The organism is Amycolatopsis sp. NPDC003676, from assembly GCF_053587275.1.
Genome location: NZ_JBSFNS010000004.1, coordinates 109676 through 167346 on the forward strand (window position 1 = coordinate 109676; position 57671 = coordinate 167346).

Genomic DNA, 57671 nt, shown 5'->3' on the forward strand with positions numbered 1-57671 from the left:
CTGGGCGCGAAGGGTTTCCTGGCGGGCGGACCGGGCGAGGTCGCCGACGTCTCAGAGCTGCTCGCGAGCGTGCACGAAATGGGGACGACGTGACGGGCACGGTACTGACCGAACCCTTGCTGGCGCTAAGGGATCTCGCCGCGGAATGGGCCAACGACCTCCGCGCCGCCAGAGCCGTGCTCGACCGTGATCCCGAAGCCACCGCCCAGCTCGCCGATCTGCCCGCGGTGCGCTGCATGGCGCAGCTGCTGGTCCCGGCGGAGTACGGCGCGGAAGGCATCCGGGTCGCCGGGCACCGGTTCAACGGGATGACCGCGCTGGAACGGACGGTGCTGCTGGAGGAGTTCGCGCGGGGCGACGCGGGCGCGACGCTCGCCGCACCGGGCGCGTCGATGTCCGGCGTCCTGATCGACGTACTTGGCGACGACGAACAGAAAGCCTGGTTCTACGGCAGGCTCGTCGACCGTCCAACATGGACCTTCTTCGCGCTCACCGAACCCGATGTGGGCTCCGACGCGAACGCGCTGACCACCAGCCTAACGCCCGGCCCCGACGGGGACTTCGTCCTCAACGGCCGGAAACGCTATGTCGGCAACGCTTCCCGCGCGGGGATGGGCGTGGTCTTCGCCCGCACCGCGCCCGGCCCGCTCGGCGTGCGCGCGGTCCTCGTGGACACCGCTTCCCCCGGCTTCCACGCCGAACCGCTGGGCATGCTCGGCTTGCGCGGCGCACGGTTCTGCGCCCTGGAGTTCGACGGAGTCCGCATCCCCGCGAACCGGGTGCTGGGCCGACACTTTTCCCCGACCCGGCGCGGGATGTGGGCCGCCACGCTCACGTTCAACCGGCTCCGGCCCGGCGTCGCGGCCATCGCGGTCGGCATCGCGCGGGCCGCGCACGAGTACGTCCGCGCCGAGGGCGGCCTGCGCACCGGCGGCGCGGCGGCCGAATGGGACCAGCTGGGCTACCGGATCGAGAGCGTCCGGAACCTGGTGCACCTCGCGGCGATGGAGGTCGACGCGGGCGGCAGCCGCGGCGGGCACCTCGCCTCGTCCGCGAAAGCCGAGGCGAGCCGGCTCGCCGAGGACGCGACCAGGGCCGCCTGCCGGTTCTTCGGATCGAGCGCGCGCTGGACGCATCCGTTGCTGGACAAGCTGGTTCGCGACGCGCGCGGCGTCGAGTTCATGGAAGGCGCCGCGAACATCCAGAAACTCATCGTCTTCACCGGGTTGCTCGCCGGCAAAGTCGGCAAGGGCGAGTCGTTCCCGGCGCTGAACCGCGGAGGTTTGCCGTGCGGGTGATATCCGCCCCTCAGGAGTTCACCGTCCCGGATCTGTACGTCGACCTGCGCCGGTTCGTCGGCCGCGACCTGTTCGTCAAGTGCGAGGGGTTCAACTTCGCCGGGTCGATCAAGCTCAAGGCGGCGCTGGAGATCGTCGAGCGCGCCGAGCGGGACGGCCAGCTGCGCCCCGGCGCCGCGATCGTGGAGAGCTCGTCCGGGAACATCGGCGTCGCGCTCGCGATGGTCGCCGCCAGCCGGGGATACCGGTTCATCTGCGTCACCGACGACCACTGCACGCTGTCCGCACGGCAGCTGATGCAGAACTACGGCGCCGAGGTCCACGTGCTCACCGAGCCGCATCCGACGGAAGGCCTTGTCGGCGCGCGGCAGCGAATGGTGGAGAGCCTCTGCGCGGAGCACGAGGACTACGTCTGGCTCGACCAGCACACCAACCCGGGCAACTGGACCGCGCACTACCGGACTACCGGCCCGGAGATCCTGCGCATGTTCCCCGGCCTCGACGTCCTGTTCGTCGGCACCGGCACGGCCGGGACGCTGATGGGCTGCGCCCGCTACCTGCGCGAGGCGCGCCGGTCGATCCGCGTGGTCGCGGTGGACAGCGTCGGCTCGGTGAGCTTCGGCGGCCCGCCCGGGCCGAGGCAGATTCCCGGGCTGGGCTCAGCGATCCGTCCGGCGCTGCTCGACGAGTCCTTAGTGGACGATGTGGTGCACGTCGAGGAAACCGAAACCGTCGAGATGTGCCGGACGCTGGTGCGGCACGGTTTCCTGTTCGGCGGCTCGACCGGCACCGTCGTCGCCGGTGCGCTGTCTTGGCTCGCCCGCGAGGACCGCGACCTGACTGCCGTGGCCATCTCCCCGGATCTGGGCGACCACTACCTGGACACGGTCTACCGGGACCACTGGGCCGCCGACGCGCTCGGCCGCGTGCCCGAGCAGACCACCGACCGACTTTCCGAGGTGCCGCGATGACTGCTGTCGAGACCAGCCTGCCCCTGTCCACGGCCCAGACCGACGTCTGGTTCGACGAGCAGCTGTCCGGAGGCGGCCTGGCCTACGCGATGGCCGACTACCTGGACATCTCCGGCGACCTCGACGTGACTGCGTTCGTCGAGGCATTCCGCCTGCTCACCGACGAGGCCGAATGCTTCCGCGCGCGCTTCTTCGAGGTCGACGGCGAACCGCGCCAGGTGGTCGAGCCGTTGACCGAGTTGCCGGTGCGCTTCCTGGACCTGTCCGGCGAACCGGACCCGGAGGCGGCCGCGCTCGCGTGGATGCACGAGGACTTGGCCCGGCCGTTCTCCGTCACTGATTTCCCGCTGTTCCGCGCCGCGCTGCTCACGCTCGGGCCGCGGCGGCGGTTCTGGTATCTCACCACCCACCACCTGGTCGGCGACGGGTTCAGCGCCGCGATCTGCCACCGGCGGATGGGTGAGCTGTACACGGCGGTGCTGACCGGTGCGGAGCCCGAGGGCCGTCCGCTGCCGCCGTTCCGGGACCTGCTGGAATCCGAACTCGCGTACCACACCTCGACGCACCTCGGGCGGGACCGCGAGTTCTGGAGCAGCCACTTCAGCACGGTTCCGGACCTGATCAGCTTGTCCGGCAAGGAACCCGCCCCCGCTCGCGGCTTCCTTCGCCGCACGCTCGCCCTGCCCGCCGATGCTGCCGCAGCCGCGCGGAAGGCGGTGGCGCAGGCCGGGGTGACCCTGCCGACCTTCCTGCTCGCCGCGATGGCCGCCTACACCGAACGCCTTTCCGGCATCCAAGACCTGATGCTGACCGTCCCAGTCGCCGCCCGCGCGGGTGTCCGGACGCGGACGATTCCGGGGATGATGGCGAACTACCTGCCGTTGAAAATGCAGGTCACGCCCGCGATGACCCCGTCGCTGCTGCTGAAGCAGGCTTCGCGGGAACTCGCCCGGACGCTCAAGCACCAGCGGTACCACGTCAACCAGATCCGGCGCGACATCGGCGTGCGCAGCGACGAGCGGCGGCCGTTCGGCGGTCCGTTCGTCAACGTGCTGCCCGCGGACCCCGGACTGCGGCTCGGCGACTGCGTGACCCGGGTGCGGAACCTGTCCACCGGGATCACCAACGACCTGTCGATCACCGTCCTCGACGAGCCCGGCGGCGGGATCGAACTGCACCTCAACGGGAATCCCGACCTCTACGACGAGTCCGGAGTAGACAGTCACCTGCACCGGTTCGCCGGGTTCCTGGACCGCTTCGCGCGCGCCGACCCGGACGCGCCGCTCGCGCACATCGACGTCGCCGATGCGCAGGAGCGCGAGAAACTGCTCGCGGCCGGGCTGGGCGCTAGCGGCCCGGTCGGCGCGGGCGTGGTGGAGCGAGTGCGCGCGCAGGCTCCGGATGCGGTGGCGGTGGTCGATGCCGCCGGGTCGGTGAGCTATGCGGACCTGGTCGGACAGGCCTCGGCGTTGTCGCGGCGGCTGCCGGCGGGCCGCGTGGTTGGCGTGCTCGCTGGCCCGGGGAGTGGCTTCATCTCAGCGGTTCTCGGCGTGCTGGGCGCGGGCGGTGCTTACGTGCCGCTGGATCCGACGCTGCCGTTGGCGCGGTTGCGCGACTTGGTGGCGGACAGCGGTGCGGCGTGCGTGATTGCGGCACCGGAGTTTCGGGACGTCGCCGCGGAGCTGCCGGTGGACGTCGTGGAGCTGGACGGCACGGTCGACACCGAGCTGGCCCCGGTGGTCGGCGCGGACGATGACGTGGCGTACGTGATCTTCACGTCGGGGTCGACCGGCCGTCCGAAGGGCGCGATGGTCTCGCGGCTCGGGATGATGAACCACCTGCTGGCGAAGGTCGAGGACCTCGGGCTGGGTGCGTCCGATGTGGTGGTGCAGAACGCGCCGCTGACGTTCGACGTGTCGGTGTGGCAGATGCTCGCGCCGCTCGTGGTCGGCGGTCAGGTCCGCGTGGTGGACCGGCGGGTCGCGGCGGATCCGGAGACCTTGTTCGGCCTGGGGATGTCGGTGCTGGAAGTGGTGCCGTCGTTGCTGCGGGCCGCGCTGGACTTCTGGGACGCCGGTGGTCCGCCGGAGCTGGCCGGGTTGCGCTGGCTGGTGGTGACCGGCGAGGCGTTGCCGCCGGACCTGTGCGTGCGGTGGTTCGGGTACTTCCCAGAGATCCCGCTGGTGAACGCCTACGGGCCGACGGAGTGTTCGGACGACGTGACGCACGCGGTTCTGTCCAGTGTGGACGATGTGCGCGGGGTGCGGACGCCGATCGGTCTCCCGGTGCGGAACACCCGGCTGTACGTGCTGAGCGACGAGCTGCGACCAGTCCCGGCGGGTGCGGCTGGCGAACTGTACATCGGTGGTCTGGTCGTCGGACGCGGTTACGTGGGCGATCCGGCCAAGACGGGCTCGGTGTTCGTCGCGGATCCGTTCGGCGAGCCGGGCACGCGGATGTACCGGACCGGCGACCGCGTGGTGCGCCGTTCCGATGGGGCATTGGAGTTCATCGAGCGCCGCGACTTCCAGGTCAAGATCCGCGGCCACCGCATCGAACTCGGCGAAATCGAAGCCACCCTGCGCGAACTGCCTGAGATCGCGGACGCGGTCGTGGTCGTCCGCACCGACGACACCGGGACCAAGCGGCTCGCCGGGTACCTGGTCGGGACGGAGCCGGTCGACATCCCTTCGGTGCGAAGCGAGCTGCAGCAGCGGCTGCCGGACTACCTGGTGCCGCCCGCGATGGTCGTGCTCGACGCGATGCCGTTGACCGTGCACGGCAAAGTCGATCGGGAAGCGTTGCCGGAGCCCGATTTCGCCGCCGAGGCGGTCGGCCGAGCCCCGCGCAATGCCGTCGAGGCGATTCTGTGCGACGTCCTGGCCGAAGTACTGACCGTGCCCAAGGTCTACATCGACGACAACTTCTTCGCCCTCGGCGGCGACAGCGTCAGCTCGATCCAGGTAGTGAGCCGCGCCCGCAAAGCCGGGCTGATCATCACCCCACGCGACCTGCTGGAGGCTCGCACTCCGGCGGCGATCGCGGAGAACGCGGTCCCGGCAGGGGACGAGGTTGCGCTTGAATCCGTTGCCCTGGTCGAACTCGAACCGGAAGAACTGGACGAGCTGCGAGTCGGTCCGGTCGAGGAAGTGCTTCCGCTCGCGCCGTTGCAGCAGGGCATGCTCTTCCACGCCGAACTGGACGCCGAGGGGGTGGATTTCTATGCCGTGCAAGCAATCGCAGACCTCGAAGGACCGCTCGACACCGCCGCCGTCCGGGACGCCTGCGCCACGCTGCTGACCCGGCACACCGCCCTGCGCGGATACTTCCGGCGTCGCCGCAACGGGGAACCGGTGCAGCTGGTCGCCGAATCGGTCGAACTGCCGTGGACCGAAATCGACCTGACCGTGCTGCCGGAGGACCGTCGCGTGGCGGAGCTGCGGCGACTGGTCGAGGAAGACCGGTTGCGCCGCTTCGATCTCGCCCGCCCGCCGCTGGTGCGCTTCACCCTGATCCGGATCGCCGCCGAGCGCTACCGATTCCTGTGGAGCGCGCACCACATCGCCACGGACGGCTGGTCGGTGCCCATCCTCATCGACGAGCTGGCGCAGCTTTACGCACGCGGCGCTGCGGCCGAGCTGCCAACGGTGCCGCAGATGCGCGACTACCTCGCCTGGCTTTCCCGTCAGGATCAGGAAGCTGGTCGGAAAGCTTGGCAGGATCTCCTTGACGGCCTGCCCGGGCCGACCCGCGTCGCACCAGACCTGCCTGCCGCCGCGAACCTGCCCGCGACTGTCGAGTTAGTACTGTCCGAAAGCGACTCTGCGAATCTCTATGCGTGGGCGCGGGAACACGAGCTGACGGTCAGCACGATCGTCCAGACGTGCTGGGCGATTCTCGTCGGCAGGCTGGCCGGGCAACAGGACGTGGTCTTCGGTGCGGTGGCCTCCGGACGTCCGGCGGAACTGCCCGGCGTCGAAACGATGGTCGGCATGTTCGTGAACACGGTTCCGGTGCGGGCTCGCCTCGACCCCGCTCGCCCGGTCCGCGAACTGCTCGCCGAACTGGGCCATCAACAAGCCGCAATGGTTTCCTACCAGCACATCGGGCAGGCGCAACTGAGCGGAGCCATCCCGGACAGCGGCGAACTCTTCGACACCGCAGTGGTGTTCGAGAACGTCCCCGCCGGCGACGGCGGCCCGCTGGTGAAACTCGGCGAGGACGTCCGCGTGGTCGACGCGGTGACGCTCGATTCGCGCCACTACCCGCTCAGCCTCGTCGTGGAACCGCGCGGCTCCCTCGTCTTCCGCTTCGACTACCTCCGCGAGGCCTTCGGCGACGACCGCGTCCACGCGCTGGCGCAGCAGTTCCAGGCGCTGCTCGACACAGTGCTCGGTCACCCGGACCGCCTGCTCGGCCGGATCGACGTGGTGGCAGAACCCTCGGAGACCTTCCTGCTGGGCACGCCCGGTCCGGTCGGTGCGGGCGTGGTCGAGCGGGTGCGCACACAGGCCCCGGACGCTCTGGCGGTGGTTGATGACTCCGGATCCGTGAGTTATGCGGAACTGGTAGGACTGGCCTCGGCGCTGTCTAGGCGCTTGCCTCCGGGGCGAGTGGCGGGTGTGCTCGCCGGTCCCGGTATCGGCTTCATTTCAGCCGTTCTCGGAGTCCTGGGCGCAGGCGGCGCGTATGTGCCGCTGGATCCGACTGTGCCGCTCGCTCGCCTGCAAGGCCTGGTGGAGGACAGCGGCGCGGCGTGCGTGATCGCGGCGCCGGAGTTCCGGGAGCTGGCGGCCAGTCTGCCGGTGGACGTCATCGAGCTGGACGGCGTCGTCGACACCGAACTGGCTCCGGTCGTCGGTGCTGACGACGATGTCGCGTACCTGATCTTCACGTCCGGCTCCACCGGCCGTCCCAAGGGTGCGATGGTGTCGCGACTCGGGATGGTCAACCACCTGCTGGCCAAGGTGGAAGACCTGTCCCTGAAGCCGTCGGATGTGCTGGTGCAGAACGCCCCGCTGACTTTCGACGTGTCGGTGTGGCAGATGCTCGCGCCCCTGATGGTCGGCGCTCAAGTCCGCGCGGTGAGCCGGGAGACGGCGGCTGATCCGGACGCGCTGTTCGGCTTGGGCATGTCGGTGCTGGAAGTCGTGCCCTCGCTGCTGCGCGCGGCGTTGGATTTCTGGGACGCAGGCAGCCCGCCGAACCTGGACGGTCTGCGCTGGCTGGTCGTCACCGGCGAGGCCTTGCCGCCGGACCTGTGCGTGCGGTGGTTCGAGTACTTCCCGAACATCCCGATGGTGAACGCCTACGGCCCGACGGAATGCTCCGACGACGTGACCCACGCCGTTCTGTCCAGTGTGGACGATGCACAGGGACTGCGGGTCCCGATCGGCCTCCCGGTACGGAACACCCGGCTGTACGTGCTGGGCGACGAGCTGCGGCCGGTTCCGCCGGGCGCGGCAGGGGAGTTGTACGTCGGCGGCTTGGTCGTCGGCCGCGGCTACGTCGGTGACCCGGTCAAGACCGGTGCAGTGTTCGTAGCCGACCCGTTCGGCGAGCCGGGCACCCGGATGTACCGGACCGGTGACCGCGTGGTGTGCCGGGCTGATGGCGCGCTGGAGTTCGTGGAACGCCGGGACTTCCAGGTCAAGATCCGCGGCCATCGCATCGAACTAGGCGAGATCGAAGCCGGTCTGCTCGCGCAGGAATCCGTCACCGAGGCGGTAGTCGTCGTGCAGGGCTCCGACGCGGCCAACCGGCACTTGGTCGGCTATGTCGCGGGAACCGCCCGCCCCGAGGATCTGCAAGCCCAGTTGGCCGAACTGCTGCCCGCGTACCTGGTCCCCAGCGCGATCGTCGTGCTCGACCGGCTCCCGCTGACCGCACACGGCAAGGTCGACCGCAAAGCCCTGCCCGCACCGGAAAACCTGACCGGACAAGAGAAACGCGGCCCTCGCACCCCGGTCGAGGAACAACTGACCCGGCTCTACGCCGAGGTGCTGGGCCTGCCCGAAGCCGGAATCGACGACGACTTCTTCGAACTCGGCGGCCATTCCCTCCTGGCCACCGCGCTGGTCAGCCGGATCCGGTCGGAACTGGACGTCGAACTGCCGCTGCGAGACCTCTTCGAAGCCCGTACCGTCGCCGCATTGGCCGGACGGCTCGCGTCCGCCGGCCAAGCACGCGCGGCGTTCCGCAAACTGGACCGTCCCGATCCGCTGCCGCTGTCGTACGCCCAGCAGCGCATGTGGTTCCTCAACCGGCTCGAAGGCGAACACGGCGGCTACACCATCCCCCTCGCCGTGCGGCTCTCCGGAGAGCTGGACCGCTCGGCGCTCGCCGCGGCCGTCGACGATCTGATCGCACGCCACGAAATCCTGCGCACCGTTTTCCCCGACACCGACGGCGTCCCGTACCAGCGCGTCCTCGACGCGGGGGAGTCCCTGCGCACCGCGCCGATGCCCACTGACCTGACGGCAGCCCTGGAAGAAGAAGTCGCCCGGGGCTTTGACCTAGCCACCGACCTTCCGTTGCGCAGCAAGCTCTTCGGCCCCGCCGAGAACGGCGACCACGTCCTCCTGCTGGTGCTGCACCACATCGCCGGAGACGCCTGGTCCGTCGACGTGCTCGCTCGCGACCTCGCCACCGCCTACGAGGCCCGGCGGTCCGGAAAGACCCCAGAGTGGACAGAACTGCCCGCCCAGTACGCGGATTACTCGGTCTGGCAACACTCCCTCCTGGACGACACCAAGGACGGTGAATCCGCCCGCCTGCTGAAGCACTGGCGGGAATCGCTCGCCGGAATGCCGGGCGAACTGGCATTGCCGGTCGACCTGCCCCGCCGTGCCTCAGCGGGATACCACGGCGGAACCATCGAGTTCGAGGTGCCGTCCGCCGTGCACCGGGGCCTCGCGCGACTCGCGCACGAGCAAGGGGCGAGTCTGTTCATGGTCGTCCAGGCCGCGCTGGCGACGCTGCTCACCCGCCTCGGTGCGGGAACCGACATCCCGCTCGGCAGCCTGGTCGCCGGACGTCCGGACGAAGCCGTGCACGACCTCGTCGGCTTCTTCGTCAACACGCTCGTCCTGCGCACCGACACCAGCGGCGACCCGCACTTCGCCGACCTGGTCGCGCGGGTCCGCGACGCCGACCTCGCCGCCTACGCCCACCAGGACCTGCCCTTCGAACGGCTGCTGGAGGCGACGCAACCTGCTCGGTCGATGTCGCGCCAGCCGTTGTTCGGGGTGCTGTTGTCCTTCTACGACGTGCCGCCGTCCGAAGTCAGTCTCGGCAGCCTGACCGCGCGGCCCGAACTGCTGGCTCCGACACACAAGAAGTTCAAATTCGACCTGACCTTCCAACTCGGCCAGCACAAGGGAGAGCGCGGCCTGGAAGGCACCCTCGAGTACAACGCCGACGCGTTTACCGCGGAAGCCGCGCAGCTCCTCGTCGACCGGCTGACGCTTCTCCTGACGGCCGCCGCCGAAGATCCCGAGCAGCCGCTGAGCCGGATCGACTTGCGCACTTCCGTCGAGCGGGCCACCTCAGCCGTATCGGCCCCCGACGTTCCCGACGGCTTGCTGGTTCCAGGGGACATCGGTCTGCGCGAGCAAGCCAACCGCCTGGCCCGGGCCTTGCAGGAGCAGGGCGCGGGTCCGGGGGAGACGGTGACCGTCGACCTGCCGCCGGGCCGCGACCGCTGGGCAGCGATCTTCGCCGTCCTCGCCATCGGCGCAGCCTGGACGCCGAGCGGGCCGTCTCACTACACAGTTCCCGCGGACGTGTCCAGATTCGCCGACACCGACCTCGAGGTGTCACTGTCCGGGGCGGAGTTGGCGTATCGCGGAGAAGCGGTCTTCAGCCGAGCCTCCCTGGCCGCGACAATCGCTGCCCTGCTGACCGAATTGCCGCTCACGGCCAGCGATCGCGTCCTGGCACCGGACACTGAGTTCGCGTTCCCGGTCGTGCTGGCCGCGTTGCACGTCGGCGCGGTGGTGACCGTCGCGCCTGCCGCCGAGATCGCGGAACTCGCCTCGTCGGTGGACCCGAGCGTCGTGGTCGTGACCCCGAGCATCGCGAAAATGCTCGCGCTGCGACCGGGCACCCGGGTGCTGAACTTCGGCGAAGCATTTCTCGACGGCGCACTCAACTGCGAGGGCACCGCGGCGTCCGGTTGGCTTTCGCTGGTCAACGGACGCTCGTTCGCGCACAGCCGCGCCGACGTCCTCGACCAGAGTCGGCAATCAGTGCCTCGCGGCGGCCGAGGAGAGCTGTACGTCGCTGGCGCACCCACCGGCCTCCCCGCCCGCCTCCGCTTGGACGGAACCGTCGAAGTGATCCGCGAGGCCCAGGTACGCGGCTTCGCGATCCCGCTCGGGCAAATCGAGGCGGCCCTGCATCGCCAACCCTCGGTCGCCGCGGCCGTCGTCATCGCCGAGGACGACTTGATCGCCTACGTCATCCCGCAATGGGAACGCGGCGTCGACCCGGTAGCCCTGCGGGAAGCGCTGGCAGCCGAACTCCCCGATTACCTGATTCCGACCGCGTTCACCGAACTGGACGCCATCCCCGTCGCCCCGGACGGATCCCTGGACCGCGCCGCGTTGCCCGCTCCCACCGCGCAAACCCACCAGGACACGAGCGAAACCGTCGAACTGCTGCGAGCTGCTTTCGCGGACACCCTCGGCATTGCTGACGTCGACGTCCAGACCGGTTTCTTCGAACTGGGCGGCAACAGCCTGCAGTCCGTCCGCCTGGTCGCGCTAGCCCGCCGAGCCGGACTCCGGCTGACCGTGGCCGATGTCCTGACCCACGGCAGCGTCGAACGTCTGGCCGCGCTAGCCGAACGGGCCGAACCCGACCTGGCAGACCTGCCGGACCCGTTCGCACCGGTGCTGCCGATCCGCCCGACCGGGTCGAACCCGCCGCTGTTCTGCCTGCACGCCGGACTCGGCCTAAGCCTGCCTTACCTCGGTCTGGCGGCACACCTGCCGGACCGTCCGATCTACGGCCTCCAATCACCGGGAATCAGCGGCACCGAACAGTTCCCGGCCTCCGTCGAACAGGTCGCTGAGGACTACCTGAACCACATCCGCCGGATCCAGCCGCACGGCCCGTACCACCTGCTCGGCTGGTCCTACGGCGGCCTGCTGGCCTTCGAACTGGCCGTCCGCCTTGAGTCCGAAGGCGAAACGGTCGGCTCACTGTCCATCTTGGACAGCTACCCGCAGGACGGTTCCGAAACCGCACCGACCCGGCACGAACTGCTCGTCGACTTCCTGGAGCATGTGGGCTTCCACGACACCGACGCCGGTACCGAGCTGACCCCAGCCGACGTCATCGCCGTGCTGCGCAACGGCGACAGCAGACTGGCCGACATCGGCGAAGAACGCATGACCCGCGTCCTCGCCGTGATGGACAACAACGCGTCCCTGGCTCACCAGTACCGCCCGGCGAGAGTCACCGGCGCGGTCGAGCTGTTCGTCGCCGACGAGGGATTGACCGACGCCGAGGTGGCCGAACGAGCGGGCCGCTGGGTGCCGCACGTGGCCGGACCGGTGCGGACACACCGGATCGGCTGCGGCCACGAATACCTGATGGACCCGCGACCGCAGGCCGAGGTCGGCGCCGTGGTGGCGGAAACGCTGAGCATCGGAAGCGAGGAGTCGCAGTGACCACGATGACTACCCCGGCGAACCCGCCGCGGGCAGCGGCGTTCGTCGAAACGTTCGCACTGGCCGGCCGTCGGCTGATCCACCTGCGCCAAGTGCCCGGCCGGCTCCTCGCCATCACCCTGAACTCCCTGATCACCATGCTGGCCATCGGCTACGTCTTCAAGGGCGCGGTGAGCGTCGAAGGCGGCGGCAGCTACCCGGAATTCCTCTTCCCGGCCGCGCTCATGCAAGTCGGCCTCGCCGGAGTCGCACCGACCGCGATCGCGGTGGCGATGGACCTCAAAGGCGGCCTGACCGACCGATTCCGCTCCCTGCCGATCTCTCGTCCCGCCGTGCTGTTCGGCCACACCATCGGCGACGCACTGGTCGGATTCATCGCGCTGGCGATCGTTGCCGGGATCGGGCTGGCCGTCGGCGGCCGCGTGCACGCCGGATTCCCCGCGCTGCTAGCCGGATTGGCCGTGCTCGCCCTGTTCCTCTACGTGATGATCTGGGTCGGCGTGCTGCTCGGGCTTTCGATGGGCAATCCCGAATCGATCGACGGCGTCGGCGCGGTGCTGACGCTCGGGCTTTCCTTCCTGTCCAACGCTTTCATGGCGGTCAGCCAGCTTCCGTCGTGGGTGCGGCCGATCGCCGAATGGAACCCGGTCAGCTCCGTCACCACGCTGTGCCGCCAGCTGTGGGGCGTGCCGGTGCCCGCGGACGATTCGTTCCCCGCCCAGCATCCCGGCATCGTCGTCGCGGTGACGCTGGTCGTGCTTTTCGCCGCGGCGACCCTGCTGAGCTTCCGCCGTTACCGCCTCGCCTAACCGATCCGGAGTATGCGATGACAAACCCGTTTGACGACCAGAACGGCGCGTTCCTGGTCCTGGTCAACGACGCACAGCAGTACAGCCTCTGGCCCTCCTTCGCGGAAATCCCGCCGGGCTGGCGGGTTTCGCTCGGCGAGAGCAGCCGCGAAGAAGCCCTCGCGCACATTTCGGGCCGCTGGACCGATCTGTCGCCCGAGAACGTCCGGGAAGCAGGCTGACATGGCACACGGAGAACTCGCGATCGAAGCCGAAGGGCTCCGCAAACGCTACGGCGACCACGAAGCGCTCGCCGGCGTCGACCTCGCGGTCCCGCCCGGCACGGTCCTGGGTTTGCTCGGCCCCAACGGCGCGGGCAAAACCACCACCGTCCGGATGCTCGCGACCCTGCTTCCGCCGGACGGCGGCCGCGCGCTGGTCGCCGGGCACGACATCGTGGCGGAACGCAAGCAGGTCCAGCGGCACATCGCGCTCGCCGGCCAGTACGCGGCCGTCGACGAACTGTTGACCGGTCGGCAAAACCTGGTGCTGCTGGGCCGTCTCCTGCACCTCGGCCGTCGAGGCGCGCGCGCCCGCGCGGGAGAACTGCTGGAGCGGTTCAACCTGGTCGAGGCGGCGGACCGCGCGGTCGGCACGTACTCGGGCGGGATGCGTCGCCGCCTGGACCTCGCGACCTGCCTGGTGGCGCGGCCCTCGGTGCTGTTCCTCGACGAGCCGACCACCGGGCTCGACCCGGCGAGCCGGATGGGCCTGTGGACGATGGTCCGCGAACTGGTCAGCGAAGGCGTCACGGTCCTGCTCACCACGCAGTACCTCGAGGAGGCCGACTACCTCGCCGACCGGATCGTGGTCATCGACAAGGGCCGGAGCGTCGCGGAGGGAACCGCGGACGAGCTCAAGCGCAAGGTCGGCCGGGAACGGCTGGAAGTCGCCGTCGCGCATCCCGAAGGTCTCGCGGACGCAGTGGCGGCGCTGACCCCGGTCGCGGTCGGCGTCCCGGTCGTCGACGAACGCCGGTGCAGCATCTCCCTCGAATTGCTCGACGAGAGCGGCGGGATCGCGGCGGCGGCGAACGCGTTGCACGAACGCGGCGTCGCGCTGGCGGACTTCGCGCTGCGCCGGCCGACCCTCGACGAAGCCTTCCTCGACCTCACCGGGCACCCGACCACCGGGTGATTTCCCGGTCTACTTTCGCGCAGCCCCCGGCCCGGTCCGCCGCCACCAGCGGACCGGGCCGGCTAGCGAGAGCAGCAAGGGCAGCAGCACCAGCCGGATCACCAGCACATCCATCGCCAGCGCCGCCGCGGCCGCCCAGCCGAACTCGCTCAGCGCGCCAGTGCCAGCGATCCCGAGAGCGCTGAAGACCCCGATCGACACCACGCTCGCGCTGGAGATCGCCACGGTGCCGCGACGCAGCCCCTCCGCGAGCACGTGCTGGGGCGACATCCCAGTCAGCGCTTCGACCCGGAAGTGATGCAGCAGGCAGACGTGCATGTCGGTCGTGGGCGCGGCGAGCACCGCCACCAACGCCACCGGCAGCCATGTCGGGGTCGGCGGGTCCATGCAGGTGAGCATGGTCAGCGCGAAGAGCGCGGACAGCACCGAAAGCACCGCGGTCGTCAGCGTGACCACCACCGGCCGGAAGGCCGTGATCACCGCCAGCGAAGTCAGTCCGATCAGCAGCGCCAACGGCAACGGCGGCAGCGTCGGCGACTCGAGGTAGCGGTAGACGACGAAACCGAGCGCGGCGGCGGCGCACACCAGCGTCCCGATGAGCCCCACTGCGCTGCGGTAGCGCCAAGTTGCTGGCAGGCGGGCAACGAACCGGGGCAGCCAGTGCCACTGGAACGACCGCCGCACGGGAAGCGCGCTTCGCGTCAGCAGCACCGGGAGCAGCGTCAGCGCCGCAGCGGCTTCTACGAGAATCACCAGGACCACGGCCGCCGCCAGCCGCATGACCTGCGGCTCGCCGGTCAAGTACAGCCCGGTCATCGCGGTCAGCATCGCGAGCCCGGTGACGAGCGCGGTCCGTCCAGCCGTCGAGGCGACGATCTGTGCGGTGTCTGAGACGTTGTGCTTGCCCGGCGGCATCTCCTGCTGCCGACGGACCGCGAACAGCAGATGGTTGGCCCCGCTCGTGACGCCCGGCAGGAGAACGAGGTTCCAGCTGCCGAACGAGCCCGCTCCTTCGGCAGCCGCCAGCAGCACCCCGAGCGCGCTGACGCCGACTGTCGCGAGATAGCCGAACGCGATCGCGGCCAGCCGCACCGAACCCAGCACCAGCACCAGCAGCAGCGCGGTGAGCAGGCAGCCGACCGCGAGGACGGAACCGGCCGACGGTGCTCCCGGCTGGGCGGAGCCGCCGGTCGCGGCGGCGAGACCCTCGCTCGCCGCCGCGACCAGGAACAGCAGCCACGCGCACAGCACCGGGCCGGGGTGTCCGGCACACCAGCGCGCGAGACGGAGCAGAGGTAGCGTTCGCAATTGCCGCACTCCTTGGGCCGCTTCAGGCCTCCCGCCGCGCAGGCGGCAAGCCGGACGGTCTAAGGATGGCTCCTCGTGATCGTGCGCACACTGGGCGTGGCACCTCGATTTCGAGTGGTACTAGCTCCCGAGCGCGGCGGGCGGGGCGAGCGCCGCGTCTCCGTAGAGGTCGGCCACCCACTGGTCGTGGTAGACCGTGTCGAGGTAGCGGTCGCCGAGATCGGGGGCGACCGCCACCGCGGTGAAGCTCTCGCCGTGCGCGTGCCGGTCGAGCCAGTGCAGCGCTCCGGCGACGACGGTGCCGGTCGAGCCGCCGAACAGGAAACCCGCCCGGACGAGATGGCGGCACATGCGCACGGTGGCGAGTTCCGGCACGTGCACCACCTCGTCCACATAGGACTCGTCGAGCAGCGCGGGCCGGACCCCGGTGCCGAGACCGGGGATCATCCGCGGGGCGGCCGGGGTCCCGAAAGTCACCGAACCCACGGTGTCGATGGCCACCACGCGCATTTCGGGGCAGTGTTCGCGCAGGTACCGCGCGCACCCCATCAGCGTGCCGGTAGTGCCCGCCCCGATGAACGCCACGTCGGCATCGGGGAACGAGTTCGCGATCTGCGGACCGGTGGTGCGGTAGTGCGCCTGCCAGTTGCCCGCGTTCGCGTACTGGTTGAGCCACACCCGGTCGTCGCCCTCGGCGCACAGCCGCCGCACGTGCGCGATCCGCGCGCCGAGCAACCCGTCCTTCGGATGCGGTTCGGTGATCACGTGCACCTCGGCGCCGAGCGTCTGCATCAACTGCCGGGCGCCGAGGGTGCAGCGGGAATCGGTGACGCAGATGAACCGGTAGCCCCGGCTGGTGGCGACGAGGCTCAGCGCCACTCCGAGGTTGCCCGACGAACTCTCCACGAGGGTCGCGCCGGGCGCCAGCGTGCCGTCCAGTTCGGCGGCGTCGATCATCTCGGTCGCGGCCTTGATCTTGATCGAACCGGCGAAGTTGAAGCCCTCGCATTTGAGGTAGAGCGATCGCCCGGTACACCCGTTCAGGTCGACGAACAGGTCGCCGACGTTGAACTCGTGCGGGCTGGTGATGATCGGCATCGGCTCAGCGCTTGCCGTAGCGGTCGAGTTCGAAGAAGAAGTCGCCGACCTCGTGCAGTTCGCCGCGGCGGCGCAGTTCGTCCAGGACGTGCTTGCCGACCGCGAGGTCCAGCACGCCGAGGCCGAACGGCGAGAACACCAGCGGCTGATCAGCGTCTAGGGCGAGTGCCCCGGACATGACGTCGAAGAGGGTGCCGTCGAGGAAGTCGCGTCCGCCGGTGGCCTGTTCGGCCAGGTGCACCGACGTGTTGGCCTTCAGGCAATGCTCGACGTCGTCGACCACGTTCGCCGACGCGAGGATCACCTCGGTGGACAGGTCGCGCAGGGACACGTTCAGCACCAGCGGGTTGTGGCTGAACCAGGCCGGGTCGTGCACGTGCGGTTCGCCGGCGACGGTGGCGAACACGATCAGGTCGCTGCCGCGGATCAGTTCCTCCGCGCTCTCGCGCACCGAGATCCCGCTCGCGCCGGTGCTCTCCAGGTAGCCCCGGAACCCCGCGGCGTGCTCGGCGGAGAGGTCGAACACCGCGGTCTCGTCGAAGTCCCAGCCGGTGCCGATCAGGAACCGGTGCACGTACCGCGCGATGAGCCCGGTGCCGACGAACCCGAGCCGCCTCGGTCGTTCGCCGCGCCGGCTGAGCCAGTCGGCCGCCAGCGCCGCCGACGCCGCCGTCCGGCTGGCGCTGATGATCGAGCTTTCCATGCAAGCCAGCGGGTAGCCGGTCGCCTGGTCATTGAGAATCAGCACGGCCGACGCGCGCGGCAGCCCGGTGCGGACGTTCTCCGGGAAGCTCGAGATCCACTTGATCCCGTCCACCGCGACCTCCCCGCCGACCGAGGCGGGCAGCGCGATGATCCGCGCGGACGGCCGGTCCGGGAACCGGAGGAAGTAGGAGGGCGGGTTGACGGTCGCCTGCTGGCCATGCAGCCGGTAGGTCGCTTCGATCAGTTCGACGAGTTGTTTCTCGGCGCCGTCGAGCACCTGGTGCACCTGGGCTCCGGACACGACGGCGAACTCCGGAACGCTAGCGGTTTCGGTCACAGAACTTCCTTAGTCTTCAGCTGGGCGGAAACGGATGCTCAGTCCTGCTGCAGGACGGCCAGCGCGCGTTCGACCCGCGCGTCGACGCGGTCGACCTCGGCGACCGAATCCCCGATGAGCACGCCGTAGAGGCGGCCGGCGAACGGGGCACCGTCCGCGGTCTGCGCACCGGCGTTGACGGTGGCGAAGTTGTTCACCAGCAGGCCGCTGCCCGCGCCGTCGAACAGCAGGTCGCCGAGCACGTCGCGGACCCGGTCGAAGCCGACGCTGGCGCCGAGCCGCAGCGAGTAGTGCCGGGCCATCGCGGTCTCGCCCGCGGTGACGAAGCGTTCCTGGATCGGCACCTGATAGGTGGACATGTTGTTGCGGGCATTGATTTCCAGCACCGGAAAGACGCCGCCGTCCAGCTCGACGATCGCGTCCACTCCCACGACGCCGTAGTAGCCGTCGGCGGCGAGCTGCCCGCCGAGCGCCTGCGCCGCGGACTGGATGATCTCGATCTGCGCTTCGTCCAGCCGAGGCGGGATCCGGTGTCCTTTGTGGACGCCGTTGTCGGTGATCAGTTCCTTGACGAAGTCGAAGTGCACCGAACCGTCGCGGCCCACGGTGAACTGGTAGTTGAGGTCGGCGCGCTTGTCGACCCACTCCTCGACGACGAACGCGATCCGATCCCGGCCCTTGCGCCGCGCGGTCGCGGAGATCATCCGGCGCAACCGGTCGAGCCTGCGTTCGTCGGAGACCACCGAGATCCCCTTGCCGGACACCCCGAACGCCTCCTTGACGACGACCCGCCGTCCGGTGGCGAGCACCGAGGCCGCCTCGGTGACGGCCTCGTCGAGTAGGTCGAGCGTGTCACACGCCCAACCATTCGGCTGCCGCAATCCGAGTTGCGTCGCGATGCGCCGGCTGTAGATTTTGCTGTTCACCGCCTTGCACCGAGCCGCGTCAGGCGCGGCCAACGGCAACCCAGTCGCGGTGGACAGCTCTTCCTCCACCGCCGAGACGCCGTGCGCGAGCAGATGCGCTTCGTCGGTACGCAGCGCGGAAAGCGCGGCGATCAACCACGGATCGTGCAGCGCGTCCTGGCTGACCGTGCGCGCCGGGTCGGGATCCGTGATCACGTGGATCTGCGGCAGGTCCAGCCCGAGGCCCTCCAGATAACTGCGGTAACCGGGATCGGGGGCGTGCTTGAGCACCACGTGGTCCCGCTTCCCGCCCAGCAGCAACGCGAACTCGTCCATGCTGTTCACGACCGCCATGCCGCCCGGAGCGGACACCCTGGGCAGCCCCTGTTCGTCGCGAGCCCACTGTTCTTCGACCTCGAAGTTGCCGACGAACACCAACGGGCGGTCGGCCGTGCCCAGAACCGCGGTCTTGAGCCGCGGGATGAAACCGTTGTCGGCGCTCATGACGTCCTTTCGCCAGCGCACGGATAGGACGCGGCACGCGCTGCCTGCGCTGCCGCTGGGGAGGTCCAGTTAGACGACGAAGCCGCCGTCGACCTCGAAAACGCTGCCGGTGATGTAGGAGGCGCGTTCGGAAACCAGGAAAGACACCAGGTCCGCGACCTCTTCCGGCCTGCCGAACCGGCGCAGCGGAACGGCCCGGAGCATCTTCTCGCGGGTCGCTTCGCTCAGCTTGCCGAGCATGTCGGTCTCGATCAGCCCCGGCGCGACGGAGTTGACGCGCACCCCGTACCGGCCGACCTCCTTGGCCAGCGCCTTCGTGAAACCGAGCACGCCGCTCTTGGCCGCGGAGTAGTTGGTCTGCGTGGGATTGCCGTGCACGCCGGACACCGAGGACAGCGTCACCACGCTTCCGGCGCGGCGTTTGATCATCCGGAACACCGCGGGACGGCACGCGTGGAAGACGCCGTCAAGGTTGGTGCGCAGGACACTCGACCAGTCCGGCTCGGACATCAGCGCGAGCGAACCGTCCCGAGTGATCCCCGCCGACGTGACCAGTGCGTACGGCGCACCGAACTCGTCCGCCGTACGCTCCACCCACGCTGTCACTGCTTCGCCATCGGCCACGTCGACCTGGCTGGCTTGCACCCGGACGCCCAGATCACGGACCTCCTTGACGAGAACGTCCGCCGCAGTTTGGTTGCTGTGATAGCAGAAGGCGACGTCGAACCCGTCCTGTGCGAGGCGGAGCACGACTGCCCGGCCGATCCCGCGAGAGCCGCCAGTCACGAGTGCGGTCCGGCTCATCGCGGTTCACCGCCGAGCTGCAGCAGCGCGCAAGCCACCGAACCGTCGTCATCGCAGGCGGTGACGACGATGTGGTCCTGCTCGCCGCGGTCAGCACCGTCAGCAATGCTGAGCACCGACGCCAAACCGAAGAGCGCGGTCGCCGCCGAGGTGTCACCGATGAGATCCACCGGCGGCACGCGATCCGTCACTGCGTCGCCGAAGAGCTGTCGCAGCGTCGTGTCCTCAGGCCGGTCCGACCCAATGGGGAAGCCGCTGCCGACCGCCGCCCACACCCGTTCCGCCGCAACGCCAGACCGTTTCAGCAGCGAGGACACGGTGGCGTGCAACGTTCCGGCGAGATCCCCGTCGAGGCAGATCCGCGAGTCGATGCCGGTGAGCGTCGCCAGCACACTGCGCGGATCCGCCGAGTCCGCAGGTTCCAGCAGAAACATCGCGCAGCCTTCGCCGAGCGTCGCCGCTCCGCCGCGCCGATGGTGTTCAAGCCAGGACCGCGCGGCGGAATGCTCCTCGGCCGCACCGCACAACACCTGCGCCGCACGCTCGGTCATCAGCAACCGGCGGGCGTAGTTCAACGCCTGCAACCCAGTGGTGCGGCCAGCGGCGATCGTCGCGTTGGGTCCCTTGAGCCCGTGCCAGATCGCGGCCTGTCCAGCCGCGCAGTTCATCACCGTGCCGGGAACGGCGGCGGGCTCGACGTGGTCAGGCTGCTCGCCGGTGATCGACGCGCGCGTCAGGTCCATCATGCTCTGCGCACTGCCGGTCGTGGTGCCGAGCACGAACCCGATGTGCTCGCGGTCGCCGTCCGGAGCCAGCTCCATGTCGGCGAGCAGCTGCTGCGCTGCCGCCACGGTGAGCCCGCTGACCCGGTTCATCGCCCGGGTCTTCTTGCGGCCGAACATCTCGCGCACGTCGAAACTGGGCACGACAGCCGCCTCGCCGGGCCCGCCGGATTCGGCGACGGGCTCGCGCCGGGAGCGAACGCCGTCGGCGAACGCTTCCCGGCCGTAGCCGAAGGGGGAAATAGCCGTCCAAGCCGAGATGACCGGACGGTGCCGGGCTGGTGCGGTCACCGCGCGGTCTCCTTTCGGGGCTGCCGCTCGTACCGGCCGAGCAGGACCACGGCGTTGTTCCCGCCGAAGGCCCAGCCGTTGTTCTGCACGATGTCGAGGTCGGCGTCGACGGATTCGTTGGGCACGCAGTCCACCGGACAGTCCGGGTCGGTGTCGCGGTGGTTGATGGTCGGCGGGATGAACTGCTCGGTGAGCGCGATCGAACAGCCGATCGCGGCCAGCGCGCTCGCCGCGCCCATCGAGTGCCCCAGCATGGATTTCATCGACACGGTCCGCGGCGGCTTCGGTCCGAACAGGTCGCGGATCGCCGCGGATTCGGTCATGTCGTTGGCTTTGGTGCCGGTGCCGTGCGCGGAGATCAGGTCGATCTCGCCGGGCTTGACCCCGGCGTCGGCCAGCGCAAGTTCCATGCAGCGGGCGATCCCGGCCTGATGCGGCGCGACGGGATGGTGCGCGTCGCAGGACATCCCGTACCCCAGCACTTCCGCGTAGATCCGGGCACCGCGGGCGAGCGCGGAGTCCAGGCTCTCCAGCAGGAGAATGCCCGCGCCCTCGCCGGTGAGGATGCCCATCCGGTTGCGGTCGAAGGGACGGCAGCAGTCCGGGGCGATGCTGCGCAACCGGTAGAACGAGGTGAACGTCTTGCGGCACAGCGCGTCCGCGCCGCCGCAGAGGGCGAACTCGGCGTCCCCGCACCGGATCGCGTCGAGCGAGTTGCCGATGGCGTAGTTGCCCGCCGAACACGCCGTCGCGATGGTCCCGGTCTCGACGTCGGTCAGTTCCAGCTCGCGCGCGATCGACGTGGCGAGCCGGCCCGCGGAGGTGCGCCGCACGAGTCGCGGGTCGAGACCGGCCAGCCCGGCGGAGAGTTCCTGCGCCACCAGGCCGTCGAGTTCGTGCGCCTCGCCGTCGGTGCTGCCCACCGAGACGAGCGTGCGCGCGGCGCGCAAGGTTTCCAGCGGCAGCCCCGAATCCTCGACGGCGAGGCGCGCGGCAGCGGTGGAGAACCGGCTCGCCCGGCCGAGATCGCCGGGGTCGAGCGTGCGGATCCACCGCGCGGGCTCGAAGTCGGTGACCTCGCAGCCGTTGTCGTGGGCGAACCCGGTGGTGTCGAACACCGAGATCGGCCGGACGTTGCTGCGCCCGGCGCGCAGTGCGGAGGTGAACTCCCGGACCCCGATGCCGATGCTGGACACGACACCGCATCCGGTGATGACGACCCGGCGTCCGATGCTCGTCGACATGGTCTCTACCAGCTCGCGGATTCCGACACGACCTCGTACACCGCGCGCAGGTTGGTCATCCTGGCGAACTGGGCCTGGTCGATCGTGACGCCGAACTTCTTCTCCAGCGCGGCCAGCACGTCCATCAGCGACAGCGAATCCGCCTCGTGGTCGTCGGCGAAGTCGCTGGTTTCGGTGAGCTCGGCGTCGTCGAGTTCGAGGTGCGTGCAGACGATCTCGCGGATCTGCTGCATGCGTTCGGAGACGGCTGTCGTCATGGGGGCACTCCCGATAGTCAGGGACCGGTTCTGGGGATTCGGCCCGAAACTAGCGGCGAGCGGTGACACCCTTCTGACCTCGTTCTGACAGACCCCTGACGCGCCAGGCCCGTCGGCGCGCTGTCAGCAGCCGGTCATCGGGTGCTGCCATGCTGACGCTCGTGAACGACGGCTCAGTCGAGAAGCCGGTCCTGCATCAGAATGGACTGGTACAACCGCCGCAGCCCCGGCCCCGGCTCCAGGCCGAGTTCGGCGCTCAGCCACTGCCGCGTGCTGTGGAAGACGGACACCGCCTCGCCCTGCCTGCCGTCGCGATAAAGCGAGATCATCAAGTACTCGCTGAGCCGCTCGCGGGCCGGGTTCTCGGCGACGAGCTGTTTCAGGTCATGGGAAAGCCCATGATGCTCGCCGACCTGCAACCGCGCGGAGATCAGGTCTTCCTGCACGGTCAGCCGATGCTCGTTCAGTTGTTCAGCGGCCATCCGGCAGCGAGTGCAATCGGCCACGTCGAGCAACGCCGGCCCACGCCAAAGCCGCAACGCCTGCTCGAACACGGTGATGGCAGCACGCGGATCCTGCCCGAGCAAGCTCGCGCCGCGCTGCGCCAGAGCGGAGAACCGATGCGCGTCGACCGCCTCGGCGGGCACGGTCATCAGATAACCGCTGCTGACCGTGCGGACCACCTCGCGCTCGCCGGTCACGTTGAAGACGAGCTTCCGCAACCGGGCGATGTTGGCCTGCAACGCGTTGCGCACGTTGGAGACCGGTTTGTCGGCCCACAGTTCGTCCGCGAGCGTGTCCAGGGACAACGGCACCCCCGGCGACAAGGCCAGCAACGCGAGCACGGTCCGCACCTTTCGCGACGCGACTCCGTGCCTCCGGCCGGCTTGCCGGAGCGTCACCGATCCCAATAGCTCAATTTCCATATCTACCCCTGAGGAAAAATAGCCCGTCTCAAGTGACCCCACGCACCGAGCTGTCGGCCGAGCCGAGCATGTCAGAACTTGAAAAGACGGTCTACCTCCGATTGGGGTAATGAGTTGGCGTCATGTTCGACAGTTTCGGGCGCCGAATAGGAAGGACCCTCCCGATTTACCGCCCCCGACCTCCCGATGGTGGTGCTGGCACCAGTCAGGACAGTGGTGTTACCTCCCCCAAGGCCCTCTTCTTCGGCGAATACCTTGTCGTACTCGCCGGTACGGTGTTGAATCAATTAACGCTGCCGGGGCGTTGCCGCTTATTTCGATCCAGGACGACTTCTATTTGCAGTTCCGGGCAACATTTCTGCCCGTAGTCGCCGATTCGGACGAATGGTTATTTATTAGCGTCCCGGCGACGCAGGGTGTTTCTGTTGTTCCCCAGAGTTGTCCGCGGCATTCGACATCGTGAACGGACTGCCCCGCCTCTCGACTGCTGGGACAGAATCACGCTATTGCGCGAGTGCAATCTCCTGGCTTCGGCCAGTCGAGTCGTAACAACGTAATTTTGTGAACTTCCATACCTTCGGCCGGAACAGCCGGTAGCTGCGGTGCGGCTGATTCCTGCTCCCGACAACCTCCTAAGCGCCCGCATCGCCGGGCCACAGAACCCGGGCGACCGAGCGGGACCGAAGGGGGTCTGGGTGCCCGAGGCTGCAGCCACCATTCGCCCGGACCCATTCGAACCCGGCCACCGCCACGCGCGGGAGACGATCCCGAAGCCAGGCTCGCGCAAGACGCAGCCTGACGGTCGGCGACGAAGCCCGCCGACGCATCGAACCCACCGCGGACATCGCCGACCGGACCTGGAGCCACAGCCCGCTTCACGAGCCAGGAAGGCGCTGCGGGACACCTCGCCCACCCTCTGGCGGAGCACCGCGGATCGCCGGACTGCTCCTTGAACTGGACGCCGGAACGACCCGAAGCGGCGAACCCGAGAATGCGTTCTCCGCCCCGCACTCCCGCAACAGCCCGCTAGACATCGACGCGAGAACCACATCAGCGCCCAACGCCATCCAGCTGCAACTGGGCCTCCGAACGCAGAGCGCAGACCGGCAACACCCGCCAGGGCGATCGACCCGGATCATGCCGCAAACACGAAAAAAACCCTCCGATCACCACAGAGGTGCGATCGAAGGGTTTCTGTCCAACTTGTGGAGCTAAGGGGACTCGAACCCCTGACCCCCTCACTGCCAGTGAGGTGCGCTACCAGCTGCGCCATAGCCCCGAAGCAGAGGTGAACTCCGCATCTCGTATGGACATACAGTACACCCCGCCTCCGAGGCCTTCGGCAGGGGGTCGGTTACCTGTCGGAGGCGCGCTCGAAAGCTGCGCCAAGCTGGTCAAGCCCGCGCCTCCCTCTCCTGCGTCGGGCGCATTAGTGCAGGTCGACTGCCCTTCCTGACTTTTCTTCAGGTTTGCGTTGAGCGCAGGTGTGCCCGCGATTACATTCCTCCGCAGTCGCGCTAGCGAGCCGACCCCTGCCATGCGGCGGACCGCATCCCGGCAGGGGCCGCCCGACGGCCCGTCTCGGCAAGGAGGTGGCGATGGGTCCCGAATCACGGAGAGTGGCTGCCCTGGTGCCGACACCTCCGAACCCGGCTGGCGACCTCCCCGCGCGGAACAGCGGCGCGCTGCCCCCTCAACCCCTCGCGGCAGCCGCCGGGGCGTGGCCTGGCCAAGCCATGACGGCGGACACTCAACGAGCCGTCGCTCAGTCTCAGCCCAAGCCTGTCCCGCTGGTCCGCTCGTACATCGGCGCCGGAACAAACGCGCACGATTGGCACTTTCACCTCACCCGTGAGGGCGATGCGGAGACGACCACCCGGCGCTCTCGGCTTCCTTTTTCAGCGGACGAGAGCGCTCCGGGAACGTGCCGCACCGCTCTCCCGCCGCATGTGCCGTTCCCCGAGGTCGACCCGCGATGGCCAGCGCATCCGGCCGCGGCTGTTGTCGATCTTGACTCCGGCCGAGACAGCGAATCGCGCCCGGACGGGCCGGCCGCCGAACGCGCGAAGCCGCAGCGGCCCGGCCGTCATGACGCCGCCAACCGGTCGTTCACACTGATCTCCGTGGGTGGCACTACTTCTCCGCCGCCGGGACAAGTGGACCTGGGGCCGAACGTCGTCGTTTTCGATCCGTCGATGCCGAGCGCGAGCATCCAGTGCAAGCTGGACGAGATCTTCGCGGAGCAGGAGAAGAACCAGTTCGGTTGTCAGCGCTACGCGGTGCTGTTCAAGCCGGGCACGTACTCCAACGACGTGAACGTCGGCTTCTACACCCAAATCCTCGGACTGGGCAGCACGCCCGACGCTGTGACGATCGACGGTGCGGTGCACGTCGAGGCGGACTGGTTTCCCCCGAACAACGCGACCCAGAACTTCTGGCGCGGCGCGGAAAACCTGTCAGTGAACCCCGTCGGGGGCGCGGATCAGTGGGCCGTCTCGCAGGCGAGTCCGTACCGTCGGATGCACGTCCGCGGCGACCTCCGCCTCGACCACGGCGGCGGCTGGTCGAGCGGCGGCTGGATCTCGGACACGAAGATCGACGGCCAGGTCCGTTCCGGGTCGCAACAGCAATGGATCTCGCGCGATTCGCAGTTCGCCAGCTGGGGCGGGTCCACCTGGAACATGGTGTTCGTCGGAGTGGACGGCGCACCCGACGGAACCTTCCCGGACCCGCCGTACACGACGGTCGACCAGACCCCGATCGTGCGCGAAAAGCCGTGCCTTCAGGTCGACGAGTCCGGGCACTACCGAGTGTTCGTGCCTGCACTGCGGACCAGGACCTCTGGGGTCACCTGGGAACGCGACAGCGCACCAGGCGTTTCGCTGCCGATCGAGCAGTTCTTCATCGTGAAGCCCGGCGCGACTGCGGCCGAGATGAACGCGGCCCTGACGGCGGGCAAGAACCTGCTGATCACCCCAGGCGTCTACCACCTTGATCAGCCGCTGCACGTGACTCACCCGGACACCGTCGTTCTCGGCCTCGGCATCGCGACCTTGGTACCGGACGGCGGGATCACCGCCATCAAGGTCGGCGACGTAGACGGGGTGAAGATCGCCGGCCTGCTGATCGACGCCGGGACCACCTCGTCGGCCATGCTCATGGAGGTCGGCGACCCCGGGTCGGACGCAGACCATTCGGCGAACCCGACCTCGCTGCACGACGTGTTCTTCCGCGTCGGCGGTGCCGCCGCCGGAAAAGCGCGCACCAGCCTCGTCATCAACAGCAACGGTGTGATCGGCGACCACCTGTGGCTCTGGCGAGCCGACCACGGAGCTGACGACAGCCACGTCGGCTGGAGTTCTAACACTGCCGACACCGGCCTGGTCGTGAACGGGAACGACGTGACCGTCTACGGGTTGTTCGTCGAGCACTTCCAGAAGACTCAGGTGACCTGGAACGGAAACGGCGGACGCACCTACTTCTTCCAGAACGAGATGCCCTACGACGTCCCCGACCAGGCCGGCTGGATGAACGGCGAGGCGGAGGGCTACCCCGCCTACCAAGTCGCCCCGGACGTGACCAGCCACGAGGCCTGGGGCCTGGGCAGCTACTGCTTCTTCAGCACGAACCCGTCCGTAGCCTGCTCGCACGCCTTCGCCGCCCCAGCCGCCCCGGACGTGCGGTTCCACGACATGGTGACGGTTTCGCTCAACCACCAGGGAACGATCACCCACGTGATCAACGACGTCGGCGCGACCACCCCGGCGGGCACGAAACCGGCGAACTTGGTGCGCTATCCGTAGCCACCACCTGGACAACCGGTGCCCGCCGCGGTGGCGGCCGTGGCGGGCGCCGGTCCCTGGTTCTGTTGCTTGCCACGAGGGCCGCCGGGACACCGTAGGCTGTGCCGTGTGAGCCAGCCGATCCTGATGACCGTCGACGACGACCCCGCCGTTTCGCGGTCGGTGGCGCGCGACCTGCGTCGCCGCTACGGCAAGGACTACCGTGTCATCCGCGCGGACTCGGGTGCCGACGCCCTCGACGCGCTTCGCGAGATCAAGCTGCGCGGCGACGCCGTCGCGGCGATCCTCGCCGACTACCGCATGCCGCACATGGACGGCATCGTCTTCCTGGAGAAGGCGATGGACCTCTTCCCCAACGCCCGGCGCGCGCTCCTGACGGCCTACGCCGACACCGACGCCGCGATCCAGGCGATCAACGTGGTCGACGTCGACCACTACCTGCTCAAGCCCTGGGACCCGCCCGAGGAGAAGCTGTACCCGGTGATCGACTCTCTCGTCGAGACCTGGCTCGCCGTCGGCGATCGTCCGGTGGAGGAGACGAAGCTGATCGGGCACCGGTACTCGGCGCCGTCGTTCCGGATGCGCGATTTCCTCGCTCGCAACGCCGTGCCGTACCGGTGGTACTCGGTCGACGACGAAGAGGCCGGCCGTCTTCTCCAAGCCGCTGGCGCGTGCGAGACCGACATCCCGGTCGTCGTGACGCCGGACGGCACGGTGCTGAAACAGCCGTCGGGAAGCGAGATCGCCGATGCGGTGGGCCTTTCTACCCAGCCCGCGCAAGACTTTTACGACCTGGTGGTGATCGGCGGCGGCCCGGCCGGACTCGGTGCCGCGGTGTACGGAGCCTCCGAGGGGCTGCGCACTGTGCTCGTCGAGCGCAAGGCCACCGGCGGCCAGGCCGGAACCAGTTCCCGGATCGAGAACTACCTGGGCTTCCCGGACGGAGTGTCCGGCGCGCAGCTCACGGATCGAGCCCGCCGCCAGGCGCAGAAGTTTGGTGCCGAAGTGCTCACGGCACGCGATGTCGTCGGCCTGGAAGCGCGCGGGTCGAGCCGCGTCGTGACTTTCGGCGACGGATCCGAGATCGCCGCACACTCCGTGATCCTTTCCAGCGGTGTCAATTACCGCGCGCTGGAAGCCGAGGGAATCGAGGAGCTGACCGGCCGGGGCGTCTACTACGGCTCCGCGGCGACGGAAGCGCCTGAGTGCTCGAACGACCACGTGTACATCGTCGGCGGCGCGAACTCCGCGGGACAGGCCGCGGTGTTCTTCGCTCAGCACGCCACCGACGTGACGCTGCTGGTGCGCGGCGCGTCGCTGGAGTCTTCGATGTCGCACTACCTGATCGAGCAGATCGCTGCCATCGAGAACGTCCACGTCCGCACGCACACCACGGTGCTCAAAGCTCACGGGGACGATCACCTCGAGTCCATCACGGTCTGCAAAGACGGCGTGACCGAGAAACTGGACACGGAACACCTCTTCATCTTCATCGGAGCCGCTCCGCGCACGGAGTGGTTGGGGAAAGGCGTCCTCCGGGACGCCCACGGATTCGTCCGGACCGGCCCAGACCTCGTGGAAGACGGACGCAGGCCGCCGGGATGGACGCTGGACCGCGATCCGCATTACCTGGAGTCGTCAGTGCCCGGCGTGTTCGTGGCCGGAGACGTGCGCTCGCAGTCGGTGAAACGCGTGGCGTCCGCCGTCGGCGAGGGCGCCATGGCCGTGACCCTGGTCCACCGTTACTTGGAGGAACAGTGACTCAGCCCGCCTTGCCGCGCGAGGAACTGCGCGGCCTGTTCTTGTTCGAACATCTCTCGGACGCACAGCTCGATTGGATCGAGCAGAACGCGGTGCGCGAGGAGTTCAAGGCTGACTCCGTGGTGATCCGCGAGGGCGATCCGGCCACCTGCTTCTACGTCCTGCTCAACGGCGCGCTGCGGATGACCCGCGTGGTGGCCGGAGCCGAGGTCGAGATGAAGCGGTCCGACCAGCGCGGTTCCTATTGCGGCGCAACGCAATTCCTGGCCTACCAGGACAGCGAAGCCACCTATGGTGCGACGATCTACGCGGTCAGCGACCTGACCTTCCTCACGCTTCCCGCCGCCGAGTTCGCCGTCGAATTCCGGCAATGGTTCCCGATGGCAGCGCATCTGCTGGAGGGGATGTACCTCGGCTGGCGCAACACCGACGCGCTGGTGTCGTCGCGGCGCAGGCTCGTCGCCCTCGGCGAGCTGTCCGCAGGGCTGATGCACGAACTCAACAACCCCGCCGCGGCCGCGGTACGGGCGACCGCCGCGCTGCGGGAGCGGGTCGCCGGCATGCGGCACAAACTGGCGATCCTGGCGAAGAAAGACATCGATCCGGATCTGCTCGAGCTGCTGCTCGACGTGCAGGAACGCTTGGTGAAGCAGGTCGGCGACGCCCCCAAGCTCACCGCGATGCAGCAGGCCGACCGCGAGGACGAGATCGGCGACTGGTTCGACGACCACGGCATCGACCAGGGCTGGGACCTCGCGAGCATCTTCGTCGCGGCCGGGCTCACGCCGAAGAACCTCGACCACGTTCTCGAATCGGTGGGCGAAGGGCTCCTCGACGGCGCGATCCGCTGGCTCGCGTACGCGCTCGAAACCGAGATGCTGATGGGCGAGATCGAAGACTCGACCAGCCGGGTCTCCACGCTCGTGGGCGCGGCGAAGCAGTACTCGCAGATGGATCGCGCGCCGCACCAGTTCATCGACGTCCACGAAGGACTCAACTCCACACTGGTGATGATGTCGGGCAAGCTCGGCGAAGGCATCCGCGTGGTCAAGGAATACGACTGCTCGATCGACCGGATTCCCGCCTACGCGGCCGAACTGAACCAGGTGTGGACCAACATCATCGACAACGCCGTGGGCGCCATGGGCGGCGAGGGAACGCTGACCCTGCGCACCTGGCAGGTCGGGAAACAGGTGCGCGTCGAAATCGGCGACACCGGGCCGGGAATCCCGGAAGAGGTGCGCCAGCGCATCTTCGAGCCGTTCTTCACCACCAAGGGCGTGGGCGAAGGAACTGGTCTCGGGCTGGACATCTCGTGGCGGATCGTCGTGGAACGGCATTCGGGCGACATCAAGGTGACGTCGGAACCGGGCGACACCCGGTTCGAGGTCTGCCTTCCGGTGGAGGAACAAGCGTCGCTCTGAACGCGCGCTCGCCTGCGGACGCCCGGCATGGGACCGGGGTCTTCGGCTTCTTCGGAGCAGTTCTGCGGTGACTGTCATCGGTGGCATCCCCTCGGAGCGAATTGACGGCTCGATTCCGAGGTTAGCCGACCGCACCGACAGGATTTCGGGCTGATTTCGCGTTTCCCTTGTGCGCCAACGGTTTTCGATCTATCCCCGATCGAGTGATGATTCCGAACGGATGTTCGAGCACTCTGGATCACGGCAGTGCCGCGTCCATTGCTCGGGCCCACAGGGGGCTCGGTGGGCGCCGCTGCCGGTTCAGGGGAGGGACCGTGATCCGAATCCGGGAAGTGTCAGTGTCATTGCCGCTGTCGTCAGCCAGGTCAGCATGTCCGGCAACGGAATCCGGGCGAGCCTTCCGGGCCATTCGTCGGCTGCGATCGTCAGCGCGAGCTCGTCTTCGTCCGGACGGATTCCGGTCAGCCGCAACCCTTTCGGCAGATCCGGGAGCGGGAGCACGATCGGCCGGATCCGCTTCGGCGGACGCCTCGCCCACCGTCCGAGGCGGAGCGCGGTCGGGGTCAGCACTATTGCTTCGTCTTCGATGCCTGCGACGAGGGTCAAATGCCCCCAATGCGGATGCTTTCGCCAGCGCACCCGGAACCCTTCCGGATGCGGCGTCGCGATCAGATCGGGACGTGCCGCGGCAACCCGCTCCCGCACCACAGCGCCGCTCACTTCTATCTCGAGTTCGACAGAGCCTGGAATCACCGCTGGCGAAGGCAATCCTCGAAGCCGTACGTCCTTGGCGAGCACGGTTACGCGGCGCAGCGGAATGCGGTCGACGTCTGGCTGGCTTGCCGAGTCGGCTTCGCGGCTGGCGGACGGCCGCCCGGAGTTCCGCCGAGAAGTCGGTTGCTCAGATTCGTGCGGTTCCGCGTTTGGTGCGTCAGGTGCCGAGCTGGACTGCCGCGTTGCGGCACCTGGTGTGGCTTCCGCGATTCGGCGATCACGTTGCGCCTGAACAGAATCCGACGATGCCGTCGTCTCTAGTCGACCGGATGGGCGCGCGGCGGTTCGGCCGTCGCCGGGCTGCTCGATGCGGCCAGGCGCAAGACCAGCCGTGTCCGGCGAGCCGTCCGTGTTGCTCGGCTCGTCAGCGGGAGGTCGCGTGCCCTTCTCAGCAAGCACGCCGGATGCGCCCGAGGTGGTCGGGGCCTTCGTTCCACCACGCCCGTTCGACGCTGCTGCAGCCGCTTCGTATCGAAACGAGCCGGCAATGCCGGCAAGGTTGCCAGCGGCGTGCTCAGCGGGGCCCGCCGAACTGCCCGGAACGGGCCAGTCGACGTCTTCCGCGACTATGCGTACGTCTCCCACTCGACCGGTGGCCAGGCGAAGCGAATCCGCCGGGTAATCGAGTTCGGTGAGGGTCAGGCCGACTTCGTGGCCTTGCACCGTTGTCGTAAGGCGACGGCCTACCAGTTGCTCGGTGACAGTTCGGGCGAGCGCGGCCGGGGTCGCGGGCAGCAGTGCCCGGCCCGCGGCGGCCAGGCCCGACAGCTCGGGCCAGGGCACCCAGGCATCGAACCATCGGCCTTCGCTCATCCGGCCATCGTATGGCCGTCCTGAAGCGACCGCTCCTCGCTGTGGCATGAGCCGCGTAGCGGAGCGGAAGGGGCCGATCACGCAACCGGTCGGGCAACAGGCGACACGGCGCATGCAGCGGCCCCGGTAATTCTGGTCACCACCAGCCAGAATCCGGTGGCGGCGAGACGCTTGCCGCCGTGTTCAGCACCCAGTCGGCAGGCGAGCGAACTAGGCTTGGCGAATGCCCGAACACGAGCCGGAGCCACCCGGCATCGAGACGGTCGAGGACCGCGTCTACCGGCGGGAAGACTGGTACGCGGAGGAGTTCACGGCGCGGCGGTTCGTGCGCTGTGAGTTCCACCAGGTCGATCTCACCGAGGCCGTCACGCGCGGTGTCACCTTCCTGGACTGTGTGTTCGGGAACGTCCAGTTCAACGCTTCGCGGCACACCGACACGGCGTTCACCGGATGCGTGTTCAAGGGGTGCAACCTCTTCGACGCCGAATTCACCGGATGCAAGCTGGTCGGCAGCCGATTCCAGGACTGCGACCTGCGGCCGTTGCGCGTAACGGGCGGAGACTGGTCTTTCGTCGGATTGAACGGTGCCGACCTGCGTGGAGTCACGTTCCAGGGTGTCCGGATGCGTGAAGCGGATCTCACCAAGGCGAAGTGCTCGGGCGCCGTGTTCGCCGACGTGGATCTGTCCGGGGCGGAGCTGCAGGACATCGACGTCACGCGCGCTGAGCTGCGTGGGAGCGATCTGTCGTCGCTTGACCTGACGCGTGCGTCGCTGACTGGCGCGATCGTGTCCCCGGAGCAGGCCGCGGTCCTCGTCACGTCGCTCGGATTGCAGGTGCGCGGGTAGTCTCGCGTCCAAGGGCCGAGCTGCTGGGTATGTCCGGAAGGAGCGCGATGGGAGTCGTCACACCAGGCTTCACCGGACGCGCCCGTGGTGCCAACCCGCGACTGCCGCCAGGTCAGTATCTCGCCGAAGACTTCCCGGTTCTCTCGGCCGGGCCCACCCCTCGGGTGAGCACCGAACGGTGGGAATTCGCGGTGGTGACCGAAAGCGGCGAACGCCGCTCGTGGTCGTGGCCGGAACTGATGGCGCTGCCCAGCGAGAAGATCACAGTCGACATCCACTGCGTCACCCAATGGTCCAAATTGGACACTCATTGGCGCGGCGTCTCAGTGGACACGCTCGTCGGGGACCTCGACACAGCCGCTGATTACGTCATGGCGCATTCCTACGGCGGCTACACCACAAACCTTCCGCTCGCCGACCTTCTCAGCGGGCAGGCGTGGATCGCCTATGAATACGGCGGCAAGCCGCTCACTCCGGAACACGGCGGTCCCGCCCGGCTGCTGGTGCCGCACCTCTATTTCTGGAAGTCCGCGAAATGGGTGCGCGAGCTGCGACTCGCAACAAAGGACGATCCGGGCTTCTGGGAAGCGGCCGGCTACCACGACTACGGAGATCCATGGCGGGAACAGCGGTATCAGGGCGACTAGCATGGCGCGTCGCCCGGCTCGCGGAGATCCGGCAGGAGACACCGACCGCGCGAACGCTGGTCTTCGACATCCCCGGGTGGCCAGGCCATCTCGCGGGACAGCACGTCGACGTTCGTCTCACTGCAGCTGACGGCTACACCGCGCAACGCAGCTACTCGCTCGCCGCACCGGCGAACGGAGACCGGATCGAACTGACCGTGCAGCGGGTAGCCGACGGCGAAGTGTCCGAGCACCTCACCGGCCCTTACGCGGTCGGCGACCCGGTCGAGATCCGCGGGCCGATCGGCGGCTGGTTCGTATGGCGTGCCGCTGATTCGACTCCGGTGCTGCTCGTCGCCGGTGGTGCGGGCATCGTCCCGCTGATGTCGATGATCCGGGCTCGTCGCGAAGCTGGCAGCAAATCACTCTTCCGGCTGGTCTATTCGCTGCGCACCCCGGCGGAGCTGTACTACGCCGAGGAACTTCGCCGTCCGTACGCGGGGCTGGACATCACTTACGTCTACACGCGAGAGCTTCCGGAAGGGCTCTCCGGCATTCCGCGGCGCATCGACGTCGCCACGTTGAGCACCGCCGCATGGCCAGCTGAGCTCGAGGCCACCACGTACATTTGCGGGCCGACCGGGTTCGTCGAAACTGCCGCGGACATCATGCTCGCGCTGGGACATTCGCCGCAGTCGATCCGGACCGAGCGTTTCGGCCCCAGCCGGGACTGAGGCCGTCCACGAGTCAATGCACGTTCGGCTTGGCGAGCAGTTCGCGCAGGGTCGCGAGCAGTTCGCGACGGTCCGCAGCACCGAGCTTGCCGCGGATGCGGGCCATGTGGTGTTCGACAGTCTTGCCGGAGATGAAGAGTTTGCTGCCAGCTTGTTTGTAGGTCAGCCCGTCGACCACCAGGCGCGCGACTTCCAGTTCTCGTTCGCTCAGCGCGCTCAAGCCGGTCGAGGCGCCTGGCGTCGGGGCGGAGGATTCGAGACGTCCAGTCGTGCCTTGGAACTGTCGAGCTGCTTCGAGGAGTTGGACCATCGCCTTGCGGTCTGAGGTGCGAATCGCGGCTTGGCCGGCCAGGCGGGCAGCGTCCCAGCAAAGATCCAGCTCGTGAAGTTCCGCGGCCGCTGCGGAGATTTCGCCCGGATCAAACGTGCCGCTGAGCACGGCAAGCCAGCACCCGGCGGCGCGGGCGAGCGCGGCCGGATAGCGGCCGCAGTCCGCGAAGCGGTTCAGCGCGGCCAGTTGCCGTTCCGCAGTGGCTCGGTCTTCGGTGGTGATCGCGGCATGCAGTTCGTGCCAGCACAGCGAGACTGTCCACAAAGGAGGATTGCCGAGCCGGTCCAGCATGGCGTGAGCGCCCTCTAGCCGCCGGGACAGCTTGGCGTGCGCACCGGTCCGAGCGGCTGCGATTGCCAATTCGCCCAACGGCAACAGCGTGAACAAGTCCACTTGCTGACGCATGGACGCCTGATACGCCCGCTCCCACGACTGTTGCAGTCCGACCAGGTCGCTCGCCCGCCGGGCGAGACCGAGTTCCAGCGTCGCGAAGAACAGTTCGTCGCGGGCTTCGAGTTTCGTGCCAGCGAGGGCGTCCCGGTGTTCAGCCGCGGCGGCGAGGTGGCCGCCGGTCATCGCGACCCAGCCGAGCAGCAGCCGGTGCCGAGTGGCGAGCAGGTCACCGCCGACGCTGCTGGCAAGTGCTCGTTCCAGCACCGATTCTGCGAGCGCCAGTTCACCAGCGTGCAGGCCGGCGAGTGCGGCGAGCGCGGCCGGACTGTCCGGAAGCGGCGCACCGCCAACCGCCGGCTCGAGCATTGCCGCAGCACCTACGAGCGTCGGCAACGCCTCTGTCCCGCAACCGAATACCGATTCCACGATCCCGCTCGCTGTTCGCGCTGCGGCACCGGTGAACAACGTCGGCGCGACGCCCGGCATCGGGACGGTGGCGACCGCTTGGCCGTCGGTGGGCTGACCGGTTCCGACGAGGGCGATCGTCGCGAACGCATCGACTGCGCCAGGGCCCACCCAGCGATAGCTCTCGCCATTTTGTTGGGGCGACGCCGGGAAAGAGGCATTCCCGTTGGGAGCGTAAGTGGTGGGTGCCGGGGAGGCGGGATCGTTCGGAACGTCGGCAGCGTTCGTGAGGTGGGGGAGCGCAGAGGCTGCAGAGCGCGTTGAGTCGGCGTTTGCGTCTTGACCGCTCGTTGCTGCGGCATTGGGGTTTTCGGTACCCGTCGGGATGGAGCCGTTGCCGCCAGCGTTGGACGACGTGGCGGCGGCGTGTTGACGAGACCAGTTATCCGTGGCCGCAGCCCAGCGGTACAGCTCCGCAGTTCGAGCCAGTTCGCCGCGGTGGGCCAGGACGGTCGCGGCGATCTCCGCACCGGCGGCTCGAGCTTCGGGGTCTTCGCCGGACAGCATGCCGTCGCCTAGGCGGAGGGCGGTGTCCAGATCCCCGGACAGTGCGGCGGCGCGGGCCCAGCCAGTGGTAGTCGCGGCGTCGCGGGCGCCGGCTTCGGCTGCGGCTTCGAAGAGGCGTGCGGCGTGCTTTGGATCGGTGGGGAGCGCTTCGCTTGCCGCCGTTGCGAACGCGGTTGCTGCGGAGGCACCGGAGCTGCCGGCGTCGAGGAGTGAGGTCGCGAGGTCGAGTACGGGCAGACCGCGGGTCAGCTGTGCTTCCACGAGTTGTTGCAGGACCGCTAGACGCCGGGCAGGCGGTCCGTAAGCGCGTACTGCTTCGGCGGCGGCAGGAAGGAGTATGTCTTCGGCGTCGAGGAGACCGGTTGCGCGGGCTCCGTCGACGACTTCGGGCAGTTCGTCTGGTGTGCGCTCCAGCAAAGAACAGAGCAGGTCGAGGTTGCGGGCCGCGCCGGCTTCGGCGGCGATGAGGTAGCGGAGGACGTCGTCGTCGAGTGCGGCCAGTTCGGCGCGGAAGTCGGCGAGACGGGCGGTTACGACGCGTTCCACGAGGCGGGGGACGCCGCCGGTGCTGGCGTGCAAGGCAGAGGCGTCCGCGGTGCGGCCGGTGAGTTGTTTCGCGAGCTTGCCGACTTCGTCGACGGTCAGCGGCGGCAGCAACAGCATTTCGCCGAGCGCCCGCAATGCTTGCGCGCGAGGGTTTGGACGATGTGCCACCACGAGCGGTCCCTCTTTGGCAGCGGCGAGCATGGTGAGCCTGGTCAGGTCTTCGTCGTCGAGCTGGTCGGCGTCGTCGACGACGGTGGCCTCGACACCTGCCTCGCGGTAGCTGCGGTCGAGGGCACCCAGCAAGGCAGTCTTGCCGTAGCCGCCCGGTGCCACGACTACGAGCCTGACTGGGGCCGCGGGGGTGTCGGCGAGTTGTTCAAGGAGGCGGCGGGCTGCGGGGTGGACGGCGTCGTTGCCGGTTTTCGCCAGCAGTGCGTTCAACAGTGACCTTCACCGGAGGGAGCTGTGGCTGGGTGGGCGCACGAACTCAGGACAGGGGGACGGGGAGAAGCGGGTTCCTTGTCCGCGGTCGCTTCGTGTGACGTGAGGACCGCGATCAGGATCGAGGAGCTGACCGCCAGCACGGCCGCAGCGGCGGCGAGTGGTCGCCAGCGACGCATCAGTTTGGCAGCGCCCTCGGGCTCTGGCAGCGTGAACGGAGTGATTTCCACCGGCGGCCGCTCGGGTCTCTCGGGAAGTTCGGGTTCTCGGTCGACTCGCGGCAGCAAGGTGGTTTCGGGAGCAGGGGCCTCCCGCCGCGCGAGGGGCCTCGTCCGTTGGCTGGCGAGGATCCCGGCTCCGATGGCGGCCGTATCCGCAGGTTGGGGGCCCGCGAAAAACGGGCAGGGCAAACGTCCGGGGCGGACGCCCTGGCTTGGTTCGCCGCAGAACACGATGCCGGCCAGCGACTCCGGGGTGACATTCGCCGCCTGCGCGAGACCGAACGCGGTCGTGACCGCGGCACTCGGGGCGACGCCTTCGGTGCTGGTCCGGGCGATCCATCCGCTGGCTCCCGAAGCGGTCGCCAAAGTGACGGTGACGCCGTCCGGGCCGAACTCGCACACCGCAGCCGTTCGGTCGCCCGCGCCGGGCTCCGGGAGGTGCGCGTAGAGCGCGGCGACCGCGCTGGGAACGAGGGTGACCGCGTTGAAACCGGACTCCGCGAGCGACTGGCGCAGAAGGTCGCGTCGGTAACCGCCCCAGTCACCGGGGTGGGTGACGACGAGCTGGCGCGGCGGCCCGCCGGTCTGGCTGGCCGCGACGTCGGCGATGCCTTCGACGAAGACTGTTGTCAGGGATTCCGGCGTGAACGGTTCGCTGCCGATGAAAACCGGCACATCGTCCCCGACACGGCGGTGGAATCCGGTGATCAGCCGGGACGGCACGGCGGCGCCGGCTTGCGCGGCCGCATCGCCGGTGAGCAGGTAGCCCTCGTCGTCGAGGAAGAGCGCGGTCGCGGTCGCCGGAGACGTCTCGCCCAGCCACAACGGCTCGGGATCGTCCCACCGGTCACCTTGCCTGCGGCGGAGCGCGGCGTGGGTCCGGGCAGCGCCGAGGTCGATGCCGAGCACGTAGGGCACCGCCGCTTCCTCCCTTCGTCGCAGTCAGGGTTCGGCCAAGGGGCGTAACTCACTGAACGGATACGCATCCTCACCCGTTCGGGTCAGACGGGCAAGAGTGGGGTGGGATTTAACCCAACCGGGTTCCGCGTGTCCGATCCCCTAACTCCCTAACGATCTCATATCGACCCCCTAACGGCTGAGCGAGGCGCGACTGGGTGTAAACCCCGATGTGAGCGGGGGTGCCCCGTCCCTACCTTGGGCGCCACGCCCGGCCGGGGAGGGCCGGGCATTCCCCGTAATCACTACAAGTGGAGATCCCCCCATGGATTCGGTGCAGACTCTGCACGACTTCACGCTCACCTTGCTCCAAGACCCGTCCGCGCTCGCCGCTTTCGGCCAGGACCCGCAGGCCGCGCTGGCCGCTGCCGGGCTGGGCGACATCAGCGCCGCCGACGTGAACGAGGTCGCGCCGCTGGTGCTCGACTATGTCCCGGTGGACCACCTGGCCTCTCTCGGCCACCTGCCCCAGGCGGGCGACCTGACCACTGCGCTCGGCGACGGTCCGCAGGGCGCGATCGAGCAGCTGCAGGCGCTCACCGCTTCGCTCGGCGGTGCGGCCGCCTCCGCGGGTGCGCCTCAGCTGCCGGGTCTCGGCGAGCTCCCGGCGGTGCCGGGCTTGGGTGAGCTGCCCGGTCTCGGCGAGCTGCCGGCCGTCGGCGACCTGCCCGTCGTCAGCGACGTGGCCGGTGCTTCGGCGCTGCCGACCGCCGGTGACCTGCCGGGCCTTGGCGAACTGCCGGCGGTGCCGGGTCTGGGCGAGCTCCCGGGTGTTGGCCAGCTGCCGGGTCTCGGCGAGCTGCCGGGTGCCGGTTCGCTTCCGGGCGTTGGCTCGCTGCCGGGTGTCGGCGACGTCGCCAGCGCTCTGCCGGTGGCCGGCGAGCTGCCGTCGGTTCCGGCTGTGCCGGGTCTCCCGGCCGCTCCGGCGCTGCCCGCGGTGCCGGGTGTCGGCGACGTGCAGAACGCTGCCGCGTCGGTCACCGCGTTGGTGCAGAACCCGACCAGTGCACTCGCCCTGGGCAACGACCTGGCCAACGGGCTGGACTCCAGCGCCGTCGCGCAGGCGAGCGGGCAGGCGGCCGCTGCGGCTGACGGCACCGTCTCGCAGGTGCAGCACGTCGGCGGCGAGCTCGCCGCGGCTTCGCCGGTCAACGTCAGCGACCTGCCGGTCGCGAACTCCGGTGCGCAGGTCGCTGACCACGCGAGTGAGGCTGGCGGCGGGATCGCTGGGCACGTCAGCGACGCTGTCGGGACTGTCACCGACAACGTCGGCAGCCTGAGCAACACGCTCAGCGCCAATGGCCTGAACCACGCTGTCAACGGCGTGACCCAGCAGGCGCACTCGCTCATGTCGCACGGCGACGCCGAGCGTTCCGACGCCGCGACCGAGACGCACACCGGGACCGACGCTGGCGTCGGCATGGTGCACGACACCGTCTCGACGGTTTCCGACCTCGGGCACCAGGGCCTCGGCCTTGACCTGCACGCCGGTGCGGAGACCTCGCACGGCGGCGGTGAACTGCACATTTCCCTCTGAGCAAGGGTAATTCGGGAGTGGCTCCGCGGTCTGGGTGCGACCGCGGAGCCACCACCCGGTTCGGATACTCCCCGTACACAGGGGACACTGGTTCGCCGTGACGGCTCCAGCTTGGCTCGAAGTGCTCGCCGAGACCTCGGACGCCTGCCGGACGCACGGCCGCGAAGACCTGGCCCAGCGCCTTCGCCGACGTCAGGACCGGCCGCCGGGAGGCACGCGCGTCGCGGTGCTCGGCTTCCCCAAACAAGGCAAGGGCTACCTGGTCAACGCGGTGCTCAACGCGCCGGTCTGCCCGGTCGGCGACGCGGCGACACCCGCAGTGCCAATCGAAGTCGCGTACGCGGCCGAACCCGGCGCGACGCTCGTCGGACGCGCCGACGAACGCATCCCGGTCGAGATCGAGAAGCTGACCGGCGAGGTCGGCGCCCGGCCGGCCGGGTCGCTGCGGCGGGTCGAGGTCGGAGTCCCGCGCGATCTGCTGTCCGCGGGCCTGGTGCTCATCGACACCCCGGCGATCGGCGACCCGAGGTCGCCTCGCACAGCTGCCGCTCTCGACGTTCTCGCGGACGCCGACGCGGTCATTCTCGTTTCCGACGCCGCCGCTCCGCTGGATCAGGCCGAGCTGGCGTTGGCGCATCACATCCGGACGTGGTGTCCGCACGTGGTCATCGCGCTGACCAAGATCGATGTCAGCGCCGGATGGCGCACGGTCGCCGAACAGAACCGGACCGCATTGTCGTCTGCAGGGATCGACTCGCCGGTACTGCCGGTGTCCGCGACGGTTCGTTTCGCCGCGGCGAAGGGCGGCGATCAAGACCTCAACGCGCGGTCCGGATTCCCGGAGTTGCTTTCCTGGATCGCGACACAGGTGTCGCGGCCAGCGGAGAGCACGGCCGCGTTGCTTGCCGCAGTGAGCGTGCGTGCGGCGGCAGCAGAGCTGGTCGAGACATTGCGCGCGCGGGCCGAAGCAGCGGGGCAGGAAGCAGGCGTCGACCAGACGACGTTGCTGCAACGCTCCCAACGCCGCGCCGACGAGCTGCGTCGGCGCAACAGCCGCTGGCAGAACCTGCTGTCGGACGAAATCGCCGACCTGCAGTCCGACGCTGAGTACGACCTGCGTGAACGCACCCGGAAGATCGTCGAGACGATCGACGAGACTTTCGACCGCGGGGACCCGGTGAAGGTGTGGGACGAGTTCGGGCCGTGGCTGGACAGTACGCTCGCGGAAGCGGTCGAGACGACCTACACGTTCGCTGCCGAACGCGCGGAGTGGATCGCGCAGGCGGTGGCGGTGAGCTTCGGCGCGCAGTACGACCTGCCGGAACTGGCCTTGATCGACTCCGGGGCGGACCAGATCGCCGAGGTTCGGCAGCCGCGGATCGAGCGGTTCAAGATCGGGCAGAAGGCGTTCACTGGGTTGCGCGGTTCGTACGGTGGCGTGCTGATGTTCGGCCTGGTGACCGGGTTGGCGGGGCTGCCGCTGATCAACCCGGTGTCGATCGGCGCGGGCGTCGCGTTCGCGGCGAAGACGATCAGCGACGAGGGCGGCATGCGGCTGCAACGTCGGCAGGCGGTGGCCAAGATGACCGCGCAACGGCATGTTGACGACGTGTTCCTGCGGTTCAGCAAGGAATGCCGCGACGCGATCCGCCATGTGCAGCGACGGTTGCGGGACCACTTCACTGAGCTTGCGGACGGTCTTGCCGACGAGTTGACGCGGGAACGCGAGATGATCATCGCCGGGTCGGCCGAGCGGGAGCGGCGCAGTGCGTCGCTGCGGCGGGAGATCGACCGGCTCGCGGGGTTGCACAAGCGGGCCGGGGAGTTGGGGATGCTGGCTAATCGGACACCTAAGGAGTTGCCTGCGTGACCTCGGCTCCGGCTGACTGTGTGCGGCGTGTTCGGAAGTGGATGGGCGCTTTGCGGGTGGGGCTTGAGGATGCTGTCCAGTGGGGCGTCTGAAGAGTTGTTCGCTTGACCTCGGCTGAGCGCGGTGTGCGCCGGTAGCGCTGGCGGCTTTGTGGGCTGCTGAGCGGGAATGCTGGCTGGTCAGGTGTTCGCGGAGTTAGCCGCGTGACCTCGGGCTGGGATGGCCAGGTGCGGCGTGTTCAGTAGGGCGAGCGGCATGCGGGCCAACCAGTTGTCGAAGGAGTTGGCTGTGCGACTTCGGGGGAGACAGCTGGGCGCGGCCTGTGGTTGGCGGCTCTGCAGGCTGGGGGCTCGCGCGCCAACCAGGCCCCGAGGAACTGTCTGCGTGACTTCGGTGGGGATGGCTGGATGCGGTGTTTTGGTCGTGCTGGCGGCTTTTTCCTGGATTGAGTGAGCTGCTCCTTCGGCGGGGTTCGGTGCTGGCTGGATGAGGCGCGGCATCTGGGCCGGTGGTTGCGGACGGGGTTCCGCATCGTGGGAGTCAGTTGGTTCTTGGTGTGGTGAGGCGTTTCGCTGCGGTGAAGGCGGTTTGGCGAGTTGCGACGAAGCTCGGGTGGCGGAGCAGTTTTGGTGGCTGGTTGGCGAGTTGTGGTTTGCGTCGGCGGGATTGAGCCGCTTCGGTCGCGGGAGCTGAGCCGGGAGAGGGTGCTGCGTGGTGGCTTCGGCCGTGGGGAACGCGGCCTTCTTGGGCAGTTGAGGGTGTTACGGGAGTCAGTGGCCGGATTGGTGATGGCCGGATTCGGTGGTCGGTGAGCGGGAGGTCGCCGGGTAGTCGAGGATGTGCGGGACTGTGCCGGGTGGCGTGAGTCGAGTGAGGAGTGGTGTCGCGCGTGGTTGAGGACGTTCGGGCGCTTCTGGCGGATGCTTGTGCGTACTACCGCGACAGTCCGCGGGCTTCGGCGTTGCTGGGGGAAGCGCTTGATCATCTTGACGAGCCGCTTCGGGTGAGCATCGGCGGAACCGCGGGGACGGGGAAGTCCACGTTGGCTGCGGCGTTGGGCGATTGGCCGACGCGGGCGTTGCGGGATCTGGAGTTTCTCGATGCACCGCATCCGTCGACGCTCACTGACGCATCCGTACGGCTGCTGCGCCATCTTGAGCCCGATCAGTTGGCGACGCTGCGTCCGACAGCACCTTCAGCGTTCGCGCGGCAGACGGCCGTCGACACGATCCTTGTGCTTGCGCGCGCGGATGAGACTGGCGCGGGGCGGATTGACGCACTGCTTACCGCGAAGCAGATTGCGCGGCGCGCGTGGCGCGAAGATCCGCTGTGCAGCGGGTTCCAAGGCGTGATCGCAGTGGCGGCGCAGCTTGCGTACGGGGCGCGCGCGTTCACTGATGACGAGTTTGAGCTTCTCGCGGCCTTCGCTGCTGTACCGCGTGAGGAGTTGGAGCGGTATCTGCTGTCGGTGGATTCGTTTACTGATCCGGCGTTTCCGGGGCCCGTGTCGGTCGAGACGCGACGGTCGCTGGTGGTGCGTTTCGGGCTGTTCGGGGTGAAGCTGGCGCTGACGTTGATCCGGACCGGCTGTGACGACCGGGTGAAGCTGTCGACGGAACTGGTGCGGCGTAGTGGTCTTGGCGAACTTCGCGACACTATTGCGGGGTGTTTCGCTGCACGCGCGGATGCGTTGCGGGCGCGGACTGCGTTGATCCGGCTGGAGACTGTGTTGAACGCGGAGCCTCGGCCGCACAGTGATCGCCTTGCGGCGCGGGTTGAGCGGTTTTCGGCTGGTGCGCATGACTTTCGCGAGTTGCGGCTGATCGCGGACATTCGCGGCGGGCGTACCGCGCTGGCGGGGGACTCGGCGGAAGAAGCTGTGCGGCTGCTCGGCGCGGAGGGGACGGAGCCAGAGGAGCGGCTAGGGCTTGCGGCGGGTACGGATCCGCGCGAGATGTACGAAGCCGGTCTTGACGCGGTGATGCGATGGCGGCATGAGGCGGAGCGTCCGGACCGGGCGCTGGCGGAGCGGGCGGCGGCGCAGGTTGTGGTGCGCAGTGCGGAAGGGTTGCTGGCGCAGTTCGTTTGACCGGGGCAGTCGTCCAGGGCAGTTGACCTGGACGATCGACCGAACCATTGACGGGGCAACTGACTGGGACGGTTGACCCGGGCGATCGACCGGGTTGGTTGGTGGGGGCAACTGACCGGGGCAGTCGACCAGAGCGGTTGACCAGGGCGGTTGACCGGAGCGATTGACCGGGTTGGTTTGGTGGGTGACAGACGGCGGCGGTTGACCGAGACAACTGGCAGGACGACTGCTCAGGGCGATTGATCAAGGCGGTCGGCCGGGGCGGCTGACCAGAGCGCGGCGGCAGGGCAACTGCCTGGGTCAGCTGCGCAGGACGTCTGCCCAGGGCAACTGCCCAGGGCAACTGCCCAGGGCAACTGCCCAGGGCAACTGCCCAGGAGAATTGCCCAGGACGACTGATCAGGACGACTGATCAGGGCGGATGAGTAGGGCAGCTGGACCAAGGCGGTCGTCCGGAGGAGTGGAGCCTCAGGCGTTGCCCAGCACCCGTCCGATGGTGAGTTCCAGGACGACTCGTTGCGGGTTTTCGCGCGGCTGCCGGTATCGCTGGGCGTAGCGCTCTTCGGCGTCGCGGACTGAAGCAGCATCGTCGAGGAGGCGGATTCGGCCTTCCAGCGTGGACCAGGTCCGGCCCTCGAACTGGCACACCGCGGCGCCCAGTCCCGTTTCGCCGGCGGCGCGGATGAGGCGGGCCTTGTACGACGTCCCGGAGGCGATCACGCGGGCGAGGCCCTGTTCGAAGTCGACCGTCACCCCTACCGCGACCACGTGCGGCGTTCCGTTCGGGCGCACCGTCGTGAGCGACGCGAGCCGCCGTTCGGTCCAGAACTGGCGGAAGCCCTCGTCGAGTGTCATGTTCGCACGCTAGACGAGACAGGAATTCAACTGCTTGTTGACCTCTTTAACAACCAGTTGTAGCGTCCCGCGGAACCAACGACGTCCTGGAGGTTCCGCATGTCGTCGCTTCGTCCCCGTGCTTGGCAGGCCGTTCTGCTGGGCGGCTTGCTCGCGTTCGCTACTGCCTGTGGAGGAGGTCCTGACGGGGCTGGTGGCGGGCAACCACAAAAGCAGAGCGCTGTTCCGGACAACACCGCGTTGTTCGGTGCGATCAAGGCTGACCCGCAGCTCGCAGGGGCATTGCCGCCGGCGGTGGTGCAGGCCAAGACGTTGCGGCTGGCGTCCAACATCCAGTCGGCGCCGAACAACTTCTACGCCGCGGACGGCAAGACGCCGATCGGCTACGAGGTCGATCTGGCCAAGGCGGTCGGGGCGAAGCTCGGGGTGACCGTCGCGTATCAGGATCTCGCGTTCGGTTCGCTGATCACGAGTCTGCAGTCCGGCCGCGTCGATCTGACCATGGCGGCGATGAACGACACCAAGGAACGTCAGAAGCAGATCGACTTCGTGGACTACTTCTCGTCCGGCATCACGATCATGATCCGCAAGGGCAACCCGGACGGCATCACCGGGCCGGACACGTTGTGCGGCAAGAACGTGGCAGTCGTACAGGGCACCAGCCACCAGAAGTTCGCCGCCGCGCAGAGTGCGAAGTGCACGCAGGCGGGCAAGCAAGCCATCACGGTGACCGCGACCGACAGCGACAACCAGAACCAGAATCAGCTGCGCACCGGTCGCGTCGCGGCGATTCTCAACGACCTGCCGAGCGCGGTTTACATTTCGCGCACCGCCGGTGACGGCAAGTTCTTCGAGGTCGTACCCGGCCAGCCGATCGAGGGCGGGCCGTACGGGATGGGGTTCGCGAAGAGCAACACCAAGCTGCGCGACGCCGTCAAGCAGGCGTTGCAGTCGCTCGTCGCCGACGGGACGTACGGCAAGATCCTGCAGTCCTGGGGCGTCGAGCAGGGCGCGGTCAAGGAGGCGGCCGTCAATGGCGGAAGCTGAACCGCTGCCGATCGTCCGGCTGCGGCATTGGGGTCGCTGGGTCAGTGCGGCGGTGATTGTCGCGCTGCTGGTGCTGCTGGGTTTCGCGCTCGCACAGGCGCAGATCGAGTGGGGTTCGGTACCCGACTTCGTCTTCTACCGCGTGATGGCGCTCGGCCTGCTCAACACTGTCGTGCTGGCGCTGATCGCGCAGGCGATCGCGATCGTGCTCGGCATCCTGATCGCGTTGCTGCGGCTCAGCGCCAACCCGGTCGCGAAGTGGTTCGCGGCGGCCTACATCTGGCTGTTCCGCGGGCTTCCGGTGCTGTTGCAGATCCTGATTTGGTACAACCTGGCCCTGATCTTCCCGACGGTCTCGATCCCGCTGCCGTTCGGCGGTTACCTCGTCCACGAACCGACGAACGTGCTGATCAGCGCGTTCACCGCGGCACTGCTCGGACTGGCGCTGAACGAGAGCGCGTACATGGCGGAGATCGTCCGCGCCGGGTTGACCAGCGTCGACTCCGGCCAGACCGAGGCGGCGAAATCCATCGGCATGACGCCGGGCGCGACGTTGCGCCGGGTTGTGCTGCCGCAGGCCATGCGCGTGATCATCCCGCCGACCGGCAACGACTTCATCAACATGCTCAAGGGCACGTCGATGGCGTCGGTGATAGGCGTGACCGAGCTGATCCACGCGGCCAACAACATCTCGTCCAACAACCTGCTGGTGATGGAGACCCTGATCGCGGCGGCCATCTGGTACATGGTCGTGGTGACGGTGGCGGGCATCGGCCAGCACTACCTTGAACGATCGTTCGGGGCGGCTGACCGGGGTCCGGTGGCGCGGGCCGGGAAGGCGCTCAAGGGGATGCCGTTGGTGAGGGGTGCGCGTGTCTGAGCCGCTGCTGAAAGCTGTCGGGGTTCGCAAGAACTACGGGCACACCGAGGTGCTCAAAGGCATCGATCTGGAAGTCCGCAAAGGACAGGTCGTGTGCTTGCTCGGGCCGTCTGGAGCGGGGAAGAGCACGTTTCTGCGCTGCCTCAACCATCTCGAGACGATCGACGGCGGCCAGGTTTGGGTGGACGGCGAGCCGATCGGGTTCAAACTGCGCGGCGGCAAGCTGTACGAGCTGCGGGAGAAGGACGTCGCACGGCAGCGCCGGGACATCGGCATGGTTTTCCAGCGGTTCAACCTGTTCGGGCACCGGACGGCGCTGGAGAACGTGGTCGAGGGACCGGTGCGGGTGCTCGGCGTCGATCCGGCACAGGCCCGGAAAGAGGCGCTGGACCTGCTCGACCGGGTCGGGCTCGCGGACCGAGCGGGCGCTTACCCAGGGCAACTGTCCGGCGGGCAGCAGCAGCGCGTCGCGATCGCGCGGTCGCTGGCGATGAAGCCGAAGCTCATGTTGTTCGACGAGCCGACGTCCGCGCTGGACCCGGAGTTGGTAGGGGAGGTGCTCGCGGTGATGGGTACGTTGGCTCGGGAGGGAATGACGATGGTGGTCGTGACGCACGAGATGGCCTTCGCCGCGGAGGCCGCCGACGAGGTGGTGTTCCTCGCCGACGGCGCGGTGGTCGAAACCGGGCCGCCGGATCGCGTGCTGAAGGCGCCGGAACACGAGCGGACACGGCAGTTCCTCGCGCGGGTCCTCTCGTGACCCGGATCCCGCCCCGGTACCTGCTCCAGTTCGACGAGCCTGCCGGCTACCTGGACTTCGCGCGGTTCGGGCCGCCCTCGCACACTGTCTTAGACACCACCGCGCGGCTGCTGGAGGCGACGACCAAGGCCGGTCCGTCCACTGTGGACGAGCTGATGCGGCAGGAGATCCGGGCGAAAGCAGCGGCCGCGCGGCTCTGCGGCAGCGACACCGACCACACCGTGCTGCTGCCGCACACCAGCCTCGGCCTGTTCCAAGCAGCGTTCAACAGCCATGGCGAAGTGCTCGTTTCGGCCGCGGAGTTCCCGGCCAACACCTACCCGTGGGCGCGCGCCGAGCAGGCCGGAAGGGTGCGGATGCGGCGGCTGGAAGGCGGTTACGTCACCGCCGGTCGCCTCGCGGAAGCACTCACGCCGGAAACCACCGTCGTTTCCGTGAGTGCTGTCGACTTCCGCACCGGCTATCGGGCTGACCTCGCCGCATTGCGCGAGGTGGTCGGCGATCGGCTGCTGGTGGTCGACGGGATCCAGGGCTTCGGGGTCGTCGACGCGCCGTGGGAGGTCGCCGACGTGCTCGTGGTCGGTGGGCAGAAGTGGCTGCGGGCGGGCTGGGGCACCGGGTTCGCGGTGCTCTCCGACCGGGCGCTGGAGCGGATGGACCCGATCCTGTCCGGCTGGACCGGCGCGCGCGACCCCGGGCTGTTCGACAACGAGATCCACCCGGCCGACCCGACCGCGGCGAGCTGGTCGATCTCGAACCTCAGCCCGGTTACGTCCGGCGCGTTCGCGGCGGCGCTCGAACTGGTCGAGGAAACCGGAGTCGCGGCGATCGCCGGCCGGATCGACGAACGCGTCGGCGAGTTGGAGGAAGTGCTGCGTTCGTTCGGCGCGGAGATTGTGTCAGCGACTGAGCGGCGGGCCGGGATTCTCGCGTTCTCGTTGCCGGACAAGCCAGCTGAGCAGGTCGGAGCGGCGTTGACGGCGGCGGGGATCGCGGCGACGGTCCGTCCGGAACATGTCCGATTGTCGCCGCACGCGTCGACCCCGGTGGCGGCTGCCGATCTCGTGCGGGAGGCGTTGGAAACATTGATCCGGCCTCGCCGGGTCGTGCCGGTCGCGTCGGCTTCGGGCACGGCGACGCATGAGCTGCTCACCGCGTTGATTCCGGCGGTGGACGGGCTGGCGGCGATGCTCGGGCCGGGCAACGAGGTGTTGCTGCACGACCTGTCGCGGCTGCCGGATTCGATCGTCGCGATCGCGGGCAGGCTCACTGGCCGCTCAGTCGGCGGGCCGATGACGGATCTGCTGCTCGGGCTCGTCCGTCGCGGCACGACGCAGGACCTGACGAATTACCGCACGCACAGTCCGGACGGCCGTGAGATCCGGTCGTCCACGTTGTTCCTGCGGGACGCCGACGGTACGGCGATCGGTTGTCTGTGCGTGAACAGCGAACTTCCGGCGGCAGCGCAGACGTCGGACGAACGCAGGGAGGAGACGTTCCTGCCGGACGTCGACAGCCTCCAGCGGTTTCTCGTCGGACGGGCGATCGGGAAGTCCGGAATTCCGGTGGAGCTGATGAAGAAGCGGCACAAGTCGGCGGTGGTCCGGGAGCTGGACGAGGCCGGGTACTTCTTGATCAAGGACGCGGTGGACCATCTGGCCGGGCAGCTCGAGGTGACCCGGTACACGATTTACAACTATCTCAACGAGATTCGGGCCGGATAGCCGAACTGCCCGGGCTTGGTGCTGCCAAGCCCGGGCAGTTCGTGGGCGCTTACTTCAGGAACTTCTCCACCGCGTCCGCAGCTGCGGTGATTCCGCCGTTGGCCCGGATTTCCGCGCGCAACTCAGCCAACCGCGCGGCGACGTCCGGCGAACTGCTGACCTCGTCGACGGCTTCGCGGAGGGACTTGGCGGTCACCTGGTCTGCGGGCAGATGCTTGCCGACCCCCAATGCTTCCAGTTGCGCGGCGTTGCCGAACTGGTCAACGGCCTGCGGGATGGCGACTGTCGGGACGCCGTACCACAGCGATTCGGTGCAACCGCCCATGCCGGCGTGCGTGATGAAGGCCGACGCGACGTCGAGAATCGCCAGCTGTGGCACGGTTTCGTGCACCTCGACCGACTCCGGCAGCGGGCCGAGATCGTCCTTCGAGACGTGCTTGCCGATCGAGAGCACGACGTGCCAGCCGTCGAACTCCGTGCTGCACAGCCGGTAGATATCCAGTTGGTCGTTGTACGCGGTGCCGAACGACACGAGCAGCACGGGTTTCCCGTCGGACGGCGGCGTCCAGTGCTCTGCCGCGCGCGCCGGGTCGAGGCACGGGCCGACGAACTGGACCCGATCCTCCGGCACGCGGTCGGCGTTCGGCTGCATCGCGCGCGGGATCAGCGACAGGATCGGCACCGGTCGCGCGAGCCATGTCCAAGCGTCTTCGGTGACGCCGTGTTCTGCCAGCCATTCGGTGAACGTCCGGTTGTAGTCCACTCCGGACGGTGAGGTGCGGATCGGTTTGAGGACGTCGGCGAGTTCTTCCTCGTAGCCGTCCCAAGCGACGTAGGTGGGGGAGAGTTGCACCGCCGGTACTCCGTAGCGGAGGCCGAGCAGCGGCGCGCCGAGGCCGCCGATGTCGTAAAGCAGCAGGTCCGGGCGGTCCTGGTCGAAGGTTTCGATCAGCTGCGGGTGGATCGCGATGGCCTCGTCGAGGAAGACGCGCATCGCTTCGGCCGGGTCTTCCGGCCACTCCGCGTCCGGGCCGATCGGGAAGATCGTGGGATGCGCGACGACGTCCGCGCCGGTCGGTTCGACCAGTTCGGCGAGCGGTTCGCCCACGACGTAGCTGACCCGGTGTCCGCGTCGCACGAGTTCGCGGATGGCTCCGAGCGACGGGTAGACGTGCGAGGGCGCGGAGCAGCCGACCACGACGATGTGCTTGCCCATAAGGCGAAAGTGTCCTTTCCGGACGAGATGCGGTCCGGCACGCAAAGCGGGGGCGGCCCGGCGGCGGGCGGCCCGGAAAGTCGTGCCGGGATCAGGACAGGCGGCAGCGGGCGAAGATCGTCATGGATCCGGACGGTAGTGCGGCCGGTTGCGGGGAGCAACCGGATTTGCCGGGCGTAGCCGTCACCAGCTTGCCGTGGTGAACAACTCCGCATCGCCTACCACTTTCCATCGCAACCAACTTTGTGTTACAAAGTTTAGGACAGCGAAGCACTGGGGGACGAGATGACAGAAGCGTTCAGGCTGACCGGCCTGGTGAAGCAGTTCAAACAGGTCCGCGCGGTCGATGGCGTGTCCTTGACCGTGCGGCGCGGCGAGGTCGTCGCGCTCCTGGGGCCGAACGGCGCGGGCAAGTCGACCACCATCGACATGCTGCTCGGGCTCACCTCGCCGGACGAGGGGAGCGTGCAGGTGTTCGGCGGCTCGCCTCGGGCGGCGCTCGACTCCGGGCGGCTCGCGGCGATGGTGCAGAACGGGTTTCTGCTGCGGGACGTCACGCCGGCCGAGCTGGTCGAGTTGCATCGGTCCATGTTCCGGAATCCCTTGTCGGCCAAGGAGATTTACGAGCGGGCCGGCATCGGGGAGTTCGCGAAGCGGCGGTGCGGCAAGTTGTCCGGCGGGCAGCTTCAACGAGTTCGGTACGCGCTCGCGCTCACCGGAGACCCGGAGCTGCTGCTCCTCGACGAGCCGACGGCGGCGCTGGACGTCGACGCCCGGCGCGAGTTCTGGGCGTCGATGCACGAGTTCACGGCAGCCGGGCGGACCGTCCTCTTCGCGACGCATTACCTCACTGAAGCCGAGGACTACGCGGACCGGGTCGTGTTGATGCGGCACGGGAAGGTCGTCGCGGACGGGGCGGTCGACGACGTGCGCGCGAATGTGTCCGGGCGAGTGATCAGGGCAGTCGTACAGGGCGCTCGTCCGGAAGCTCTGGCCGCGCTGGACGGGGTTGCCAGTGCACGTGTTCAGGGCGATCGTGCGGAACTGGGCTGCAGCGACTCCGACCTGGCGATCAGGGCGTTGCTCACGGCGTTCCCGCGGGCCAGCTCGATCGAGATCACCTCCGCGGGGCTGGAGGAAGCGTTCCTCGCCCTCACTTCCGACGAGCCGCAGGGAGCGCTCCGATGAACCTCGTCTATCTCCGCCTCGAGATTCTGCGCATCGTCCGCAGTCCGCAGTTCGCGCTGTTCACCATCGTGGTTCCGCTCGGCATGTTCCTGCTGTTCGGCGGACTGTTCGGCGACCAGGTCGGCCCGAACGGCATCAGGGGCAGCGTCACGACAATGATCAACATGGGCGCGTACGGCGCGATGAGCGGTGCGTTGTTCACCGGCACCCGGGTCGCGACTGAGCGGACTGACGGCTGGCAGCGGCAGCTCCGGCTCACACCGATGCGCGGACCCGGCTACCTCGCGGTGAAGATCGCGTCTTCGATGGCGATGGCGTTGCCCGTGGTTCTGGTGATCTTCGTGGCCGGTGCGCTGCGCGGGGTGCAGCTGACTGCGGCACAGTGGCTGCTCAGCGGCGTCTCGTTGTGGCTGGGCGCGCTGCCGTTCGCGGTGCTCGGGCTGCTACTCGGGCTGTTCGGCAAGGGCGACACGGTCGGTGCGATGACCGGTGCGTTGATGCTGCCGCTCGGGGTGTTCGGCGGGCTGTGGATGCCGCTCGCGTTCCTGCCGGAATGGATGTCCACGCTCGCGCACTTCTTCCCTACGTACTGGCTCGGCCGCGTCGGCACGCTCCCGATCGATCACGCGGGCGGGCTCGGCCTGGCGGCCGGCGTGCTGGCGGCGTGGCTGGCCGTGCCCGCGCTCGTGGTGGTGCGGCGGTTCCGGCTGGGACCGGTGAAGGTCGCGTGACGTGTTAGCTTCCGTGCTGCATGCGGGGTCAGTACGGGGGAAGGGCGGTCCGGGGTGAACAACGACGCGGGGGACCCCGTCGAGGACGAGGGAGAGCCGCTGTCCGCGGCGGAATCGCTCGAACTCATCGCCCTTCAGCACGAGCGGACGCGCCGGGAGCTGCGAGTCAGCCCGGCGCGTCTGTTCGGCGTCTGGGCGTTCACCTGGCTCGCCGGCTGGGGGCTCGTCTACCTCTCCGACGACCGGTCGGCGGCGCTGCTGCCCGGCTGGGTCGCGGGGATCGTCGTCGCGGTGCTCATGGCGGGCGCGATCTTCTACTCCGCTTGGCACGGCAGCAAACCCAGCCGGGGGATCCGCGGCCCGTCGCGGCGGATCGGCGCGATGTACGGCTGGTCGTGGGGGATCTCGTTCGCCGCGATGTGCCTGATCGACATCCGGATCACCAAACTCCTTCCCGAGGGCTCGGATCTCGTGCCGCTCCTGTGGACGGGCACGTCGCTGCTGCTCACCGGAACGCTTTACCTCGCGGGCGGGATGCTCTGGCAGGACCTGCGGCAGTACTTCCTCGGCGGCTGGATCATCGTGTGCGGCGGGGCGAGCGTCCTGGTCGGCGTGCCGGGCAACTTCCTCGTCCTCTCGCTCGCCGGCGGCGGCGGATTCGCGGTCGCGGCGCTGGTCTACGTGGTGCGGCCCCGTGGCTGAGCTGCCGGAGCTCGACCCCGTCATCCACGCCCAGGCGCGGCTGCGCGTGACGGTCGCGCTCGCCGGGCTGCGTCCCGCCGACCAGATCACCTTCCCCCGGTTGCAGCAGCTGCTGGAGATGACCGCGGGCAACCTCTCGACGCATCTGCGCAAGCTCGAGGACGCCGAGTACGTCGAGATCACCAAGGCCTACGAGCACCGCACGCCGGTCACGCTGGTGCGGCTCACGAGCAAGGGCCGGGCCGCGTTCGAGAGCTACACCAAGGCGTTGCAACGGCTTCTGGACGCTGGAACCTGACATGTCTCGCTGGGTCGTGCACCTGGACCTCGACGCGTTCTACGCCTCCGCCGAGCAGCTCACCCGGCCGACGCTGCGCGGGCGCGCGGTGGTGGTCGGCGGCACCGGGCATCGCGGCGTCGTCGCCGGGGCGAGCTACGAATCCCGCGAGTACGGCGTGCGTTCGGCGATGCCGATGTCCCAGGCGCGACGGCTGCTCCCGGCCGGCGGAGTCGTGTTGCCGCCGCGGTTCCGGTTGTACGAAGTCCTGAGCAAGCAGGTTTTCGACGTCGTCGGCGAGGTCGCGCCGGTGCTGGAACGGATCTCGCTCGACGAGGCGTTCGCCGAACCGCCCGCACTGGTTGGCGCGTCGGTCGAGCAGGTGACCGAGTGGGCCGAGAATCTGCGGGTGCGGATCCGTTCGGAGACCGGGCTGACCGCTTCGATCGGGGCGGGGACCGGCAAGCAGGTCGCGAAAATCGGTTCGGACCGCGCGAAGCCGGACGGTCTGCTCGTCGTGCCGCCGGGTACTGAACGCGAGTTCTTGGCCCCGCTGCCGGTGCGCGCGTTGTGGGGGATCGGGCCGGTAGCGGAAGCGAAACTGCGCACGATCGGTGTCCTCACACTGGGCGAGCTGGCGGCGTTGCCGGAGCCGGACGCGGTGTCGACGCTCGGTGGCGTGGTCGGCCGCGACTTGCGACGGCTGGCGAGCGGGTTCGACGACCGTCCGGTCGCGGAGCGGGGCGAAGCCAAGCAGGTGAGCGCGGAGACGACCTTCGACGTCGATGTGGTCGATCTTGTGCGGTTGCGTTCGGAGGTAAGGAAAATCGCGGCTGGCGCGCACGCTCGGCTGGTGAAGGCGGGGCGCGTCGCGCGGACGGTGGTGATCAAACTGCGGCATACGGACATGAGCACCGTGACCCGCTCCGAGACCACCGCGTCGCCGACTGATGACCTCGAACAGCTTGCGGCTACCGCGGAACGGCTGCTGCTCGACCCGCAGGAGTTCGGCGGCGTACGGCTGGCGGGGGTCGCGTTCAGCGGGCTTTCGGTGCCGCATCAGGACGCGTTGTTCAGCTTGACCGTGCCTGCTGCCGCGGAGGAGCCGGTGGTCACCTCGACCTCGGAACCGTCGCCGGGCGGGAGTGCGCCGGTGTCGTCGTCGGGGTGGCGTCCGGGCGACGACGTCGTGCACGCCGAGCACGGCACGGGCTGGGTGCAGGGCGCGGGGCACGGCCGGGTGACGGTGCGGTTCGAGACGCGCACGTCGGGGCCGGGCGTCGCGCGGACGTTCGACCAGACCGATCCGGCGCTGACTCGCGGCCAGCCCGCCGACTGCCTAGCCTGAGCGTTTCGCCTGGTCACGACCGGGGTGTTAACCCACAAGAGTGATGAGGAAGGATGTGCCGGGCAGTCGGGCAAAGGGGATGATCATGACGAACATGCGCCGCGCCGCCGCCCTCGCCGGGGTCGCGCTGATGCTCACGGCGTGTGGGAGCGAAGCCGCCCCGCAACGGTCCTCTGCTGGACCGTCGTCGTCGGCGGCCGCTTCGCCGGATTCGTTCACTGTCGTGGCGACCGGCGACGTGCTGATCCACCCGCGCCTCACCGATCAGGCCGAGGCGGACGGCGGCGGGAAGATCGACTACCGGCAGCTGTTCGCCGGGGTCAAACCGCTCGTGTCCGGCGCGGATCTGGGGATCTGCCACCTCGAAACGCCGCTCGCACCGGAAGGCGGGCCGTACAGTGGGTATCCGTCGTTCAGCGCGCCGCCGGAAATCGCGGACGCGTTGAAGGACACCGGATACGACACCTGTTCCACCGCGTCGAACCACACGCTCGACCAGGGCGCGGCGGGTGTCCAGCGTACGTTGGACAAGCTCGACCAGACTGGGCTGAAGCACACCGGCTCCGCGCGTTCGGCTGAGGAGGCGGGGAAACCGCTGATCGTGGACGTGCACGGGGTGAAGGTCGCGCAGCTTTCGTACGCGTTCGGGTTCAACGGGATCAAGCGGCCGGCCGGGAAACCGTGGCTGGCCAACGAAATCGACCCCGACGAGATTTTGGCCGCGGCGAAGGCGGCGGGGGCGGAGGTCGTGATCGCCAGCTTGCATTGGGGCGTCGAGTATCAGCATGACGTGACTGCTGAGCAGAAGCAGTTGGCGCAGAAACTGACGGCGTCGCCGGACCTCGACCTGATCATCGGGCATCACGCGCACGTGGTGCAGCCGTTCCAGAAGGTCGGCGGCAAGTGGGTGGCGTTCGGGCTGGGCAACGAGGTCGCTCGGCATGACGAGCCTCGCGGGTCCACTGAGGAAGGAGTCGCGGCGCGGTTCCGGTTCAGCCGGGCCGGCGGGCAGTGGGCGGTGGACAAGGCGGAGTATGTGCCGACGCTGATCGACCTCGGGCCGCCGATTCGGTTGCGGGACCTGACGACTGCGCCGCCGACGCAGCGGGGGAAGGAAGCGCTCGCCAATACCGATGAGGTGGTGCTTTCCCGGGGCGCTGGGGATGAGGGGTTGAGCCGCCCGGGTCGGTGACGGTTCGGGCCGGTGGCTGGGCGTGGATGGAGCGCACGATTCCACGTTGGGGCTGTGTTGGGGCTGTTGCCTGCCTGTGATCGAGGGCGTGGTGGGGATGCGGCCAAGACGGCATCAGGGCGATCGCCCTGGACGGACGATCGTCCTGGACGACTGCCCTGGGCGTTCGTGTAGTTAGGGGCGTTCGCCCTGGTTGGGCGACCGCCCTGGGTAGGCGCCAGCGGAGGTAGGGCGACCGCCCTGGGCGGGTGTCCGTGTGGGGCGGACGTTCGCTCTGGTTGGGCGTTCGTCCAGGGCAGTTGTCCGTGTAGGGCGATCGTCCTGGGCAGGCGTTCGCCCTGATCGGACGGTCGTGCCGGGTAGGTGGTCGGGCGGTCGTGCTGGCAGTTGGTTTTGTGTGTCGGGCGGTCGTCCAGGGCGGACGATTGCCCTGGGCGGGCGTTCGTCCGGGACGGGTGATCAGCCGGGTCAGTGGTCTCGGCGGGTGATGAGCTGGGCTAAAGCGGTCAGCTCCGCCGTCGCGCGCGGGGTTGGGTTGGCGGCCGTCAGCGCAGTAAGCGCGTCGGTGAGTAGCTCGTCCGCTTGGGCGTGGCTCCAAGCCCTGCCGCCAGCCTCGTCGACTAGGGCTGCGGCTTTGGCGAGGCAGTCGTCCGACAGGGGTTGACGGTACAGCATCGACAGTTCCTGTCCGGCCGACGTGCCGGAGGTGAGCGCGGCGACCACCGGCAGGGACTTCTTGCGGCTGCGCAGGTCCGAGTACACCGGCTTTCCGGTGACGGCCGGGTCGCCCCAGATGCCTAGGAGGTCGTCTACGTGTTGGAACGCCAGGCCTAGCGATCGGCCGAAGCGGCCGAATCGTTCGACGTGTTCGCCTCGGCCGCCGACTACCAGTACACCGAGCGTGCACGCCGCGCTCAGCAGGGCTGCCGTTTTGCCCTGTGCCATTCGGACGCATTCCGCGACCTCGACGTTCGTCCGTTGTTCGAACGCCAGGTCTTCGTGCTGGCCGTGCAACAAGTCCAGCACCGCTGTGCTCAGCAGGCGCGCCGCGGCGGGGCCGTCGGGGGAGAGGACGTCGAAGGCCAGGGCGAGAAGGGAATCTCCGGCCAGTACCGCCTGTCCGGTGCCGAATACGGTCCACGCGGTGGGGCGGTGCCGTCGCGTGCGGTCGCCGTCCATGACGTCGTCGTGCAGCAGCGAGAAGTTGTGCGCCAATTCGACGGCCACCGCGGCCGGGATCGCGTCTTCCGGGTCTCCGCCGCAGGCCTCGGCGCACAGCAGCACCAGCGCCGGGCGCAGGGCTTTGCCTCCGGACGCGCTCGTCGCGGTTCCCGTCTCGTCCCACCAGCCGAGGTGGTAGCCGGCGATCCGGCGCATGGACACGGGCAGCCGGTCCACCGCCGCCCGCATCGCCGGTTCCCAGCGGCTCCGGCTCCAGTCCAGCACCTCGGCGACGGAGCGGGCCCCGGTGCGCGCGTCGACCGTCGTCATCGCCGCACCGCTTCCCTGCGCGGCGCGGCGGCCAAAGTGGACAGTGCGGCGGGGTCGGTGACGGTCACTGCGAAACCACCTAACGTCGAAAACACCCGGGAACACGGAGAGACACTGTTTTTCCGGGAGCGGGCAAGGAATGCGAATCGAAAAGCGGCGCCGCGGATCAACATAGCAAGCGGGATCACCCCGACAATCACTCGATCGGGTAGCCGCCGCCGGTTCACCTGTTTGCCGAGGCTCCTTTTCGGACATTGCCGGTGCTGTTGTCGGGTCGACAACGGCGGGTGCGTCACCGTGGGTCTGCTGCCGTAACCCGGTCGGGTGCGCGCCACCGGTACCCGAGTCGTTTTCCCTTGCCGAGCAAGGGCAATCGGGGGAACCGGTATCCGGCCCGCTGCTCCGATCCGGCGAACCGCGAGGGCTCCGGACGGCCACCCGGCTGAATCGCGCGTTCCGCCGTTGTCCGTTCCGGAATCGGCTGGATAGCGTCGGCCAGCGTATTTCCCCGCGCGAAAGGAACCGGATGAACGTCTACGTGACCGGGGTGTTCTGGGTCGTCGGCGCGGCGATCGCGGCCGCGGTGATCGGCTATCTCGTCCGGCGCTTCGGCTGGGACGAGGGCCGCCGCGACAACAACGACGCCGCGGGCCAGGTGTTCACCATCGTCGGCGGGCTGCACGCGGTGCTGGTCGCCTTCGTGCTGATCTCGCTTTTCGACGCCGTCACGTCCACGCGCGAGGGTTCCTACACCGAGGCGGAGGGCCTGGTCGCCGCGACCTGGTCGGCTCAGGCGCTGCCCGGCGACACCGGCGAGCAGGTGCGGCACCTCGCGATCGCGTACGCGACGACCGTGTCGAAGCAGGAGTGGCCCCGGCTCATCGACGACGGTCCGATCCCCGAGACCGGCTGGACGCAGCTCGACCAGATGCGCCGCGTGGTCGCCAACGCGCAGGCGAGCGACGACTGGACGAACGACCGGAAGAAGGACGCCGCCGCCCAGCTGTGGCAGGTCTACCAGGCCCGCCA

42 protein-coding genes and 1 tRNA gene (2 of these 43 running past the window's edge) are annotated in these 57671 nt (G+C 68.6%); 27 read left to right on the plus strand and 16 right to left on the minus strand.

Features of this window, described 5'->3' with window-relative positions; all coding sequences use genetic code 11:
• The 7 genes in view from ACWDNU_RS03890 to ACWDNU_RS03920 are tightly spaced (at most 17 nt apart) and all read left to right on the plus strand, a layout consistent with a single transcriptional unit that may run on beyond the window.
• Window positions 1–93, plus strand: the 3' end of a protein-coding gene (locus tag ACWDNU_RS03890; protein ID WP_449667656.1) for a DUF2786 domain-containing protein. Its footprint begins 468 nt before the window's first position; 93 of the gene's 561 nt are visible here — the last part of the coding sequence; its start codon lies off the left edge, out of view; it ends in the stop codon at window positions 91–93.
• On the plus strand, window positions 90–1298 hold the full coding sequence (locus tag ACWDNU_RS03895) for an acyl-CoA dehydrogenase family protein (protein ID WP_449667657.1): 1209 nt from the start codon (window positions 90–92) through the stop codon (window positions 1296–1298). The genes ACWDNU_RS03890 and ACWDNU_RS03895 overlap by 4 nt, the downstream gene beginning before the upstream one ends.
• Window positions 1289–2269: a 2,3-diaminopropionate biosynthesis protein SbnA gene (gene sbnA / locus ACWDNU_RS03900; RefSeq protein ID WP_370939846.1), complete on the plus strand. Its 981-nt coding sequence runs from the start codon at window positions 1289–1291 to the stop codon at window positions 2267–2269. Before ACWDNU_RS03895 ends, sbnA (ACWDNU_RS03900) begins: the two co-directional genes overlap by 10 nt.
• On the plus strand, window positions 2266–11946 hold the full coding sequence (locus ACWDNU_RS03905) for an amino acid adenylation domain-containing protein (RefSeq protein ID WP_449667658.1): 9681 nt from the start codon (window positions 2266–2268) through the stop codon (window positions 11944–11946). Before sbnA (ACWDNU_RS03900) ends, ACWDNU_RS03905 begins: the two co-directional genes overlap by 4 nt.
• 5 nt (window positions 11947–11951) lie before the next feature.
• Window positions 11952–12755, plus strand: coding sequence for an ABC transporter permease (locus tag ACWDNU_RS03910; protein WP_449667714.1), 804 nt, complete (start codon window positions 11952–11954; stop codon window positions 12753–12755).
• 17 nt (window positions 12756–12772) lie between these two features.
• The gene (locus ACWDNU_RS03915) at window positions 12773–12976 is read left to right on the plus strand and encodes an MbtH family protein (RefSeq protein ID WP_370939842.1); all 204 of its coding nucleotides are present in this window, start codon (window positions 12773–12775) and stop codon (window positions 12974–12976) included.
• Between the two features lies 1 nt (window position 12977).
• Window positions 12978–13931, plus strand: a complete 954-nt coding sequence (locus tag ACWDNU_RS03920) for an ATP-binding cassette domain-containing protein (RefSeq protein ID WP_354741246.1) — start codon at window positions 12978–12980, stop codon at window positions 13929–13931.
• 9 nt (window positions 13932–13940) lie between these two features.
• On the opposite strand, the gene ACWDNU_RS03925 is transcribed toward ACWDNU_RS03920, so the two are convergent.
• The 10 genes from ACWDNU_RS03925 to ACWDNU_RS03970 all read right to left on the minus strand — a co-directional run bounded on the left by ACWDNU_RS03925 (window position 13941) and on the right by ACWDNU_RS03970 (window position 24371).
• Window positions 13941–15239: an MMPL family transporter gene (locus ACWDNU_RS03925; protein ID WP_449667659.1), complete on the minus strand. Its 1299-nt coding sequence runs from the start codon at window positions 15237–15239 to the stop codon at window positions 13941–13943.
• 120 nt (window positions 15240–15359) lie between these two features.
• Window positions 15360–16337 (minus strand): 2,3-diaminopropionate biosynthesis protein SbnA, encoded by a 978-nt coding sequence (gene sbnA, locus ACWDNU_RS03930; RefSeq protein ID WP_449667660.1) that lies wholly within the window; start codon window positions 16335–16337, stop codon window positions 15360–15362.
• A 4-nt stretch (window positions 16338–16341) separates the two neighbouring features.
• Entirely contained in the window at window positions 16342–17379 is a 1038-nt protein-coding gene (gene sbnB, locus ACWDNU_RS03935) for a 2,3-diaminopropionate biosynthesis protein SbnB (RefSeq protein ID WP_449667661.1), read from the minus strand.
• Between the two features lie 38 nt (window positions 17380–17417).
• Window positions 17418–18788 (minus strand): preATP grasp domain-containing protein, encoded by a 1371-nt coding sequence (locus ACWDNU_RS03940; RefSeq protein WP_449667662.1) that lies wholly within the window; start codon window positions 18786–18788, stop codon window positions 17418–17420.
• Between the two features lie 69 nt (window positions 18789–18857).
• Window positions 18858–19592 (minus strand): 3-oxoacyl-ACP reductase FabG, encoded by a 735-nt coding sequence (gene fabG / locus ACWDNU_RS03945; RefSeq protein WP_370939835.1) that lies wholly within the window; start codon window positions 19590–19592, stop codon window positions 18858–18860.
• On the minus strand, window positions 19589–20665 hold the full coding sequence (locus ACWDNU_RS03950; RefSeq protein WP_449667663.1) for a beta-ketoacyl synthase N-terminal-like domain-containing protein: 1077 nt from the start codon (window positions 20663–20665) through the stop codon (window positions 19589–19591). Before ACWDNU_RS03950 ends, fabG begins: the two co-directional genes overlap by 4 nt.
• On the minus strand, window positions 20662–21909 hold the full coding sequence (locus tag ACWDNU_RS03955; protein ID WP_449667664.1) for a beta-ketoacyl-[acyl-carrier-protein] synthase family protein: 1248 nt from the start codon (window positions 21907–21909) through the stop codon (window positions 20662–20664). Before ACWDNU_RS03955 ends, ACWDNU_RS03950 begins: the two co-directional genes overlap by 4 nt.
• 5 nt (window positions 21910–21914) lie before the next feature.
• The gene (locus ACWDNU_RS03960; RefSeq protein WP_037812007.1) at window positions 21915–22166 is read right to left on the minus strand and encodes an acyl carrier protein; all 252 of its coding nucleotides are present in this window, start codon (window positions 22164–22166) and stop codon (window positions 21915–21917) included.
• 173 nt (window positions 22167–22339) lie between these two features.
• Window positions 22340–23092 (minus strand): AfsR/SARP family transcriptional regulator, encoded by a 753-nt coding sequence (locus tag ACWDNU_RS03965; RefSeq protein ID WP_370939832.1) that lies wholly within the window; start codon window positions 23090–23092, stop codon window positions 22340–22342.
• Between the two features lie 1206 nt (window positions 23093–24298).
• Window positions 24299–24371 (minus strand) — tRNA-Ala (locus ACWDNU_RS03970).
• Window positions 24372–25287: 916 nt separating this feature from the next.
• Between ACWDNU_RS03970 and ACWDNU_RS03975 the strand changes: the two genes are divergently transcribed.
• The 3 genes from ACWDNU_RS03975 (at window position 25288) to ACWDNU_RS03985 (ending at window position 30080) form a co-directional block, all read left to right on the plus strand.
• Window positions 25288–26895, plus strand: a complete 1608-nt coding sequence (locus tag ACWDNU_RS03975; RefSeq protein WP_449667715.1) for a coagulation factor 5/8 type domain-containing protein — start codon at window positions 25288–25290, stop codon at window positions 26893–26895.
• Between the two features lie 108 nt (window positions 26896–27003).
• Window positions 27004–28656 carry an FAD-dependent oxidoreductase gene (locus tag ACWDNU_RS03980; RefSeq protein ID WP_370939831.1) on the plus strand — a complete coding sequence of 551 codons (1653 nt, stop codon included), beginning with the start codon at window positions 27004–27006 and terminating at the stop codon, window positions 28654–28656.
• Window positions 28653–30080, plus strand: a complete 1428-nt coding sequence (locus ACWDNU_RS03985) for an ATP-binding protein (RefSeq protein WP_370939830.1) — start codon at window positions 28653–28655, stop codon at window positions 30078–30080. Before ACWDNU_RS03980 ends, ACWDNU_RS03985 begins: the two co-directional genes overlap by 4 nt.
• 300 nt (window positions 30081–30380) lie before the next feature.
• On the opposite strand, the gene ACWDNU_RS03990 is transcribed toward ACWDNU_RS03985, so the two are convergent.
• On the minus strand, window positions 30381–31781 hold the full coding sequence (locus tag ACWDNU_RS03990) for a hypothetical protein (protein WP_449667665.1): 1401 nt from the start codon (window positions 31779–31781) through the stop codon (window positions 30381–30383).
• Between the two features lie 109 nt (window positions 31782–31890).
• On the opposite strand from ACWDNU_RS03990, the gene ACWDNU_RS03995 reads away from it, so the two are divergent.
• From ACWDNU_RS03995 to ACWDNU_RS04005, 3 genes are read left to right on the plus strand one after another with little or no spacing between them, the layout of a single operon-like run.
• Window positions 31891–32514: a pentapeptide repeat-containing protein gene (locus ACWDNU_RS03995; protein ID WP_449667666.1), complete on the plus strand. Its 624-nt coding sequence runs from the start codon at window positions 31891–31893 to the stop codon at window positions 32512–32514.
• A gap of 47 nt (window positions 32515–32561) precedes the next feature.
• Complete coding sequence (locus ACWDNU_RS04000; protein WP_449667667.1) at window positions 32562–33161, plus strand: sulfite oxidase-like oxidoreductase; 600 nt, start codon at window positions 32562–32564, stop codon at window positions 33159–33161.
• Window positions 33131–33874, plus strand: coding sequence for a ferredoxin reductase (locus tag ACWDNU_RS04005; RefSeq protein WP_449667668.1), 744 nt, complete (start codon window positions 33131–33133; stop codon window positions 33872–33874). Before ACWDNU_RS04000 ends, ACWDNU_RS04005 begins: the two co-directional genes overlap by 31 nt.
• Window positions 33875–33887: 13 nt before the next feature.
• Here the strand turns inward: ACWDNU_RS04005 and ACWDNU_RS04010 are convergent, their stop codons facing one another.
• Both ACWDNU_RS04010 and ACWDNU_RS04015 read right to left on the minus strand, forming a co-directional pair.
• Entirely contained in the window at window positions 33888–36557 is a 2670-nt protein-coding gene (locus ACWDNU_RS04010) for a LuxR C-terminal-related transcriptional regulator (protein WP_449667669.1), read from the minus strand.
• Window positions 36554–37696, minus strand: coding sequence for an Hsp70 family protein (locus ACWDNU_RS04015; protein ID WP_370939826.1), 1143 nt, complete (start codon window positions 37694–37696; stop codon window positions 36554–36556). The genes ACWDNU_RS04010 and ACWDNU_RS04015 overlap by 4 nt, the downstream gene beginning before the upstream one ends.
• Window positions 37697–38000: 304 nt before the next feature.
• Here ACWDNU_RS04015 and ACWDNU_RS04020 point away from each other — a divergent pair, with 304 nt between their 5' ends.
• The 3 genes from ACWDNU_RS04020 to ACWDNU_RS04030 all read left to right on the plus strand — a co-directional run bounded on the left by ACWDNU_RS04020 (window position 38001) and on the right by ACWDNU_RS04030 (window position 43231).
• On the plus strand, window positions 38001–39272 hold the full coding sequence (locus ACWDNU_RS04020; protein ID WP_449667670.1) for an IniB N-terminal domain-containing protein: 1272 nt from the start codon (window positions 38001–38003) through the stop codon (window positions 39270–39272).
• A gap of 97 nt (window positions 39273–39369) precedes the next feature.
• On the plus strand, window positions 39370–41142 hold the full coding sequence (locus ACWDNU_RS04025) for a dynamin family protein (protein WP_449667671.1): 1773 nt from the start codon (window positions 39370–39372) through the stop codon (window positions 41140–41142).
• Between the two features lie 889 nt (window positions 41143–42031).
• The gene (locus tag ACWDNU_RS04030) at window positions 42032–43231 is read left to right on the plus strand and encodes a GTPase (protein ID WP_449667716.1); all 1200 of its coding nucleotides are present in this window, start codon (window positions 42032–42034) and stop codon (window positions 43229–43231) included.
• 468 nt (window positions 43232–43699) lie between these two features.
• Here the strand turns inward: ACWDNU_RS04030 and ACWDNU_RS04035 are convergent, their stop codons facing one another.
• Window positions 43700–44086, minus strand: coding sequence for a pyridoxamine 5'-phosphate oxidase family protein (locus ACWDNU_RS04035; RefSeq protein WP_449667672.1), 387 nt, complete (start codon window positions 44084–44086; stop codon window positions 43700–43702).
• 99 nt (window positions 44087–44185) lie between these two features.
• On the opposite strand from ACWDNU_RS04035, the gene ACWDNU_RS04040 reads away from it, so the two are divergent.
• From ACWDNU_RS04040 to ACWDNU_RS04055, 4 genes are read left to right on the plus strand one after another with little or no spacing between them, the layout of a single operon-like run.
• The gene (locus tag ACWDNU_RS04040; protein ID WP_370939819.1) at window positions 44186–45133 is read left to right on the plus strand and encodes an ABC transporter substrate-binding protein; all 948 of its coding nucleotides are present in this window, start codon (window positions 44186–44188) and stop codon (window positions 45131–45133) included.
• On the plus strand, window positions 45120–46013 hold the full coding sequence (locus tag ACWDNU_RS04045; protein ID WP_449667673.1) for an amino acid ABC transporter permease: 894 nt from the start codon (window positions 45120–45122) through the stop codon (window positions 46011–46013). Before ACWDNU_RS04040 ends, ACWDNU_RS04045 begins: the two co-directional genes overlap by 14 nt.
• Window positions 46006–46773 (plus strand): amino acid ABC transporter ATP-binding protein, encoded by a 768-nt coding sequence (locus tag ACWDNU_RS04050; RefSeq protein ID WP_449667674.1) that lies wholly within the window; start codon window positions 46006–46008, stop codon window positions 46771–46773. Before ACWDNU_RS04045 ends, ACWDNU_RS04050 begins: the two co-directional genes overlap by 8 nt.
• The gene (locus tag ACWDNU_RS04055; RefSeq protein ID WP_449667675.1) at window positions 46770–48497 is read left to right on the plus strand and encodes an aminotransferase class V-fold PLP-dependent enzyme; all 1728 of its coding nucleotides are present in this window, start codon (window positions 46770–46772) and stop codon (window positions 48495–48497) included. Before ACWDNU_RS04050 ends, ACWDNU_RS04055 begins: the two co-directional genes overlap by 4 nt.
• Before the next feature lie 49 nt (window positions 48498–48546).
• Here ACWDNU_RS04055 and ACWDNU_RS04060 read toward each other — a convergent pair whose 3' ends face one another.
• Complete coding sequence (locus ACWDNU_RS04060) at window positions 48547–49713, minus strand: macrolide family glycosyltransferase (protein WP_449667676.1); 1167 nt, start codon at window positions 49711–49713, stop codon at window positions 48547–48549.
• Between the two features lie 285 nt (window positions 49714–49998).
• On the opposite strand from ACWDNU_RS04060, the gene ACWDNU_RS04065 reads away from it, so the two are divergent.
• The 6 genes from ACWDNU_RS04065 to ACWDNU_RS04090 all read left to right on the plus strand — a co-directional run bounded on the left by ACWDNU_RS04065 (window position 49999) and on the right by ACWDNU_RS04090 (window position 55151).
• On the plus strand, window positions 49999–50901 hold the full coding sequence (locus ACWDNU_RS04065) for an ABC transporter ATP-binding protein (RefSeq protein WP_449667677.1): 903 nt from the start codon (window positions 49999–50001) through the stop codon (window positions 50899–50901).
• A complete protein-coding gene (locus ACWDNU_RS04070; RefSeq protein WP_370939812.1) occupies window positions 50898–51632 on the plus strand; it encodes an ABC transporter permease in 735 nt (244 codons plus the stop codon). The genes ACWDNU_RS04065 and ACWDNU_RS04070 overlap by 4 nt, the downstream gene beginning before the upstream one ends.
• A 54-nt stretch (window positions 51633–51686) precedes the next feature.
• Window positions 51687–52334 (plus strand): hypothetical protein, encoded by a 648-nt coding sequence (locus tag ACWDNU_RS04075; protein ID WP_449667678.1) that lies wholly within the window; start codon window positions 51687–51689, stop codon window positions 52332–52334.
• A complete protein-coding gene (locus ACWDNU_RS04080) occupies window positions 52327–52632 on the plus strand; it encodes a winged helix-turn-helix domain-containing protein (RefSeq protein ID WP_344269543.1) in 306 nt (101 codons plus the stop codon). Before ACWDNU_RS04075 ends, ACWDNU_RS04080 begins: the two co-directional genes overlap by 8 nt.
• A gap of 1 nt (window position 52633) precedes the next feature.
• Window positions 52634–53959: a DNA polymerase IV gene (locus ACWDNU_RS04085; protein ID WP_370939810.1), complete on the plus strand. Its 1326-nt coding sequence runs from the start codon at window positions 52634–52636 to the stop codon at window positions 53957–53959.
• 79 nt (window positions 53960–54038) lie between these two features.
• Window positions 54039–55151, plus strand: a complete 1113-nt coding sequence (locus tag ACWDNU_RS04090) for a CapA family protein (RefSeq protein ID WP_449667679.1) — start codon at window positions 54039–54041, stop codon at window positions 55149–55151.
• A gap of 468 nt (window positions 55152–55619) precedes the next feature.
• Here the strand turns inward: ACWDNU_RS04090 and ACWDNU_RS04095 are convergent, their stop codons facing one another.
• The gene (locus ACWDNU_RS04095; protein WP_449667680.1) at window positions 55620–56642 is read right to left on the minus strand and encodes a family 2 encapsulin nanocompartment cargo protein polyprenyl transferase; all 1023 of its coding nucleotides are present in this window, start codon (window positions 56640–56642) and stop codon (window positions 55620–55622) included.
• Between the two features lie 526 nt (window positions 56643–57168).
• Here ACWDNU_RS04095 and ACWDNU_RS04100 point away from each other — a divergent pair.
• Window positions 57169–57671: the 5' portion of a bestrophin-like domain gene (locus tag ACWDNU_RS04100; protein ID WP_449667681.1), read on the plus strand. The gene runs 259 nt beyond the window's last position; the window shows 503 of its 762 coding nt (coding positions 1–503); its start codon is at window positions 57169–57171; its stop codon lies off the right edge, out of view.

What these genes read in the sequence shown, in the direction of transcription:
- ACWDNU_RS04005 (WP_449667668.1), top strand. Translation starts at nt 33,131, where the DNA reads ATGGCGGGAACAGCGGTATCAGGGCGACTAGCATGGCGCGTCGCCCGG.
- ACWDNU_RS03975 (WP_449667715.1), top strand. Translation starts at nt 25,288, where the DNA reads ATGCCGAGCGCGAGCATCCAGTGCAAGCTGGACGAGATCTTCGCGGAG.
- ACWDNU_RS04040 (WP_370939819.1), top strand. Translation starts at nt 44,186, where the DNA reads ATGTCGTCGCTTCGTCCCCGTGCTTGGCAGGCCGTTCTGCTGGGCGGC.
- ACWDNU_RS04085 (WP_370939810.1), top strand. Translation starts at nt 52,634, where the DNA reads ATGTCTCGCTGGGTCGTGCACCTGGACCTCGACGCGTTCTACGCCTCC.
- ACWDNU_RS04095 (WP_449667680.1), bottom strand. Translation starts at nt 56,642, where the DNA reads ATGACGACGGTCGACGCGCGCACCGGGGCCCGCTCCGTCGCCGAGGTG.
- ACWDNU_RS03905 (WP_449667658.1), top strand. Translation starts at nt 2,266, where the DNA reads ATGACTGCTGTCGAGACCAGCCTGCCCCTGTCCACGGCCCAGACCGAC.
- ACWDNU_RS03995 (WP_449667666.1), top strand. Translation starts at nt 31,891, where the DNA reads ATGCCCGAACACGAGCCGGAGCCACCCGGCATCGAGACGGTCGAGGAC.
- ACWDNU_RS03990 (WP_449667665.1), bottom strand. Translation starts at nt 31,781, where the DNA reads ATGCGCCGTGTCGCCTGTTGCCCGACCGGTTGCGTGATCGGCCCCTTC.
- ACWDNU_RS04035 (WP_449667672.1), bottom strand. Translation starts at nt 44,086, where the DNA reads ATGACACTCGACGAGGGCTTCCGCCAGTTCTGGACCGAACGGCGGCTC.
- ACWDNU_RS03960 (WP_037812007.1), bottom strand. Translation starts at nt 22,166, where the DNA reads ATGACGACAGCCGTCTCCGAACGCATGCAGCAGATCCGCGAGATCGTC.
- ACWDNU_RS04060 (WP_449667676.1), bottom strand. Translation starts at nt 49,713, where the DNA reads ATGGGCAAGCACATCGTCGTGGTCGGCTGCTCCGCGCCCTCGCACGTC.
- sbnA (WP_449667660.1), bottom strand. Translation starts at nt 16,337, where the DNA reads ATGCCGATCATCACCAGCCCGCACGAGTTCAACGTCGGCGACCTGTTC.
- ACWDNU_RS03915 (WP_370939842.1), top strand. Translation starts at nt 12,773, where the DNA reads ATGACAAACCCGTTTGACGACCAGAACGGCGCGTTCCTGGTCCTGGTC.
- ACWDNU_RS03940 (WP_449667662.1), bottom strand. Translation starts at nt 18,788, where the DNA reads ATGAGCGCCGACAACGGTTTCATCCCGCGGCTCAAGACCGCGGTTCTG.
- fabG (WP_370939835.1), bottom strand. Translation starts at nt 19,592, where the DNA reads ATGAGCCGGACCGCACTCGTGACTGGCGGCTCTCGCGGGATCGGCCGG.
- ACWDNU_RS03910 (WP_449667714.1), top strand. Translation starts at nt 11,952, where the DNA reads ATGACTACCCCGGCGAACCCGCCGCGGGCAGCGGCGTTCGTCGAAACG.
- ACWDNU_RS04065 (WP_449667677.1), top strand. Translation starts at nt 49,999, where the DNA reads ATGACAGAAGCGTTCAGGCTGACCGGCCTGGTGAAGCAGTTCAAACAG.
- ACWDNU_RS03965 (WP_370939832.1), bottom strand. Translation starts at nt 23,092, where the DNA reads ATGGAAATTGAGCTATTGGGATCGGTGACGCTCCGGCAAGCCGGCCGG.
- ACWDNU_RS04045 (WP_449667673.1), top strand. Translation starts at nt 45,120, where the DNA reads ATGGCGGAAGCTGAACCGCTGCCGATCGTCCGGCTGCGGCATTGGGGT.
- ACWDNU_RS04000 (WP_449667667.1), top strand. Translation starts at nt 32,562, where the DNA reads ATGGGAGTCGTCACACCAGGCTTCACCGGACGCGCCCGTGGTGCCAAC.
- ACWDNU_RS03955 (WP_449667664.1), bottom strand. Translation starts at nt 21,909, where the DNA reads ATGTCGACGAGCATCGGACGCCGGGTCGTCATCACCGGATGCGGTGTC.
- ACWDNU_RS03920 (WP_354741246.1), top strand. Translation starts at nt 12,978, where the DNA reads ATGGCACACGGAGAACTCGCGATCGAAGCCGAAGGGCTCCGCAAACGC.
- ACWDNU_RS04020 (WP_449667670.1), top strand. Translation starts at nt 38,001, where the DNA reads ATGGATTCGGTGCAGACTCTGCACGACTTCACGCTCACCTTGCTCCAA.
- ACWDNU_RS04090 (WP_449667679.1), top strand. Translation starts at nt 54,039, where the DNA reads ATGATCATGACGAACATGCGCCGCGCCGCCGCCCTCGCCGGGGTCGCG.
- ACWDNU_RS04070 (WP_370939812.1), top strand. Translation starts at nt 50,898, where the DNA reads ATGAACCTCGTCTATCTCCGCCTCGAGATTCTGCGCATCGTCCGCAGT.